Source organism: Metaclostridioides mangenotii (assembly GCF_017873185.1).
GTDB lineage: Bacteria > Bacillota > Clostridia > Peptostreptococcales > Peptostreptococcaceae > Metaclostridioides > Metaclostridioides mangenotii.
In genome coordinates this window covers 113,481-171,151 of record NZ_JAGGJX010000003.1, presented here as the reverse complement: position 1 = coordinate 171,151, position 57,671 = coordinate 113,481, and the positions used below count along the sequence as shown (strand labels likewise).

General features: G+C 30.9%; 59 protein-coding genes, 1 pseudogene and 1 riboswitch (2 of these 61 cut by a window edge). Of the genes and pseudogenes, 6 read left to right on the top strand and 54 right to left on the bottom strand.

What is annotated here, in order from left to right; translation table 11 throughout:
- The 9 genes from J2Z43_RS09410 to J2Z43_RS09370 all read right to left on the bottom strand — a co-directional run.
- Positions 1 to 276, bottom strand: the 5' end (the start) of a protein-coding gene (locus J2Z43_RS09410; protein WP_209456955.1) for an ABC transporter ATP-binding protein. The gene continues 510 nt to the left of window position 1, outside the view; 276 of the gene's 786 nt are visible here — the first part of the coding sequence; it begins with the start codon at positions 274 to 276; the stop codon falls past the left edge of the window.
- Position 277: 1 nt separating this feature from the next.
- Positions 278 to 1,390 carry a FecCD family ABC transporter permease gene (locus tag J2Z43_RS09405; protein WP_209456954.1) on the bottom strand — a complete coding sequence of 371 codons (1,113 nt, stop codon included), beginning with the start codon at positions 1,388 to 1,390 and terminating at the stop codon, positions 278 to 280.
- 2 nt (positions 1,391 to 1,392) lie between these two features.
- The gene (locus J2Z43_RS09400) at positions 1,393 to 2,430 is read right to left on the bottom strand and encodes an ABC transporter substrate-binding protein (protein ID WP_209456953.1); all 1,038 of its coding nucleotides are present in this window, start codon (positions 2,428 to 2,430) and stop codon (positions 1,393 to 1,395) included.
- Positions 2,431 to 2,655: 225 nt separating this feature from the next.
- Positions 2,656 to 4,383 (bottom strand): ABC transporter ATP-binding protein, encoded by a 1,728-nt coding sequence (locus tag J2Z43_RS09395; protein ID WP_209456952.1) that lies wholly within the window; start codon positions 4,381 to 4,383, stop codon positions 2,656 to 2,658.
- On the bottom strand, positions 4,380 to 5,201 hold the full coding sequence (locus tag J2Z43_RS09390) for an ABC transporter ATP-binding protein (RefSeq protein ID WP_209456951.1): 822 nt from the start codon (positions 5,199 to 5,201) through the stop codon (positions 4,380 to 4,382). The genes J2Z43_RS09395 and J2Z43_RS09390 overlap by 4 nt, the downstream gene beginning before the upstream one ends.
- Positions 5,202 to 5,235: 34 nt before the next feature.
- A complete protein-coding gene (locus tag J2Z43_RS09385) occupies positions 5,236 to 6,243 on the bottom strand; it encodes a FecCD family ABC transporter permease (protein WP_209456950.1) in 1,008 nt (335 codons plus the stop codon).
- A complete protein-coding gene (locus J2Z43_RS09380) occupies positions 6,240 to 7,268 on the bottom strand; it encodes a FecCD family ABC transporter permease (RefSeq protein ID WP_209456949.1) in 1,029 nt (342 codons plus the stop codon). The genes J2Z43_RS09385 and J2Z43_RS09380 overlap by 4 nt, the downstream gene beginning before the upstream one ends.
- Before the next feature lie 201 nt (positions 7,269 to 7,469).
- Positions 7,470 to 8,399 (bottom strand): ABC transporter substrate-binding protein, encoded by a 930-nt coding sequence (locus J2Z43_RS09375; protein ID WP_209456948.1) that lies wholly within the window; start codon positions 8,397 to 8,399, stop codon positions 7,470 to 7,472.
- Positions 8,400 to 8,466: 67 nt separating this feature from the next.
- On the bottom strand, positions 8,467 to 9,399 hold the full coding sequence (locus J2Z43_RS09370; protein WP_209456947.1) for an ABC transporter substrate-binding protein: 933 nt from the start codon (positions 9,397 to 9,399) through the stop codon (positions 8,467 to 8,469).
- A gap of 332 nt (positions 9,400 to 9,731) precedes the next feature.
- Here J2Z43_RS09370 and J2Z43_RS09365 point away from each other — a divergent pair, with 332 nt between their 5' ends.
- Positions 9,732 to 10,694, top strand: coding sequence for a helix-turn-helix transcriptional regulator (locus J2Z43_RS09365; protein ID WP_209456946.1), 963 nt, complete (start codon positions 9,732 to 9,734; stop codon positions 10,692 to 10,694).
- Positions 10,695 to 10,724: 30 nt separating this feature from the next.
- Here the strand turns inward: J2Z43_RS09365 and J2Z43_RS09360 are convergent, their stop codons facing one another.
- From J2Z43_RS09360 to hcp, 8 genes are all read right to left on the bottom strand, one after another.
- On the bottom strand, positions 10,725 to 11,768 hold the full coding sequence (locus tag J2Z43_RS09360; RefSeq protein ID WP_209456945.1) for a helix-turn-helix domain-containing protein: 1,044 nt from the start codon (positions 11,766 to 11,768) through the stop codon (positions 10,725 to 10,727).
- A 262-nt stretch (positions 11,769 to 12,030) separates the two neighbouring features.
- On the bottom strand, positions 12,031 to 12,510 hold the full coding sequence (locus J2Z43_RS15195) for a NifB/NifX family molybdenum-iron cluster-binding protein (protein WP_209456944.1): 480 nt from the start codon (positions 12,508 to 12,510) through the stop codon (positions 12,031 to 12,033).
- Positions 12,511 to 12,559: 49 nt separating this feature from the next.
- A complete protein-coding gene (locus J2Z43_RS09350) occupies positions 12,560 to 12,922 on the bottom strand; it encodes a DUF134 domain-containing protein (protein WP_024620285.1) in 363 nt (120 codons plus the stop codon).
- Positions 12,923 to 13,178: 256 nt separating this feature from the next.
- A complete protein-coding gene (locus tag J2Z43_RS09345) occupies positions 13,179 to 14,084 on the bottom strand; it encodes a glycyl-radical enzyme activating protein (RefSeq protein ID WP_209456943.1) in 906 nt (301 codons plus the stop codon).
- 35 nt (positions 14,085 to 14,119) lie between these two features.
- Positions 14,120 to 16,489: a glycyl radical protein gene (locus J2Z43_RS09340; protein ID WP_209456942.1), complete on the bottom strand. Its 2,370-nt coding sequence runs from the start codon at positions 16,487 to 16,489 to the stop codon at positions 14,120 to 14,122.
- 298 nt (positions 16,490 to 16,787) lie between these two features.
- A complete protein-coding gene (locus J2Z43_RS09335; RefSeq protein ID WP_209456941.1) occupies positions 16,788 to 17,339 on the bottom strand; it encodes a hemerythrin domain-containing protein in 552 nt (183 codons plus the stop codon).
- 1 nt (position 17,340) lies between these two features.
- The gene (locus J2Z43_RS09330; RefSeq protein WP_209456940.1) at positions 17,341 to 17,961 is read right to left on the bottom strand and encodes a hypothetical protein; all 621 of its coding nucleotides are present in this window, start codon (positions 17,959 to 17,961) and stop codon (positions 17,341 to 17,343) included.
- 86 nt (positions 17,962 to 18,047) lie between these two features.
- The gene (hcp, locus tag J2Z43_RS09325; protein ID WP_234926309.1) at positions 18,048 to 19,913 is read right to left on the bottom strand and encodes a hydroxylamine reductase; all 1,866 of its coding nucleotides are present in this window, start codon (positions 19,911 to 19,913) and stop codon (positions 18,048 to 18,050) included.
- A gap of 274 nt (positions 19,914 to 20,187) precedes the next feature.
- Here hcp and J2Z43_RS09320 point away from each other — a divergent pair, with 274 nt between their 5' ends.
- The gene (locus J2Z43_RS09320; protein ID WP_209456939.1) at positions 20,188 to 20,961 is read left to right on the top strand and encodes an SDR family NAD(P)-dependent oxidoreductase; all 774 of its coding nucleotides are present in this window, start codon (positions 20,188 to 20,190) and stop codon (positions 20,959 to 20,961) included.
- Between the two features lie 108 nt (positions 20,962 to 21,069).
- Here J2Z43_RS09320 and J2Z43_RS09315 read toward each other — a convergent pair whose 3' ends face one another.
- The 8 genes from J2Z43_RS09315 to J2Z43_RS09280 form a co-directional block, all read right to left on the bottom strand.
- Positions 21,070 to 21,735 (bottom strand): Crp/Fnr family transcriptional regulator, encoded by a 666-nt coding sequence (locus J2Z43_RS09315; RefSeq protein WP_209456938.1) that lies wholly within the window; start codon positions 21,733 to 21,735, stop codon positions 21,070 to 21,072.
- A 239-nt stretch (positions 21,736 to 21,974) separates the two neighbouring features.
- Positions 21,975 to 22,778 (bottom strand): ABC transporter permease, encoded by an 804-nt coding sequence (locus J2Z43_RS09310; RefSeq protein ID WP_209456937.1) that lies wholly within the window; start codon positions 22,776 to 22,778, stop codon positions 21,975 to 21,977.
- On the bottom strand, positions 22,771 to 23,661 hold the full coding sequence (locus J2Z43_RS09305) for an ABC transporter ATP-binding protein (RefSeq protein WP_209456936.1): 891 nt from the start codon (positions 23,659 to 23,661) through the stop codon (positions 22,771 to 22,773). Before J2Z43_RS09305 ends, J2Z43_RS09310 begins: the two co-directional genes overlap by 8 nt.
- Positions 23,662 to 23,701: 40 nt before the next feature.
- Positions 23,702 to 24,157, bottom strand: coding sequence for a hypothetical protein (locus J2Z43_RS09300; RefSeq protein WP_209456935.1), 456 nt, complete (start codon positions 24,155 to 24,157; stop codon positions 23,702 to 23,704).
- 25 nt (positions 24,158 to 24,182) lie between these two features.
- Entirely contained in the window at positions 24,183 to 24,620 is a 438-nt protein-coding gene (locus J2Z43_RS09295) for a LytTR family DNA-binding domain-containing protein (RefSeq protein WP_209456934.1), read from the bottom strand.
- A gap of 305 nt (positions 24,621 to 24,925) precedes the next feature.
- Positions 24,926 to 25,612, bottom strand: coding sequence for an ABC transporter ATP-binding protein (locus tag J2Z43_RS09290; protein WP_209456933.1), 687 nt, complete (start codon positions 25,610 to 25,612; stop codon positions 24,926 to 24,928).
- The gene (locus J2Z43_RS09285) at positions 25,613 to 26,368 is read right to left on the bottom strand and encodes an ABC transporter permease (protein ID WP_209456932.1); all 756 of its coding nucleotides are present in this window, start codon (positions 26,366 to 26,368) and stop codon (positions 25,613 to 25,615) included.
- Entirely contained in the window at positions 26,343 to 27,344 is a 1,002-nt protein-coding gene (locus tag J2Z43_RS09280) for an ABC transporter substrate-binding protein (RefSeq protein WP_209456931.1), read from the bottom strand. The genes J2Z43_RS09285 and J2Z43_RS09280 overlap by 26 nt, the downstream gene beginning before the upstream one ends.
- 439 nt (positions 27,345 to 27,783) lie before the next feature.
- Here J2Z43_RS09280 and J2Z43_RS09275 point away from each other — a divergent pair, with 439 nt between their 5' ends.
- Together J2Z43_RS09275 and J2Z43_RS09270 are read left to right on the top strand one after the other, a co-directional pair.
- On the top strand, positions 27,784 to 28,134 hold the full coding sequence (locus tag J2Z43_RS09275; protein WP_234926306.1) for a PadR family transcriptional regulator: 351 nt from the start codon (positions 27,784 to 27,786) through the stop codon (positions 28,132 to 28,134).
- The gene (locus tag J2Z43_RS09270) at positions 28,124 to 28,957 is read left to right on the top strand and encodes a DUF1129 family protein (protein ID WP_209456930.1); all 834 of its coding nucleotides are present in this window, start codon (positions 28,124 to 28,126) and stop codon (positions 28,955 to 28,957) included. Before J2Z43_RS09275 ends, J2Z43_RS09270 begins: the two co-directional genes overlap by 11 nt.
- Before the next feature lie 118 nt (positions 28,958 to 29,075).
- Here J2Z43_RS09270 and J2Z43_RS09265 read toward each other — a convergent pair whose 3' ends face one another.
- From J2Z43_RS09265 to J2Z43_RS15445, 7 genes are all read right to left on the bottom strand, one after another.
- Positions 29,076 to 30,503 (bottom strand): HAMP domain-containing sensor histidine kinase, encoded by a 1,428-nt coding sequence (locus tag J2Z43_RS09265; RefSeq protein ID WP_209456929.1) that lies wholly within the window; start codon positions 30,501 to 30,503, stop codon positions 29,076 to 29,078.
- Complete coding sequence (locus tag J2Z43_RS09260) at positions 30,493 to 31,167, bottom strand: response regulator transcription factor (RefSeq protein ID WP_209456928.1); 675 nt, start codon at positions 31,165 to 31,167, stop codon at positions 30,493 to 30,495. Before J2Z43_RS09260 ends, J2Z43_RS09265 begins: the two co-directional genes overlap by 11 nt.
- Before the next feature lie 175 nt (positions 31,168 to 31,342).
- A complete protein-coding gene (locus J2Z43_RS09255; RefSeq protein ID WP_209456927.1) occupies positions 31,343 to 31,708 on the bottom strand; it encodes a hypothetical protein in 366 nt (121 codons plus the stop codon).
- 95 nt (positions 31,709 to 31,803) lie between these two features.
- The gene (locus tag J2Z43_RS09250; protein ID WP_209456926.1) at positions 31,804 to 32,706 is read right to left on the bottom strand and encodes a DUF2935 domain-containing protein; all 903 of its coding nucleotides are present in this window, start codon (positions 32,704 to 32,706) and stop codon (positions 31,804 to 31,806) included.
- Positions 32,707 to 32,736: 30 nt separating this feature from the next.
- Positions 32,737 to 33,645 carry a DUF2935 domain-containing protein gene (locus J2Z43_RS09245; protein ID WP_209456925.1) on the bottom strand — a complete coding sequence of 303 codons (909 nt, stop codon included), beginning with the start codon at positions 33,643 to 33,645 and terminating at the stop codon, positions 32,737 to 32,739.
- Between the two features lie 298 nt (positions 33,646 to 33,943).
- Positions 33,944 to 34,720, bottom strand: coding sequence for an SDR family NAD(P)-dependent oxidoreductase (locus J2Z43_RS09240; RefSeq protein WP_209456924.1), 777 nt, complete (start codon positions 34,718 to 34,720; stop codon positions 33,944 to 33,946).
- Positions 34,721 to 34,891: 171 nt separating this feature from the next.
- Positions 34,892 to 35,095, bottom strand: coding sequence for a VanZ family protein (locus tag J2Z43_RS15445; protein ID WP_408631522.1), 204 nt, complete (start codon positions 35,093 to 35,095; stop codon positions 34,892 to 34,894).
- A gap of 183 nt (positions 35,096 to 35,278) precedes the next feature.
- On the opposite strand from J2Z43_RS15445, the gene J2Z43_RS09230 reads away from it, so the two are divergent.
- Complete coding sequence (locus J2Z43_RS09230; RefSeq protein WP_209456923.1) at positions 35,279 to 35,488, top strand: (2Fe-2S)-binding protein; 210 nt, start codon at positions 35,279 to 35,281, stop codon at positions 35,486 to 35,488.
- Positions 35,489 to 35,809: 321 nt separating this feature from the next.
- Here J2Z43_RS09230 and J2Z43_RS09225 read toward each other — a convergent pair whose 3' ends face one another.
- From J2Z43_RS09225 to J2Z43_RS09175, 12 genes and pseudogenes are all read right to left on the bottom strand, one after another.
- Positions 35,810 to 36,730, bottom strand: a complete 921-nt coding sequence (locus J2Z43_RS09225; protein ID WP_209456922.1) for a cation diffusion facilitator family transporter — start codon at positions 36,728 to 36,730, stop codon at positions 35,810 to 35,812.
- Positions 36,731 to 36,832: 102 nt separating this feature from the next.
- A riboswitch (NiCo riboswitch) is annotated at positions 36,833 to 36,928 on the bottom strand.
- Between the two features lie 135 nt (positions 36,929 to 37,063).
- Positions 37,064 to 37,831 (bottom strand): 4,5-DOPA-extradiol-dioxygenase, encoded by a 768-nt coding sequence (gene ygiD / locus J2Z43_RS09220; protein WP_209456921.1) that lies wholly within the window; start codon positions 37,829 to 37,831, stop codon positions 37,064 to 37,066.
- 218 nt (positions 37,832 to 38,049) lie between these two features.
- Positions 38,050 to 38,190 (bottom strand): hypothetical protein, encoded by a 141-nt coding sequence (locus J2Z43_RS09215; protein ID WP_209456920.1) that lies wholly within the window; start codon positions 38,188 to 38,190, stop codon positions 38,050 to 38,052.
- The gene (locus tag J2Z43_RS09210; RefSeq protein WP_209456919.1) at positions 38,177 to 38,419 is read right to left on the bottom strand and encodes a hypothetical protein; all 243 of its coding nucleotides are present in this window, start codon (positions 38,417 to 38,419) and stop codon (positions 38,177 to 38,179) included. The genes J2Z43_RS09215 and J2Z43_RS09210 overlap by 14 nt, the downstream gene beginning before the upstream one ends.
- Before the next feature lie 25 nt (positions 38,420 to 38,444).
- The gene (locus J2Z43_RS09205) at positions 38,445 to 38,624 is read right to left on the bottom strand and encodes a hypothetical protein (protein WP_209456918.1); all 180 of its coding nucleotides are present in this window, start codon (positions 38,622 to 38,624) and stop codon (positions 38,445 to 38,447) included.
- Positions 38,625 to 38,789: 165 nt separating this feature from the next.
- A complete protein-coding gene (locus J2Z43_RS09200) occupies positions 38,790 to 39,821 on the bottom strand; it encodes an XdhC family protein (protein WP_209456917.1) in 1,032 nt (343 codons plus the stop codon).
- A gap of 562 nt (positions 39,822 to 40,383) precedes the next feature.
- Entirely contained in the window at positions 40,384 to 40,893 is a 510-nt protein-coding gene (locus J2Z43_RS09195) for an HDIG domain-containing metalloprotein (RefSeq protein ID WP_209456916.1), read from the bottom strand.
- 94 nt (positions 40,894 to 40,987) lie between these two features.
- Positions 40,988 to 41,150, bottom strand: a pseudogene (locus J2Z43_RS15440) (ATP-binding cassette domain-containing protein); the annotation flags it as partial.
- Between the two features lie 12 nt (positions 41,151 to 41,162).
- On the bottom strand, positions 41,163 to 42,176 hold the full coding sequence (locus tag J2Z43_RS09190) for a sensor histidine kinase (protein WP_209456915.1): 1,014 nt from the start codon (positions 42,174 to 42,176) through the stop codon (positions 41,163 to 41,165).
- On the bottom strand, positions 42,173 to 42,847 hold the full coding sequence (locus tag J2Z43_RS09185) for a response regulator transcription factor (protein ID WP_209456914.1): 675 nt from the start codon (positions 42,845 to 42,847) through the stop codon (positions 42,173 to 42,175). The genes J2Z43_RS09190 and J2Z43_RS09185 overlap by 4 nt, the downstream gene beginning before the upstream one ends.
- 260 nt (positions 42,848 to 43,107) lie before the next feature.
- The gene (locus J2Z43_RS09180) at positions 43,108 to 45,024 is read right to left on the bottom strand and encodes an ABC transporter permease (protein ID WP_209456913.1); all 1,917 of its coding nucleotides are present in this window, start codon (positions 45,022 to 45,024) and stop codon (positions 43,108 to 43,110) included.
- Entirely contained in the window at positions 45,025 to 45,777 is a 753-nt protein-coding gene (locus J2Z43_RS09175) for an ABC transporter ATP-binding protein (RefSeq protein ID WP_209456912.1), read from the bottom strand.
- 404 nt (positions 45,778 to 46,181) lie between these two features.
- Here J2Z43_RS09175 and J2Z43_RS09170 point away from each other — a divergent pair, with 404 nt between their 5' ends.
- Positions 46,182 to 47,285 carry a lactate oxidase gene (locus tag J2Z43_RS09170; RefSeq protein WP_209456911.1) on the top strand — a complete coding sequence of 368 codons (1,104 nt, stop codon included), beginning with the start codon at positions 46,182 to 46,184 and terminating at the stop codon, positions 47,283 to 47,285.
- A 380-nt stretch (positions 47,286 to 47,665) separates the two neighbouring features.
- Here J2Z43_RS09170 and J2Z43_RS09165 read toward each other — a convergent pair whose 3' ends face one another.
- The 10 genes from J2Z43_RS09165 to ade form a co-directional block, all read right to left on the bottom strand.
- Positions 47,666 to 48,982: an APC family permease gene (locus J2Z43_RS09165; protein ID WP_209456910.1), complete on the bottom strand. Its 1,317-nt coding sequence runs from the start codon at positions 48,980 to 48,982 to the stop codon at positions 47,666 to 47,668.
- Between the two features lie 243 nt (positions 48,983 to 49,225).
- Positions 49,226 to 49,921 (bottom strand): metallophosphoesterase, encoded by a 696-nt coding sequence (locus J2Z43_RS09160; protein ID WP_209456909.1) that lies wholly within the window; start codon positions 49,919 to 49,921, stop codon positions 49,226 to 49,228.
- Positions 49,922 to 50,232: 311 nt separating this feature from the next.
- The gene (locus J2Z43_RS14850; RefSeq protein WP_234926303.1) at positions 50,233 to 50,349 is read right to left on the bottom strand and encodes a cell wall metabolism sensor histidine kinase WalK; all 117 of its coding nucleotides are present in this window, start codon (positions 50,347 to 50,349) and stop codon (positions 50,233 to 50,235) included.
- A 447-nt stretch (positions 50,350 to 50,796) separates the two neighbouring features.
- Positions 50,797 to 52,026: an MFS transporter gene (locus J2Z43_RS09155; RefSeq protein WP_209456908.1), complete on the bottom strand. Its 1,230-nt coding sequence runs from the start codon at positions 52,024 to 52,026 to the stop codon at positions 50,797 to 50,799.
- 233 nt (positions 52,027 to 52,259) lie between these two features.
- Positions 52,260 to 52,949: an antiholin-like protein LrgB gene (gene lrgB / locus J2Z43_RS09150; RefSeq protein WP_234926300.1), complete on the bottom strand. Its 690-nt coding sequence runs from the start codon at positions 52,947 to 52,949 to the stop codon at positions 52,260 to 52,262.
- Between the two features lies 1 nt (position 52,950).
- Positions 52,951 to 53,367, bottom strand: a complete 417-nt coding sequence (lrgA, locus tag J2Z43_RS09145) for an antiholin-like murein hydrolase modulator LrgA (RefSeq protein WP_234926299.1) — start codon at positions 53,365 to 53,367, stop codon at positions 52,951 to 52,953.
- 139 nt (positions 53,368 to 53,506) lie between these two features.
- Positions 53,507 to 54,232 (bottom strand): LytTR family transcriptional regulator DNA-binding domain-containing protein, encoded by a 726-nt coding sequence (locus tag J2Z43_RS09140; protein WP_209456906.1) that lies wholly within the window; start codon positions 54,230 to 54,232, stop codon positions 53,507 to 53,509.
- Between the two features lie 2 nt (positions 54,233 to 54,234).
- Positions 54,235 to 55,986, bottom strand: coding sequence for a LytS/YhcK type 5TM receptor domain-containing protein (locus tag J2Z43_RS09135; protein ID WP_209456905.1), 1,752 nt, complete (start codon positions 55,984 to 55,986; stop codon positions 54,235 to 54,237).
- Positions 55,987 to 56,463: 477 nt separating this feature from the next.
- Positions 56,464 to 57,276: an alpha/beta fold hydrolase gene (locus J2Z43_RS09130; protein WP_209456904.1), complete on the bottom strand. Its 813-nt coding sequence runs from the start codon at positions 57,274 to 57,276 to the stop codon at positions 56,464 to 56,466.
- Positions 57,277 to 57,456: 180 nt separating this feature from the next.
- Positions 57,457 to 57,671, bottom strand: partial view of an adenine deaminase gene (ade, locus tag J2Z43_RS09125; RefSeq protein WP_209456903.1) — the end only. It continues 1,582 nt past the right edge of the window; the window shows 215 of its 1,797 coding nt (coding positions 1,583–1,797); the start codon falls outside the window, past its right edge; the stop codon is at positions 57,457 to 57,459.

Below are 57,671 nucleotides of genomic sequence, written 5' to 3'. Positions count from 1 at the left end.
AGAAAAGTCAAAGCTCATATCGTTAAACTGCCCAACAACTCCCAACTGTTTAGAAACTGACTTTGATTTCGATCTTAATATATCCCTTTCTCCGAGGAATACAGATCCCTTTTCAGGTTTAATTACTTTATATATACTTTTTAACAAAGTTGACTTTCCACATCCATTTGGTCCAATAATCCCCACAAACTTTCCATCATCAACATGTAATGAAATATCTTTTACAATTTTTGATCCTGATAAAGTCACAAATAGGTTCTCTACTTTTAAATTCAATTTACTTACCTCCAAACCCATAACTTTTCTTTACCAACATATACATAAATACAGGAGCTCCAAGCAGAGATGTTATAATACCGATTGGAAGTTCCCCATTTGGAATTATAGTCCTGGCAAATATATCTGCCCAGATCAAGAATATAGCTCCACATAGAATACTTATCGGCAATAATCTTTTGTTGTCAGATCCTACAATGCTTCTGATTATATGCGGTACTATTAATCCCACAAATCCAATGATCCCACAGCTACCAACTATAACTCCTGTCACTGCGACTGAAATTACCATATAAACTCTTCTGTACGCATTTAAATTTACACCCAGTGTTATCGCAGCTTCTTCTCCAATCATCATAGTATTCATTACTCTCGACTGGAATAAAAGTATAATTACCGCCAATGTTACAACAATTGCAACTATAGGTAGCTTCTCCCATTGTGCTGAACTTAAGCTTCCCATAGTCCAAAATGTCACAGAGCGAATACCTTCTGCATCGTTGGCAAAATAAACAATAAAACTTGAGATTGCATTGCATAGTGCATTTATCACAGTTCCAGTAAGAACTAATTTTACAGAGGACATCTTTCCGCCTACCCCTGCAAGACCCATTACTAAAATAGCAGCAATAAATGCACCAATAAATGCCCAAAATGCAACTCCAAATTGGCTAAAAACCCCTGCAGACCCAAAACCAATCATAATTGAAAATGTTGCTCCTAATGAAGCTCCAGATGATATTCCCAGTATATAAGGATCTGCTAATGGATTTTGCACTGAAGCCTGCATAACTACTCCACACAATGTAAGTCCGATTCCAGCAACCATTGCAAGTAAAACTCTAGGTAAACGGATTTGCCAGATAATATCTTCAAACATTTCTAACTGAGTTGAATTGCCAGTTAGTAAATCAGTAAATTTCTTAATTAATATTTTATAAGATTCTGCAATCGGAATAGATACTTGGCCAATTGATACTGAAATTATTATAGAAAGTACTAGTGTAATAACTAATGCAATAATGACTATTGTAAATGTTGAGCGTTTTTTTAAGATACTATCATAATTAATTTTATTGTCTTTCTCTGTACCTATTATTTGTGTCGATGACATATCTAATTTCCTCCAAACAACTCTGGATGAATAAACTCTGCAACATCTTTATATAAACCAGAGAGTTCAAGACTTCCACGTATTGCATTTGTATAATCTGCTACCATCACATTTCCCGTTTTTATTGCAGTAACATTTTGAAGTTTTTTGTTATAAATAAGCTTGTTTTTTATTTCCTCGCTATTTGAACCTTGAAATTCTGTAATAATTATTTTTTCTGGATTTGCAGCGATAATTGATTCAGTGGACATTTCCATATATGAATCCTTTGATAATTCTACATATTTTCCACCTGTATCCTCAATAACTTCATCGATGACACACCCTGAACGCGGATAATAATCATAATTTTCACGGCCAGCGCTCGCTACAAGTAAAACACTAGGTTTATTATATGCCTTCTTTGTAACTTCTTTAACTTTATCTATCCTTTCATTTTGTTCTTTTAAGTACTTGTTTGTCTCTCTCTCTATATTAAAAGTCTTTCCAAAGTTCTCGATATCTTTAATGTATTCATCGATACTTCGTCCGATAGTAAAATTCACCGCAGGAAGAGTTGGAATACCCCTCTCATTCCAAAATGAAATATCGCCTACTCTATCTTCTTTAAAAGATGAAGACATTGCATAAATAATATCAGGCTGTAAAGCGATTATAGATTCTACAGATGGCCATGATTTAGACATAACAGGCATTTTAGATATTTCATCTTCATACTTCGAGAAAGATTGATCTAGATATCCTACGCCTACAACTCTATCTTGAAGCCCAAATTCAATCATAAGTTCAGCCATTGCTTGTCCGACTATTACAACTTTCTTTGGCTCTTTATATATAGTTTGGGCTACCTCATTTCCTTCATTTGTATAAACATTGAGCTTTATAGGATAATTTTCTTTACTTTGCTTACTATTGTCTTCTTGTTGATGTACACCTATATTTTGATTTTCTTTGTTATCATTTTGCGAAGATTGTGAGCAACCTGGCAAAATTAAAATGAAAACAGCTCCTATAAATAGTGTCATGTACTTTTTAAACATTTTTACCTCCTTGAAATATTTAATTGATAATAATTTTCATTATCTTCTCAAGAACTATGATATCAAAGGAACATGTATGATCTATGTTGATACAGTCACCATTTATATTGAGAGAAAATCTTTTGAACCAAAATTGAATTTTAATTCAGTTTAATTTTTTAATGTATAAAATAAAGAAGTCAGGAAACGTATGCTTCCTGACTTCTTTGTTTTATATTATTTTTTCTACGCTAAAACACTTTGTCTATCGTACAATTTTGAATAAATCCCTTTATTATTTACAAGTTCTTTATGTGTACCCACCTCATCAATTACTCCATTATTTAAGACTACTATCTTATCCGCATTTTTAACAGTAGACAATCTATGAGCTATAATTAATGTAGTACGTCCTTCAGCTAATACTTCTAATGCCAATTGTATAGCTGCCTCTGTTTCCGAATCAAGTGCAGAAGTAGCCTCATCTAATATCAATATAGAAGGATTCTTTAGGAACATCCTTGCTATTGATAATCTTTGTTTTTGACCTCCTGATAATTTAACTCCTCTTTCACCAATAAAAGTATTCAAACCATCAGGCATAGCTAGTATTACATCTTCAAGTTGGGCTTGCCTTATCGCTTTCCAAATCTCATCTTTGGTTGCGTCTAATTTACCATAAGCTATATTTTCACGTATTGTCCCATCGAATAAAAATACATCCTGTTGTACAATACCAATATGGCTTCTTAATGAATTAACCGTCAAGTCTTTAGAATCAATTCCATCTAAATATATATTGCCTTCTTCCAAATCATAAAATCTAGGGAGAAGACTGCATAGCGACGATTTGCCTGATCCGGATGGTCCGACTAATGCTACAGTTTCGCCGGCATTAATTTTTAAATCGATATTGCTTAAAACATTTCTATCTGTATTATCATAGTTAAATGTAACATTTTTATATAAAATATCGCCTTTAACTTTATCAATAGTCTTTGCACCTGGTTTATCTTTTACATCTGGATTAGTTTCTAAAAGATTAATGAATCTTTTAAATCCTGCTACGCCTTTTGGATAGGTTTCAATAATAGATGCAATCTTTTGGATTGGAGATAAAAATACATTTGACAACATTACAAAAGAAACGAATTCACCATTACTCATTTCTCCGTTAAGTACAAACCAAGTTCCACATAGTAATACAAATATAGATACTAGTTTCATAAGTATAAAACTTATAGATGAGTTCCACGCCATAATTTTATATGTAACACACTTTGTTAAAAAGAAACTGTGGTTATTTTTTTGAAATTTATTTATTTCGTAATCTTCGTTAGTAAAAGCTTGAACTACACGCATTCCACTTACATTGTTTTCTACACGTGCATTGTAATTAGCTATTTCTTCATACATATGATCAAATGCAATCGCCATCTTCTTACTAAAGTATAAAGAAAGGTATATCATAAATGGAACAGTAATAAAGGTTATAACCGTCAACTTTAAGTTTATTGAAAGCATAATAGATAATGCACCTATAAGAGTCATCGCCGCAATAAACATATCTTCTGGTCCATGGTGCGCTAATTCCCCCATATCCATTAAATCGTTTGTCATCCTAGAAACTAAATGTCCAGTTTTATTATTATCAAAAAATCTAAAAGATAATCTCTGAACATGCTCAAAAAGCCCTTTTCTCATATCTGCTTCAATACTAATACCTAGCTTGTGCCCCCAATAGGTAACAATATAATGTAAAATCGAGCTCACAAAATATATACCTAATAAAACTATACATCCATAAAGGATATATGTCCAATTTCCTTTTGGCAATAGATCGTCTAACACGATACTTATTGCTAATGGGAAAACAAGCTCTAATAAAGCTGACAAAGTAGCACATGAGAAGTCTACAATAAATAGTTTTTTATAAGGCTTGTAATAGGAGAAAAACTTCTTCAATATATTCAATTAAAATTCACTCTCCTTATTTCTGTGTAACCATTTTTTATCAAATCATAAGTAATACAAACGGGGCGAAGAGTTCGAGGGTCTTTTACTATTTCAGCATCTATATTAAATGTTTTCTTAAGTACCGACCTATTCATAACCTCATCAGGAGTTCCGCTTGAAATAATTTCTCCACCTCGTATTGCAATCATATAGTCAGCAAAACGAGCTGCAAGATTTAAATCATGTATTACCATGACAATAGTACTTCCTTGCTTTTTATTTAAATCGTACAGTAATTCCAATACTTCTAATTGGTGAGATAAGTCTAAATAAGTAGTAGGCTCATCTAGTAAAATTATACCTGTCTGTTGTGCAAGAGCCATAGCTATCCAAACTCTTTGTCTCTGTCCTCCAGAAAGAGTCTCTACAGACCTATCAGCAAATTCCGAAATTTTTGTAGCGTCTAGTGCCCAAGATATAATTTTTTTATCTTCAGGTGTAAGACTTCCCAATCCTTTTTGATGTGGATATCTTCCATAAGCTACAAGCTCACCTACAGTAAGTCCGTTTGGCGATTGAGGCGACTGTGGTAAAACCGCCATTCTCTTCGCAATCTCTTTTGTAGATAGTTTTCTAATGTCATCACCATTTATATAAATCATTCCATTCTTTGGCTTCATAATGCGACCTAAAGACTTTAATATCGTAGATTTACCACAGCCATTAGGACCAATGATAGTGGTTATTTTGCCTTCTGGAATACCTGCATTTAAGTTTTCTACTATTACACTCTCATCATAAGCTATAGATAGATTTTTTGCTTCTATACTAATCATTTTTTTACCTACTTTCTATATATATGAACAATTATTATTCTGAACGAGCTAGAAGATATATGAAATAAGGAGTACTAAGAATTGTTATGATTATACCTGTAGGTATATCAGCCCCAAAACTTACAGTACGCGTTATTGTATCGGCTAAGATCATAACCAATGCGCCTATTAAAGCGCAACTTGGAAGAAGTACCTTGTGATTGGGACCTACAATCTTTCTCGCTATATGCGGGGAAATCAGTCCTACGAAGAACATAGATCCACCTAATGCTACACTTCCAGAAGCCAAAGCTACTGCTGCTATAGATAATCCTAAAAATTCTTTTTTTACTGGAACTCCAACTCCTGTAGCTAATTGATTCCCTAAATTAAGAATATTTAAAGTTTTCGCTTTATAAAAGGCATATAGACAAAATACAAATATCCACGGTAGTAAAATAACTATATATCTCCAATCATCTCCCCAAAGACTTCCAACTAACCACTTTTGTGCAAAGTTGAATTGATTGCGGTTTAATTTTAGTGTAATGAATAGAGACAGAGCTCCAAATCCAGTATTCATAGCAACACCTGTAAGAACAAGCCTTGTAGAGGAAATATCCGAATTTCGTTTATAAGATAACGCATAAATTAGTACGACGGCAATCATTCCACCAATAAACGACAGCACCGGTAAAGCAATGGCTGATGAAACCCCATTAACAGCGAATACTGATATATAAACAAGCATGAATAATCCTGAACCAGAACTAATTCCTAATATTCCCGGATCTGCCAGATCATTTTTAAACAAAGCTTGTAAAATGCAACCTGATGTTGCCATACCAATACCTACAAGTATTGATAAAACAATACGAGGTAGACGAAATTCGTAAACAATTAAGTTTTGTTTTGATGTACCATTACCAAGTACTACATTAAGTACTTCACTAGGATTTAGGTCCATCTTACCAACATTCATACTAACAATAGCTGATGAAAGTAAAGCTAAAAACAACATAAAAATCAGTATATTTTTTTTCATGACTGGATTTATTTTCATTCAAATGATCTCCTTTCCTTTCTTGATATATAAAGAAAGAAGGGCACTCCAATAATCGAAAACATTATTCCTAATGGAGTCTCATAAGGCTTATTGATTAACCTCCCAAATAAATCTGCACCTACCATAAATGCCGCTCCATATAAAGCTGATGCAGGTATTATATATCTATAATCAACCCCTACTAAGAAGCGCATCATATGAGGTATAATTAGCCCTACAAATCCTATAGGGCCTGCTATAGAAACAGATATCCCTGCTAGAATAAGCACTACTATAGATGCAACAGATTTAACAAATACAGTCTTCTGCCCTAATCCCTTTGCTACATCTTCGCCTAAACTCAATACAGTGATTGATGGGGAAAGCACGATCGATAATATTATACCAATTACAAACCACGGTAAAACTACTAATAGCTCTCCAAAAGAGACACTTGCAACGCCTCCTGATGACCAGTAGCTGAGTTGTTGACCGATATTATACTTAATTGCAATAAATGAACTCATCGCACTGAAAAGCATAGATATTGATATCCCTGATAGTACAAGCCTTTGTGGCGTCATTCCCCTCTTGCTCAATGAAGCTATGAAGTAAGTTATCCCTACCCCTAGCCCCGCTCCTGCAAATGAGAATAGACTAAGATTAGAGTACGAACCCCCTGGAAAAAAGGCTAAACTTATCGCTATCGCAAAAGCGGCACCTGAATTAACTCCCATCAAGCCCGAGTCGGCTAATGGGTTTCTAGTACTACCCTGCATTATCGCTCCTGCAACCGCCAAACTCGCTCCAACAATAATATCTCCAAAAGTACGAGGCACACGAAGTGTTCTAATAATTTGATGCTCTGTTACACTTGGATTAAATTTTATTATAGCTTCCCAAGCTGTTGCTATATCCATATTTGCTGCACCAAATGAAATAGATCCAGCTAAAAAGATAATTAGAAGTACTAATCCTATAGCCATAAATAATATAAAATCTACTTTACCTCTTTTTTGTGATTCTAAATTTTGTGTTTGCATTTCAATTCCTTCTTACATAATTATTTTATAAAACTTAAAATTATAAAAGATCTATCTATTAGTAGTGTCTAGAATAGCATCGAAATCATAAAAATCATACAAACTATAGTAGTTAGTTTTATTTTTTTTCCAATCAATTTGTATCTCCTCACCTTTATGAGTATTTTATGTATGACCTACATTTTTTTATCAAGATCAGATCTAATTATCTGTAGTAGCTAGAATAGCATCTACAAAATTATCAAGCTGCACATCCATAGAATATATATCTACATAGAAGTATAATTCTGCACTAGTCTTTATAACTTTTCCTTCTTTTACTGCTGTAATATTATTCCATATATCATTTTCTGTTAAAGTATCTTTCCCGCCCCATGTTGAATTAATTACATAATCTTCGCAGTACTCAGGTAAAGCCTCTAAAGATATCTCTCTGTACTGGTCCGCGTCTATTATCTCTTTTTCTATTACATCCGGTGCTTTAAGATCAAGGTAGTCATAAAATATTTCTCCACCTCTACCGTATTTATTACCATAAATCCATGTTTTACCAGAATGGCTTTCTAGCAGAGTAAATTTTTTATCCATTAATCCCGCTTTATTTAACTTTTCTTTGCTATCGTCCACTTTTTGTTTGAAATTCTCTAGTACTTTCTTAGCCTCATCTTGCTTTCCAACAACTTCACCTAAAAGAGTTACTCTCTCTTCTGTAGTAAATTCTCCAAAAGGAACAAGCACTGTTGGTGCAATTTTATTTAATTTTTCATAGTCTTCTTCACTTGTAACTATCAACAAATCTGGGTCAAGTGCCATTACTTCTTCAGGTTCCCATTTTTCAATTTCTTTGACACCCTTTAACTCATCTTTGAATGCTGTTTCTCCTTCTGCTTTTTCAGTTGCTATAGGCTTTATACCTAACGCAAGTAAATCACCTTGATAAAAATTAACGGCTATCCTTTTTGGATTAGCAGGAACTTCTATCTCACCTTTAACCGTTTTAATCGTTCTAGTTTTAGATTTTTCTTGTGTCTCTTTGTCGTTATTACTAGTATTAGAGCACCCAATTGCCAACATCGAAATCATAAAAATAGTACAAGCTATAGGAATAAATTTTAATTTTTTTATAGTCATCTTTTAACTCCTCATCTTTATATAAGTTTTATATATAAACCTTTTTTTATTTATTTCACCCAGATTTTTATTTGTTTGTCAATTTTAGAATATCATCTACAAAAATATCAAGCTGTGCATTCATAGAATAAATATCCATATAGTAGTATAGTTCTGCGCTAGTTGTTATAACTCTACCTTCTTTTACAGCTTTTATATTATTCCAAAGACCATTGTCTTTTAAATTATCTTCTTTAGCCCAAACCGATTTAATTATGTAATCACCACAGTATTCAGGTAAAGCTTCTAATGATAGCTCTATATATTGATCTTCTCCGTCTATTATATCTTTCTCTATCACATCTGGAGCTTTTAAATCTAGATAATCATAGAATATCTCTCCGCCTCTACCCCATCTATTACCGAACACCCATATTTTCCCTGAATTATTCTCTAACAAAGTAAAAGTTTTATCCATTACACCTGCTTTTTCTAACTTCTTTTTGCCATCTTCAATTTTCTTGTCAAAATCGCTGAGTACTTTCTTAGCCTCATCCTGCTTTCCAACTACCTCACCTATTAGGGTCAACCTCTCCTCTGCAGTAATTTCAGTGAAAGGAATAAAGATTGTAGGTGCTATCTTATGGAATTTTTTATAATCCTCTTCGCTTATTACTATTATTAAATCTGGATCAAGTGCCATCAATTCTTCAGGCTCCCATTTTTCAATTTTAGTAACATCTTTAAGTTCTTCTTCAAATGCAGTTTCTCCCTCCATAAAAGAACTTGCCATTGGTTTTACGCCCAATGCAAGTAGGTCCCCTTGAAAATAATTAATTATTATTCTTTTGGGATTTGCAGGTACTTCGATATCTCCTTTTACTGTTTGTACAATTCTGGTTTTAGAAGTATCATCCGATTTTTCATCGCTAATACTACTCTTAGAACAACCAATTGCCATTATAGAAAATACAAAAGCCATACACGTAACAATTAGTACTTTAAATTTTTTGATATTCATTTTTTCCTCTGTTTGTATATAAAATAAATTTATAATTAACCTTTGAATTATATTAGCTAGCTATAATCGATTCATGAGTATTATATCAATATGTTTTTTCAACTGTCAATAATTATCATTTGCATTTCATCAGGTTGTAATTCTAATCATTTCATTTAGAATCAAGTGTTTTCAATATTTTACAAGTAATTCAACTTTGATTATAGTGTAGTATTGGTACATAATTATACCGTTTTGGATCATTAGATATATTGTTTAAAAAATATTAATATGTTAACATGTGGATATAATTATATGATTCTTACACAATATTTTATGAAAGGGTTAGATTTATGAGTATAGATAAAAAAACAGCTGAATTGATCGAGGACTTTGCATTACGATTAAATTGCAAGAAATCTGAATACGGAAATGGAAGTGTATATAGATTTCCAAAAGAAAATGGAGATAGTTGGTTTGTAGAAGTAAATCCATATGATGGTTTAATATTTAGCGATGCTTATTTTGAGCTACTTAAACCATTCACTTATATTTACAATATTCCAGAAAATCATATATTGATGTGCTCTTTATATAGCGGAAATATAACTATTATTGAAAATGGGAAAAAAACAAGGCATCTATACCAAGGCATACATCTTTTTATCAATAGAGGTAAAGAATTTAAAATAATTATCGGTGCAGATGAACCTGTATGGTATACATTTACCCTGTTACAAGAAGATTTTATGTTGACAAATATGAACTACTTTTCACATTATTTATCCGTCAATTTAGCTATAAATCCAAATCATTACAACACACCTGAATTGCTTATGATCTTTGAACAGCTAAAATACGCCATTAGAAGATGTGATCTACCGTTTATTTACTATTTAGGTAAGATATATGAAATATTCTCAATAATTACACGAAACTTAACAAATGAAAATTTCTTGAATATATCTCGTCATAATCACTTAAGCTATCAAAACATGCAGTTTATATGGCTATTAAAAGAAGAAATAGATAAAAATATTCTAAATCCACCTACATTAGAAGAAATGAAAAGTATTACTGAGATGAGCGAGTCAAAACTTAGACGATGCTTTAAAGCAACTTATGGCAAAACAATTTACGAATACATTAGACATAAAAAAATGGAACAAGCTCTTAGATTTTTATCTCACGACGATATGAGTATACACAATATCTCAACAACTTTGGGATATGAAAGTGCAAGCAAGTTTTCTGCAGCATTTAAAAAAGTTTATGGTATTACACCTAGTTCATTTAGAAAATCCTTCGATTTATAATTAATTATATCTAAATACAACAAGGATTTTCTAAATATCTCTAGCTAACTTAATTGAATCCGTTTTGTATTGAAGAGGTGTTACATTAAATTCCTTCTTAAAAGCATAACAGAAATTACTCGGATTTGAATAACCCACATCCAAAGCTATTTCGCTAATAGTTTTATCTGTATCCAACAATAACATAGATGCTCGTTGTAAGCACATTTTTCTGTGATATCTAAAAATTGTATCACCATATATAGCTTTAAAACCTTTAACAATCTTATTTTTATTAATTGCTAGTTGCTTTGAAATTATATCTGTCGTTGGTAGTTCATATAAATTTTCCATTAAAATCTCTGGAATCTTTTTTATCTGACTAATCTCAAATACATCCAACTGCGCTTGGTCTGTTTCACAAGTATCTAAAATTTCATAAGATGCTATTTTTGACAATAATTCCATAACTTTGCTCTCTAAAAATAAAACTTTAGATCTCTGAGGTAACTTGCAATTAAATATCTGTAAAAATATATTAGAAAGTTCTGGTGAAACATTGATACCTCGATAGTATTTGTTTCTTTGATCATTTTCCAATTTTTCTATGGTATCTTCCCATAATTTTATACCACTACTTCCAAAGTACGATGAAATAGCTGATTTGTCAGTAGTTATAGAAATCCCTTGGTATTTCTGACCAGCAAAATTAAAGACCTTACCACGAGTTTCACGTGATGTTGAAATAGATAGATCGTTTGAATATAAACATGTATCCCCCACTTTATCTTCACTGAATTTCAGACATCCATCAACACAGTATTCTATTTCAAAATAGTTCTCAGACAAGTCAAACTCAGTAATCATATCGTGATCGAATATCGTATCGTATATTACAAGCATTACATTACCCATCAAGTTATAAAATTTAATTGAACCTTTTCCGTATTCCGGCTTTATATCATATATTATTTCTTTTTCATTATCAATAAATTTAGAATCTCGTATTGTGGAAAATTGTGAACGAATTGATGAATATTGCATGATCATTGATGAGCATTCATCTCTTGTATTTATTTTAAATTTATGTGTCATTGCTAAACCTCCTTTCCTGTATTGTTATTGTAATTTAAGTGAACTTATTGATAATGTAATTCATTGTCATTTATTAATTATATTTCTTTTTATATGTATTATCAATCTCTTTTTAATCATTTATGCTAGCTCAGTTTTTTTAAGTGGGAATTTTTTCAAAAAATTAGACGAGAATCAAAACTTTATATAATAGAGAAAAAATTAAAAAGCGCATACAAAACAAAATGTTTTATATGCGCAATTAAATTATAAGATCTAAAAATTATTCGTGGTGGTGCCCTCCACATTGGCCATGCTCTTTGTTACCACCACATTTTCCGTGTTCTCCATGATTCCCATGTCCTCCACACTTTCCGTGCTTTTCGTGTTTTCTTCCTTCTCCGTGTCCCCCACATTTATCATGATCACCGTGACCGCAACAAGATTTCTCTTGAGATTTAAGATTTCCAGCTAGATACTCTTTAACAGCAGTCTCAACACTTCCGCTTGCTCCAACAATCATCTCGATTCCCTTTTCGTTTAATAATCTTGTAGCTCCTTCTCCTATGTGAGAAGCTATAACTACATTTACACCCATATTTCCTAAAAATTCAGGTATAAATCCTTTTTTATGTCCAGGATTTTTTATAGTCTCTTCCTTAACTATTTCATTTCCATCTGTATCAAATACCCTAAATTCTTCACAATGACCAAAGTGATTATCAATCACTAATTCTTTACTTGCAATAGCTATCTTTTTCATTTTAATTCCTCCAATTTTTTATATTATTTTTATCAATCAATTTCATTTGTTATTTGCCACACTCTTTGTCATGCCTGCATCTTCTTCTGCAACAACCTTTTCCACACCCATCGTCAGTATCACATAGTGTATACTCTCCACCTTCAATCCACAGCACTTTTCCATTTACTAGAGAATCTGCTAATTTTTTTCTGGCTTCAATATATATTCCCTGAACAGTAGTTCTCGCAATACCCATCTGTTTAGAAGATTCTTCTTGGTTTAAACCCTCAAGATCAATAAGTCTTATCGTCTCGTATTCATCTACAGTCATCTTAATAAAGTGTTCATCATTTATTGTCTTGTCTAATGGTCCAAATTTTATGTAATTTGGGAGACAACATACTTTTCTCCACTTTCTCGGTCTAGGCATACTATCCTCCCTTTTCATCACAAAAATAAGTTATTGACATATGTCATTATTAATTCTATCTCTATTGATGACATATGTCAATAACTTTTTTAAATATATTAACTATATTGGTGTAAGCTATTTTATTACAACGCTATAATATTGTAATAAATATAATTGCATAAAAAAGACCACTATACTTTATTAATAATTGTACATGCCTTATTAATCGGTTAGTTTAGTAGCCTCTTTATAATGTTGATATTTCTTTATTAAATTATTTATAGCTTACTATTTCTACTCCTTCTCCTTCAATAATCTTGAATAGCTCTTCAAGATATTCTTGACACGGCCTTTTAAATTCTTCTGTCGGCTTATCTAATCCGAGCGCTTCATATTTTCCGTCTCCAAAGGAATGGTATGGTAGTAATTCTATTTTTGGTCTTTTAATGTTATCTTTGACATACTTAGCTGTTCTTTTGATATTTTGAAAGTCTGAATTTACTCCATCAATTACTGGAATTCTTACAACTATTGGTACTTCCAACTCATTTATTTTTGCTATATTTTCGAGAATTTTACTGTTTCCTACTCCTGTGAATATTCTGTGCTTACCTTCATCCATATGCTTAATATCTATAAATATCAAATTTAATTTTGTCAGTATATCTTTTACTTGCTCAAATTCAAAATATCCACATGTCTCTATCGCCATATTAATTGCTTTATCATAGAGTTCATTTACTAGCTCTCTGAGTAAAGCTTCTTGCAATGTGGCTTCTCCTCCTGAAAAAGTCACTCCGCCATTTGAATAACTGTAAAATATTTTTTGCTTTTCTATAGCTTCAATCATGTCTTTAACAGTGTATTTATAAATTAAATTTTTTCTGCTCTTTGTTGGGCAAACCTCTGAACAATTGCCACATGCCTTGCACTTATCTCTATTGATTTGCTCGTTTAAATTTATTCCTACGCCGTATACACATGAGTCAGTACACCTACCGCAGTTTACACATGTCTTTTCGTAATATGCTATCTTGTTAGTGTAAGTATGGCTCTCTGGATTTGAACACCAACTGCATCTTAGAGGACAACCAGCGAAAAATATATTTGTTCTTATTCCATCGCCATCGTTAACAGAAAAATTCTGTGGTTCCATAATATATCCACTAATATGTTTCATACTACTTCCTCCTAGACATAAACTTACTTTTTATTTTAATAGTTTTCATGAGCTGTTCTTGCTATTATAGCGTCCTGCATAGATTTTGATAGATTGACAAATTGAGTACTGTATCCAGCAACTCTAACAAGTAAATCCTTATAGTCTTCAGGCTTCTCTTGAGCTTTACGAAGTACCTCAGTAGAAATTGTGTTAAACTGAACGTGGAAGGCTCCTAATGAGAAGAATGATTGTATCATTGACCCTAAATTACTTTGACCTCTCTTTGTCTTAAGTAAGTCCTCGTTTAATCTAAGATTTAATAAAGTCCCTCCAGAGTGAACATCTTGATTAAGTTTTGCAGCTGATCTCATCGCAGCTAAAGGTGTAGATGTATCTGATCCTGCAAATGGAGATACCCCTTCAGATAAGGGCTCTTTTGATCTTCTTCCACAAGGTGTAGCTCCTACAACCTTACCAGTTGGTAGATAATTCGAAATTCCCATAAATGCAGTATTGAAATTATTACCGTTTATATCTGTGTACTTGTGGCCTTCTCTATAGTAATGATTCGCCATTTTTATTGCAATATCATCTACATAATCTATATCATTTCCGTATTTCGGTACGTTTAACGCAAGTTGTCTTAACTCGTCATACCCTTCCCAGTTGGCATCCAGAGCTTTTACTATAGTCTCCATTGTTGTCACTCTATCTTCAAATACAAGCTTTTTAATAACAGCTAGTGAATTTGAAGTAACAGCAAGGCCTATACCTGTTAAAACTGGTCCAAGGTTGTATTTTGCACCTGCATCTACTAAATCTTTTCCTTTTGTCATGCAATCTTCTATACATGATGATAAAAACGGTCTCGGTACCATCTCTTTATGAAGTCTTTGTGCCACTAATGTTGCTATAATTGAATGCTCTATTAAATTGTCAAATTGCTTATAAAAAGCTTCTTCAACTTCTTCATAAGATACAAAACTCTCTGGATTTTTTTCATCTATGCCTATTTTATCTCCAGAAATTCTGCTTTTACCCTTATTTAACGCAAATTCCAGAGCAGCTGTGAAGTTTATATTTACAGCTGATGTCCACTCACCTGTTTTTCTAAAGTGGGGAACTACACATCCGCAATTGTTCCAATCCCTTGCATCTTCTGGATCATATCCTGCATTTATAAGCATTTGATATCCTGCACTGTCACTGTGAATAGCAGGGAATCCAGTTCCTTTACTTACTAAATGGGTAACTGAATCTAAAAAATCACTAGGGCAATCCTGATGAACTCTTACACTCAAACCAGGTTGATGAGTTTTCACTCTTTCCGTAGCATTTAAGCAAAAATAAGTCACATCATTAGTTGCATCTTTTCCTTCTCTTGTTTTCCCACCAACTGTCAGGTTTTGGAATTGGTTGTATCCAGCGAAGAAGTCAGCAGTGTTTGCTGATATAGTCCAAACCCACTCTGACAACTTTAGCCAAAGAGAGTCTACAAGTTCTTGTGCTTTCTCTTTAGTTATAAATCCTTTTTCTAGATCAGCTTTGTAATAAGGATACATATATTGATCAAATCTACCTGGATTAAGTGCTAGTGGATTTTCTGAAATTATACCACCAACCTGTGTAAACCACATGAATTGCATAGCTTCATAAAATGTCTTAGGTGGATTTCTAGGCACTACATCACAGATCTCAGCAATTATTATCAATTCATTTCTTCTAGCACTGTCCGTTTCTTCCTCAGCCATCTCTCTTGCTTTAGCCGCATATCTATTTGCAAATGTTATAATCCCTTCAGAAGTAATTATAATAGACTCATAAAACTGTTTCTTTTCCATATCATCCGCTGAAGTTAAAGATAGATTAGCTATATTCTCTTCAGCTTCTTTTATGATGCCTCCAAAACCTTTTTTGAAAAGCACGTCTTGGTAATCTGGAGTAATTTCACCAACGGCTTGTCTCCACTTTGAATCGTTATCTACAAAACCTGTATCTACTGCTACCTTCGCAGTATCTTCAGGTAAACGAGATAAAAATGCTTCTTCTAGAGATTTTCCTTCCCAGTACGGGAATATATTTTTTCTTACAAATGCTCTTTGTTCATCAGTCATTATATATGGATCTTGAACTCTTTTATCAAAGTTATCCATTTCTCTATCAACCCAAGTCCAAGAAAATTCAGGCGTTAGGATTCCACACTTTCTGAATTCACCAATAGCACCTACGATGAGCTCTCCATCAAAAATATTAATCTCGAGTTGCTCGCAAGTATCTCTAAATGCCTTAGCTCTTCTTATTGCTATTGATTGACCTTCAGTCTTTTTATGAGATTCTGTCCATATTCTGGCTCTCTCATATGAGATAGCTGGTTTTGAGTTGATGTAATTCTGTCTTGCTGATTCAATTCTTTCTGTAATCATAATTATCCCCTTTCTTTCAAACTAATATATTTTTTATTATATTTTGTACGATATATCGTACGTTTATAGCGTTTATAATATCTATTGTATTTAACTATATTCTTTGAGAAAACTTCAACGTCTTACGATTACTGTATTACTACTTTCGTTTCTTATATTATACAAATGTATAATATATTGTACTTTGTATAAAGAATATCATCACTCATATTAAATGTCAATACAGATTTAGTTTTCAAAACAAAATAACCCCTTAAAGTAGTTCAACTAATCTTTAAGTCTACTTTAAGGGGAGTTATTACATTTCTATTAAACTTTCTAAAAATCTCAAATGCTCAGCATAATCATCTCTTTCAAGAACACCGTCTTCAATCTCTCTAGATTTTGCATCAACTTCATTTAGAAGTACCTGACTTAAATTATTTTCAGCGTAAGGATAAACTACTCCGTCTTCTTTATCTATATGGCGTCTAAGTAAATATACATATCCCATCATATTTGAAATTATATCTAGTTTATCTTTAGTGCTGTGAGATTCCTCATATCTATTTATTGCATTTTCCATTTCAAGTACATTAAGTCTAGCTAAATCGTGTTCAACAAGCATCCCATTTCTTACAAGCGTATTTGCAACTGAACCTAAGTTATCTATCATATACTGAAACAAAATCTTTTCTTCTTTTCCATGGTGATGGCCATCTGCGTATTCTCTTATAAAAACTATGGCTTTTCTAAATAATTCTGTATTAAGTTCTGCTCCATCCATAATGTTTATGCAGATTCTCTCCATCTGATCAGTAAATTTCTTTATATTTTCATGTTCTTTTACTAATATCTCTATAGCATACATATTATCTTCTCCTCATCAATTGATAAGTATTGGCATTTAGCTGTTCTAATTCGATAGTCGAATTTTCAATGTATCCATCAAGCCAAGCTTTTCTTAACTCATGATAAACTTCAACAGATACTCCGTGATTCCAGTAATCTTCATGAACATCTATTCTAAGTCTCCAAACGATTTTATCTTCTTCTTTCTCGATTATTTCGTTTGCTCTATCACATGGCATTCCATCTAAAAATATCTTGTTTATTGTTAAGTATACATCTTCTGGAGTTATAGATTCTATATTTTCAATTTCTTTAGCATTTTCGCGTCCTAATTCTGTCATAACTTTTAGCAACAAGTCTTTTCTATCCTTATCATCTAAAAGCAACTTACTAACTACATATGCAAAACGACTTTCTACAAGTGAAACCTGTACTTGAAGCCAAGCATGAATATTGTCAGTATCTATAACTGTATCAAGTGGTGCTCTTTCTATAATCCCAACTTGCTTGTCTACTTCTTCTTTTAATCCCAAATTCCATCCATTTTTTTTTGCTAAATCTATAATTTGTTCAACCATATCTTCTTCTTTTTGAACTTTACCATAAACTAAAAAATGAATTGGCCCTAAAAATTTACTCATATTTTCACCTTCTTATAATAAAATCTGCACAAACACAATATATTTTGCATCTGTACAGATCTTATTGTTTAGTAACTATCTAGTAATTATTTATTTAAATAACTGTTTAATTTCTCTAATACTTCTTGTTCTTTTAATCCGTGTACTACACTTGCGTCTGATATACTCTCCATTTGAGATGATGGGCATCCCAAACAGTGCATTCCCATATCCATGAAAACAGCTGCTAGCTCTGGATAATTGCGAAGTACATCACCCATTATCATATTTCCAGTTATTGTTCCTTTATTATCTTCCACTTCTTCACCTTCCTTGTTTTCTGGGAAGAAAAGATCCATATCTTCCTCTACTGATTGTATTCCTGCTATTCCGAACTCTTTTACCAATACATTCGCAACATTTGGTGATAAGAATGCTGGTAGAGTTGGTCCTAGATGTATATCTTTTACCCCTAAATATAGTAAAGATAATAGAACTATAACAGCTTTTTGCTCATACCAAGCTATATTGTAGATTATAGGAAGATCATTTATATCGTTAAGCTCAAATATTTCTTTAAGTTTAAGCGCTATTACAGCTAGTGAATACGAGTCATTACATTGACCTGCGTCAAGTACTCTTGGTATTCCACCTATATCACCTAAATTTAATTTATTGTATCTGTACTTAGCACATCCTGCTGTAAGTATTACAGTTTTTTCTGGAAGTGTCTCTGCAAATTCAGTGTAGTAATTTCTACCTTTTTGTCTACCATCGCATCCTGCCATTACTATGAATTTTTCTATAGCACCGCTCTTAACTGCTTCAACTACTATATCTGCAAGTTCAAATACTTGATTGTGTGCAAATCCACCTATTATCTCACCAGTTTCTATTTCTTTTGGTGCTTGGCATTTCTTAGCATGTTCAATTATTTCACTGAAGTCTTTTTCTTCTCCTATATCACCATTAATGTGTTTACATCCTGGAAAACCAGAAGCACCTGTAGTGTAAATTCTATCTTTGTAGCTATCTCTTGGTGGAACTATACAATTTGTAGTCATTAGTATTGGACCATTGAATGATTCAAACTCATCTTGTTGTTTCCACCATGCATTACCGTAATTTCCAATGAAGTGATCGTATTTTTTAAATGCTGGATAGTAGTGAGCAGGAAGCATCTCAGAGTGTGTATATACATCTACACCTGTTCCTTCTGTTTGTTTAAGAAGCATTTCCATGTCTCTTAAATCGTGTCCAGAAATTAATATACCTGGTCTGTTTCCAACTCCTATATTTACTTTAGTCATTTCAGGGTTTCCGTAAGTAGTAGTATTTGCTTTATCTAATAAACTCATACCTGCTACACCAAATTTTCCTGTTTCTAATGTTAAAGCTACTAGATCGTCTGCTGATAAACTGTCATCTAGTGTTGAAGCTAAAGCTCTTTGTAAAAAGGCATCTAGCTCTTTATCGTCTTCTAAAAGTACATTCGCATGCTTAGAATAAGCTGAAAGTCCTTTTAATCCGTAAGTTATTAATTCTCTTAAACTTCTAACATCTTCATTTTCTGTAGAAAGTACTCCTACTGATGTAGACTTTTCAGCCCAAACATTAGAGTTTTTATCACTCCAAAGTGCTGCTTCTGATAAATTAGCTTTATTTGAAAGTTCTTTTAATAATTCTTCTTTAGCTAATAAAGTCTTTTCTACTCTTGCATTTATTGAGTCTATATCAAAGTTAGCATTTGTGATTGTAGTAAAAAGATTTAAAGTTATTAAATGATTTACCTCTTTGCTAACTAATTTTCCTTCTTTTCTAAGTCTAGTAGTAATTTCTGATGTACCTTTTGTAATCCATATTAAGAAGTCCTGTGCGTTTGCAACTTCTGGTTTCTTTCCACAAACTCCACCCATTGTACATCCTTTATTTCCTGCTGTCTCTTGACATTGATAACAAAACATTTTACTCATATTAAAAACCTCCTAATTTTTTCGCTTTCTGTAATTACAAGTATAAAGATAATCAATAGATAGTTCTGTAACATATGTTACAAATACATATAATTTTTATTTTTTAAAATTTTTATTACCATTGGCTTTGAAGTCCATTATATGAATATAATACGTTTAAATATCAGAACATATATAAGAAGAAATGTTCTGAGCCAAAAACTTGTTAAGCACACTCTACTTTCAAATTTAAGTTTGAATGTTTAAAAATATAGACTTTATAGGAGATAAATTTATGATAAGGAAAAATATAGCAATAATTACAGGTGCAAGTAGCGGTTTGGGAAAGGAATTTGTTAAAATACTCGTAAAAGATAAGGGTGTTGATGAGATATGGGCAATTGCAAGAAAACAAGAAAAATTAGACCTCTTAAAAAAAGATTGTGGTACAAAGGTTCAAACCTTTTCTGTAGATCTATCAAACAATAAAGAGATTATAGATTTTTCGTATAATCTAGAATGTAATAACCCTAAAATTTTATATCTAATAAATAATGCTGGCTTCGCAAAATTCTGTTCCTATAATGATTTGAATCTTAAAGATTCAATCAACATGATCGATCTTAATGTTAGTGGGACCGTTTCTATGGGGCTTATAAGTATTCCATATATGGAAAAAGGCGCTCGTATTTTAAATATTGCATCTCAAGCATCTTTTCAACCACTTCCATATCAAAATTTATATAGCTCAACAAAAGCCTTTATTCGGAATTATTCTAGAGCTTTAAATATAGAACTTAAGGATCAAGGAATTTATGTAACTACAGTATGCCCCGGATGGATGGATACAAATTTATTTGATAGAGCCATAATTGGTGCAAAAAAAGCAACTAATAATTTTCCCTTTATGGTAACACCTGATAAGGTGGCAGAAAAGGCAATTGATGACTCTAAAAAAAGAAAAGATATTTCTATTTATGGTTGGTATACAAAACTTTCTCATATTGTGGCTAAATTTTTGCCACAAAAATTAATGATGAAAATATGGTTAAAACAGCAAGGACTGTAGAAAATATAAATATTTAAAAATAAAAATTGGAGAACATCGACTAGTAATATCGCTGTCCTCCAATTCATTTATATCTATGTTTAAAACTTATTTTTTTATGTAATAACTCTAAGATATTTCCGACAAACGCTCCATATCTATTATAATTATCTCCTCTTTTTTCACCTTTATAAGGCCATCATTTTCCATATTTGCAAATTCCCTAGAAAGCGATGGTCTAGTCGTTCCAATATAATCCGCTAGCTCTTCTCTATTGAACTCTAAATGAACTGTACCAGAATCTCTTGATTTTTGAATCAAAAAATTTGATAACTTCTGACGCAACGAAAAACTTCCAAGTATCAACACCTTTTGATTTAAATGATAGGCTTTTTCCGAAAGTATTTCTAGCATATTGTAAGTTATCTTTCTCTGAACTTCATTATCTCCGTTATCTACATCAAAAAATGATTTTGGTATTGCTAATACTTCAGAGTCCTCTATGGTTATACAGGAATAATCATAAGAGTGTTGATTTAAATACAAGTATACTTCACCAAATATCGTCCCCTCTTCTCTGAATACATTCATTATTATTCTCTTTCCATTTAAGTCCACTTTTTCTATTTGTACAGCTCCACTTGTAAGCACGTACATATATTTAGGTACATCGTCCCTTTCAAATATACATGAGTCCTTTTTATATGTAAAATACTTGGAATCTGAAGATTCTAATGTCCTATTGATATCCTCAGAGTTTATACCTTTAAAAAGTATACAATTCTCTAAATTCATCTATTATCACTCCTATATAATAAAACTTCTACTCTAATATTCCAAATCATTTTAACTTTTTTAAAATAATTGACTTATATCCAGTAACTTATAGTATACATTATTAGCTTTAAAATAAACAAGTTTTAAGATATATCTAGTAATGCGATTAATAAGATTATTTGTCATAATTATAATAAAAAATCTAGCAAAGTATTATTAAATCTAATAACACCTTGCTAGATTATATCTAAATCCAATTAAATTGGTAAATTACGTTTTTTAAAGCTTAAGCATCCAACAATATACATTAGAAGCCCTGCCACAAGCAAGCTTCCTACCATCCAAAGAGCACTTTCATCACCCGCAACGATCTTATCTGGCGAAAACAGTGTAAAGAATGTCGCATACTTAAGATTTTCAAATTTATCGCCTTGATTTGCTATCATCTGAATAATATAAGCGGCTATAGGAACACCTATACTTATAGAGTAAGATATTCTCGTTTCATTGCTCAAACAAGATACCAAAAATCCAAATCCACCTATCGCCACTTGAAGTGCAAATGCACCGACATTTAGAAGTACATATTTTTCTATATCTAAGTCACCTGAGAAACTTGATTCACTAAATGCAATTCCTATAATAGTCACAAATGTTATAAGCAATGCCATACAAAATATTGAGAATACAGCTTGAGTAACAACTATTTTACCTCTAGTATTTGGAGTGGCAAGAAGGTAAGCCATCGAACCATTGTCTACATACTTTGCTACTAACTTGTTAGATAGTATAATAGAAAATATCATCGGAAAAATAATCATTATAAATCCAAATAAATACGATGCTGTATAACCAACTAAACTTGTGGACCCAGCACCTTTCATACCAACAGCAGCCATAATTCCAGGCATAGCTTTTTCAAAATCAGCTAAAAGGTTGCCAAGATCGGGGTCAAACATTGACATTATAATAGTCGTATACATTGTAAGTACTGCTAAAAATATAATAAATATCTTCCATATAGATTTCAGTTCTTTTTTAAATAAAGGTATACTAATCATTATATCCACCTCCATAATAGTGCATAAAAAGATTCTCCAAGTTTTGAGTAACTGGTTCTAGATTTGTAACTTGATATTTTGCAAGAATATTTATAAATGGCATTATATCGCCTTGTATTCCGACTGTAACTTTATTGTCCTTAATAGATTCAACTCCAGTTACCTCATTTGCAAATTTTTCTGCCATATCATCAGTATCAATAGTAACCACAAATCCTTTTCTCTTAGTTTCTTTAAGGGTATTCATATCTTCATTAGCTACGAGTATACCTGACTTTATTATTACAGCTTTATCGCAAGTTCTTTCAATCTCTTCAAACATATGCGAAGACATCAGTATTGTAGCTCCTCTTTCTTTTTCAGTTCTTATAAGTTCCACAAATTTATTTTGCATCAGGGGATCTAAACCACTTGTTGGTTCATCTAAAATCAAAATCTTAGGATTTTGCATAAATGCACATACAATGCCTATCTTCTGTTTCATCCCTTTAGACATCTTTTTGATTTTACCATTCGTATTCAATTCAAAGTATGAAATTAGTTCATCAGCACGACTTAGATCCTTAATCCCCTTCATCTCGGCGATAAATTTTATAAACTGCATTCCAGTCATATCATCCATAAAAGCAATTTCACCTGGAAGGTAGCCAACACTATTTTGAATTTCAGCTGACTTAGTTTTACAATCGAGACCAAGTATCTTACAACTTCCTTTATCTGGATGAGCAAATCCCATAAGTTGTCTGATAGTAGTAGTCTTTCCTGCACCATTTGGTCCTAAAAATCCTAAAACTTCTCCTTCCCCTACAGAAAATGATAAATCAAAAACTCCTTTTCCTCCTCCATAATCAACAGTTATATTGTCGACTACTAATACATCCATATGATTTCCCCCTCAAATTATTATATTTTTTATTTATATATTACAGTAATCTTTTCTGATAAGCTTTAAGATTTTCGTTTAATTTTTTATTTTCTTTTTCTGAATGCCATTTAACAGCAAGCCACATCATTGCAAATCCCCATATCATAAATGTATAAAATACAACCGCACACCACTTAGGGAAACCTACAAACCAAGCAAAGCCTAAAGAAAATCCAAATGTAACAATAATCGAAAATACCATCCATATAAAGGCTCGTTTAACTGTGACTTTCTCATAGGGAATAATTATATGTTGGCTAAAACCTATTAAGAAACATGCAATCATCATTTGTATAGCTGTAAATAAATCTATAGTTATTTTTTCTGGAACTGCTAGACCTAAAAACAAATACAAGACTGAAAATGCCAAAAAATAAACTCCCGAAGTTGTCTTTGCTTCATAAATAAATAGATAATACCTCTGAATAAAATCAAAAGCTTTTTTACCTTCCATTTAAAATCCTCCTTATTACTTTGTATTATACGATTCCTAATTTACTTTTAAATTCTTGTACGTAGTGTCTCGAGACGATTAATTTTTCATCTGTTTTAAGAGTTACTTCTATCCGCCTATTAGACATACTTCTTAATTTTTTAATATATTTCAAGTTAACTAGCTGTGATTTCCCAATTCGTATATATCCCATATCTGTATACTTATTTTCTAAATGAGCTAGTGAATCCTGTGAATCGAAAATATCATCTTCAGTATAAAGTATAGTCTTACCATCTAGAGTTTCTGCATAGAAAATTTCATCTGGCATTAACATAAAAACTTCACCATCTCTATGTGCTACTAACTTTGTAGTCCTGTCTTTTAGAAATGCTAATATATCAATCATTTCATCATCTAAATGAGCACATTGTAATATGATTTTATTCTCTTCACAAGAAGTATGTTCAACTATAATTTTCATAGATCCTCCGCGTATAATAATCGTTCAGATTTTATCTGTATTGCTTCTGACTAGCATTTTATAATTAAAAGTATTTATATAATAAATTGAGTATACATTGCTAATTTATTTATTACAACTAGCAATACTGTAAGGTGCCAAATACTGATTCTAAGTTGCCAGTTCAAAAATTATGCCATTTTTAAAATAGATCTAAGTAGAAAGTTTGATACTAAAAAATAAAAAGAACCAGTACAACATAAAGTATTTCATATGTTCTATTGGATCTTCTTAATCTGTCTAAATTGTTTTAAACCTTTACAAATCTATATAGTTTTTATTATATCTTCCTTTATCTCTTCTCTTATATCTAGATTATCCTCGATATTTATGTAATACTTTTTAATTGTGACAGGGCTTTCCCCTAGAACATAGATAAATCCATCAAAGTATACTGACTCTTCAATATCATGTGTAACAAATAGCACAGTTCTCTTTTCTCTAGATATTATGCTTTTAAAAGAGCTCATTATATCCATTTTATTAATAATATCTATAGATTTAAACGGTTCATCCATAATTATAAGTTTAGAAGGCTTTGAAAGTGCTCTAGCTATATTAACTCTTTGTCTCAGACCTCCACTTAGTTTTTGAGGATAAAAATTTCTATACTCCTCTATCCCAACCATTTTTAGGTACTTCTCACAAATTTTTTTAACATCTTGTTTATTGTAATCGTTTTTTAATACAAATTCTATATTTTCTTCTACAGTAAGCCAATCGATTAACCTATCTTCTTGAAATATATAACTTATAGAGCCTAAATCAGCACCTTCAATTTCTCCGCCATCTTTATTCTCCATCCCTGAAATAATTTTAAGAAGTGTAGTTTTTCCACAACCAGATTTACCTACTAATGTATTTACTTCATTTTCTTTAAAAGTTATTTCAAAGTTTTTAAATATTGTCTTTTCACCATAACTTTTATTTAAATTTTTTATAACAATATCCATCTACGCCATCCACCTAAACAATGATTTTCTACTAAAAGTTTGTATCCTTTCTAATGCAAATGAAATTAAAGCAATTATTACAATCCAAGCAAATATAGCTTCTGTATTAAAATTCATTTTTTCATACTGAATAACTGTACCTATACCATACTCTGGCTGCCCATGCACTTCTCCCGCGATAACTACTTTAAATGCCAATGAGAAAGATGATATAAACATGCCTAAAATCTGAAATTTAATTGCAGGAAAATAAATTTTTCTTATTATCTCTAGTTTGTTTACCTTATATACTTTAGCCATCTCTACTATATTCTTATCAACTCCACCTATCGAGCTAATTACTGCATCGTACAAAAGTGGAAATACGATAAAAATTCCAACTATGTATGGAGCATTATTTTTATCAAACCAAATAAGAGATAGCACCACTAATATCATAGTAGGTATAGATGTTGCCAAAGCGTTTATAGGTTTTAACATATTTTTTATAAGTGAGTTAAATGAAGATAAAACACCCGTTATCAAAGCTAAAATCAGAGCTATAAAGAAACTAACTACTGTTCTATACATAGAATAATAAATATTTAGAAAGAAATCCTCTTGTCTTACAATTACCCCTAAGTTGGATACGACAGTCTCAACAGTTGGCAGATAAATGCTATTGTCAATTATCTTTGCTGCGATCTCCCAAATTGCAATAAGCAAAATAGTTGCGATAAATACTTGAGATCTATTTTTCCATGAAGATGCCTTCATCTGGTACACTTCCTCCTAATGATTTCGGATTACTCTCAAATAAGTAGTTATAATAAGTAGTGTACTCTTTTTTTGTATCGCTAATAGGTACATATTTTAAGTTAGCTCTCTCTATTGATTTTTCTATCATAGGTTTTTCTGTAGAAACTCCTATCTCTGCACAATAACTTGCAAGTTCACTTTTATTTGAGTTTGCCCACTCTACACTGTCATTTACTTGTGTTAAAAACGATTCTACAAATTCTTTATTATCCTTTAAAAAGCTAGTCTTTACTATTACTGTAGCCTGAGGGAACCCGTACTTTGAATCATTCAATTCTTTGTATTCATCATTTAAATTTTTAAATATTTTTACATCTTCCTTTTTAGTCATCAAAGCGCTAAGCGCTGGTTCTGGAACAACAGCTATGTTTGCTTTACCTGAAATAACCATAGGGACCAATTCACTAACTGCATTTACATAATCTAAGGTAACATCGCTTTTTACATCTAAATTTCTATCTTTTAAAATTGTCTGTGTAGTTATATCTGGAGTCATACCTTTACCAATATTTAAGATAGTCATTCCTTTTAAATCATCATAACCGTTTATGTCCTCTGTAGACACCAAATATAAAGATCCAAAGCCTGTAGTTCCGGCTATAGAATAGTCCTTAGTCTTGTTATATGCTATTGCAGCCATGTTTGAAGGTACTATGGCAATGTCTGCTTCTCCTTTCATAACTGTGGTAGACAATTCGTCTGGAGTTGCTTTTATACTGTAATCAACTTTATAGTTTTCTTTTATTTCTGGTTTCTCTTTTATAAGCTTAGCTATAGACATCGTAGGTAGACCATCTGGGGATGCAATTGCTACAGTTTTTGTTTCTGGCTTTGGTTGCTCTTTAGCGCTTTTATTATTGTCACTATTAGAGCATCCAGCTAGTACACCTGTGCTTAATACAATACTTAATAATAACGTTGATAACTTTTTCATTCTTATTCCTCCTACACCCTTGTAATTTTATTATATTTATCAATAAATTCATTATAATCTAAATGAGCAAACCAATCATCATTAGGATATGTAAAATTGAATTTATTTTCTACTTTTTTTATAGAATCAAAAGTTTGTATTGGCATCTCTTTAATTATACTACTATCTATAAATCTGTGTACCTTTGTTTCTCCATATTTATACCATATACCTTGTATTACACTTGTGCCAGCCGAATTATTTATTCCTCCAAATACAATTTTTTTATCAAAGTTTTTATTTAGTAGTTCTTCTATCGTTGTCGGGATTCTTTAAAGGCACTCTTATTACAACCAACAAAAGCTATTTTGCTTTACAAGATAGTGCTAAGTATGTATAATTAAAATTAATCTAGCTACTTTGTTAAACAACATAGTGTATCATGAAGGAGGTAAGCGACTTGGAAAGCGATTATAAAATATCATCTCAAATGCTTAAAGGCATTCTTGAGGGCTGTATTTTAGTCATTATAAAAAGAGATTTCGTTTATGGGTATGAAATGAATGAAAAATTACAGCAATTTGGATTTTCAGCTGTATCAGAAGGAACTATATATCCTTTGCTTTTAAAACTCCAAAATAAAAAATTAATCATAGGAGAGTCAAAACCTTCCCCGGACGGACCAAAGAGAAAATACTATAAACTTACAGAACTCGGCGAAATCGAATGCGATATTTTTACACAACAATGGCAGATACTTGATAACTGTGTAAATAATCTATTAAAAGGAGATGAAAATAGTGAAAAATAAAACTACGTATAAAATAGAAAAAAATAATCAGCTAAGAAAAGAGTTAAATAGTGAAAATGAAGAGTACTATGATGATTTGTTAATATATATGCGTTTAAAAGGTGGGCTTCTTTATGATGACGATCAAATTGAAGATATACTATTAGTTATACTTGATGATATGACAGATGCCCAAAGAGATGGTATATCAGCATCTGATTATTTCAGTAAAAATCCTAAAGAAGTAGCAGATGCAATGATGAAGGAAATAACTCCTTCTTCATTATTATCAAGATTCAAATATGTAATGATTGTATTTGGTTTTTATTTTCTAATGACGGTTTTTACAAGTTTAGTTTCTCCTGATAAAAGCTTTGACATCGGTAAAATATTCGTTGGTTTTTTAATAACATCGGTATTTGTAATGTTTATTTTAAATAATGTGAAACAATCTATCTATGAAGAAGATAAAAATGAAGGTAAAACTTTTAACAAGGTTAAATTATATATAGTCCCATTTTTAGGTGTATTTTTACTACTTCTTTCAAATTCACTTTTACCAAATATACTTTCTATTACAATTGATGGTCTATTTGGAATAGCATTTATTATAGTATTACTTATTGTGGCATCTTGGTATTGCTTAAAACGAGGAAATGAACTATTTAAACCCTCTTTATCTGTTATATACACTAGTGCATTAATATCAATCTGTTATAGAATTCCAGAAGTATCAACTTATTTTCAGTCTAGAAGTGGAAAAACAATTGTAGTTGCAGCTTTGGTTATAAGTTTATTTATGTTTTATTTCTTTACACATAAGCTAATTAAAAATAATAAGTAAATATAAAATTAATATAAAAAAACCTTTTAATCTAGATATAAGACTTTAAAAGGTTTTTTTATTTCAATAAATATTTACATATATAAACATTTTAATCTATTTACATGTTCTTAATTTTCTAATTATCTTTAAATATTTTATGATTAATTGTAGGTAGAATTACCACAAACTCACTTCCCTTGCCTTCAACACTGTCTACATAAATACTTCCTCGATGTAAATCTACAATAGACTTTACAATTGTAAGTCCAACACCAATTCCACCAGTTCCCTTGCTTCTCGATTCATCTACCCTATAAAATCTCTCAAATATATAGTTTAATTTTTCTTTAGGTATTCCTATTCCATCATCCTTAAAGTGAATTTTTATGTTGTTATTTTCTCTATACGCTCTTATATTTATATTGCCATCTTTATTTGTATATCTAATAGAGTTTGATAGTAAATTCACTACAACCTGAGTTATTTTCTCTTTATCTAGATACATGCTTATACCTTCTATATCAGAAGTTATATTTATATTCTTTTCGAGCGCACAACCCTGATTGTTGTAAATTGCATTTGTTATAACACCAGAAAGATCTACTTCACTAAACTCTAGTTTACTTTTTTCACTGTCAAACTTAGCTAGATTTTTAAGCTCATTTACTAAATGCGTAAGCCTTATGACTTCTTCATTTACGCTATTTAGCCTCTCTTTACTAGGTTCCCATATTCCATCGATCATAGCTTCTACATGTGTCTGTACGTTTGTAAGAGGTGTTCTTAGTTCATGTGCAACATCTGTAGTTAGTCTCTTCCTTAGATTTTCTTGCTCGTCTAATTTATGAGCTAGTCCATTTATTGAAGAAATTAAATTGTCAATCTCTGTTATATTACTTTCATACTCTAACTTCTGTTTATATCCGCCTTTTCCCATATTATTTGCCATATCTGAAACAACTTCTATCGGTTTAGAAATTTTATTAGCCAAAACTATTGCTATTATAACAGTGAAAGCTGTCATAATAATTCCTAATATTATTATCACTTTATTTATTTCCTTTAGAAAATCCACATCGTTATCCATATAATAAAGTGAACCATATGATCCTACAGTTGCAATTCCAATAGGTTTATTGTTTTCATCGAAAAGTTCATGCAACTCAACAGTGTAATCTCCGCTCCAATCATTGTGCATGTTGTTCATATTATTTCTTATACTTCCCATAACCTCATGGCACCTGCTCCTATTGCTCTGCATTGCACCCCAAACTAAATTTTTATTTTGATCGTATACTTCTACAAATATTCCTTTAGAAATAGCATTATTTCCAAGCTTTTTAATGCTAAGAAAATCCCACTTATCGTCTTCATAGTCAGATTCTATAGAATTTAATATTCCCAAAACTTCTTTATCGTAGTTTTTACTTATATAATCATTAAACTTCTTTTCAAGAACTTTATTTATAGATATCCCAATAGTTACTACAACTAATAATATTACAGAGACTAGAGTTAAAATTAGCCTTTTATTTAAACTTATCTTCTTTTTTCTATAATCCAAATTTATAACCTACTCCATATACAGTTAGAACAATCTTTGACTTTTTAGTATCCTTTTCTATTTTTTGTCGTAAGTTTTTTATATGGGCATCTATAATTCTATCAAGTTTTTCATAGTGTTCATCGATAGTGAGTTCTAGTAATTGCTCTCGATTAAATATCCTTTTTGGGTTTTTAGCCAAAAGCAATAAAATTTTATACTCCGTATTTGTAAGAATGACAATTTGTCCTCTGACTGCTACCTCATGTAAAGCTGTGTTTATTTCTAATTCATCTCCAAACTTTATCATATCTCTATCTTCAGTATCCAACTTTCTGAAAACAGCCTTTGCTCTAAGCACAAGCTCTTTTACATTAAATGGCTTACACACATAATCGTCACAACCAGTATTAAAACCTTCTATTTTATCTTCATCTTCTATTTTAGCGGTCAACATAATTATATGAACCTTTGATGTTTCCCTTATCTTCTCACAAATTTCTTCTCCACTTATATCTGGAAGCATTCTATCTAAAATAACTAGATCAAACTCATTTTCATAAAAATACTCCATTGCCTGAGTTCCGTTATTTGCAACTGTACAGTTATATCCTTCTTTATCAAGATAGGCCTTTACGACCTCCGTTATCTTAACTTCATCATCTACTATAAGTATGTTAAACATTTTAATCCTCCCTCAACTATTTCTATATAGGAATCCTTAAATCAAATATATCATACAATTGTAGATACTTTATGAATTTTTAAGTTTAATTCTAATTGAAATCAATAAAAACACCTACACATTATTTAGTGTAGATGTTTTTGAAATTTATAGCATTTAAATTAATAACTTTTTACTAACGACGACAACTTCCTGGTCCATTACAATTTCCCCCATTGTTGTTTCCATTATTGTTATCGTAGCCTTGATTATCTCTAACTTGGTTGTTGTAGTTATTTTGATTGTTTCTATCAGGACTATTTGTTTCTAGGTTATTGTTACTATTGTTATCTAAAGTTTCAGCTTGACTTATATTTTGATACAAAGTTTCAAATTTTGCACTTTCTTGTGCAGTTCCTTGATTTGATGTATTAATTGCTGAATTTGTATTATTTCTGTATATCTGATCATCTAACGGTGCTCTGTCATTTGCAAAAACATTCATCCCAAGAGAGCCTAATACTAAACCTAACCCCAATGTACCTATTAACGACTTTTTCATTCAACACACTTCCTTTATATTTATTCTTGTGTTTATACTAAACAATATTTATGAATAAATTATGAATGGTGTATTGAAATATCAATTTTTACTTATTATTTTTCATTTAATAGTCTAATATAATGATTCGCTTCACGCAATACGTGATCGGCTAATAATGGTAGTATAATCGATCTTATTTTGCACTCCGCTATACCCCTTGTGCCAGCTTCCTTAAAATCTCTATACTTTATAGTCTCTTCTAGCGTCTGACCTGTAATGCTAGGTAAGGTTGCATCACTAGCCTCCCTCGCTTCATTTATTAAATCATTAAATTGAATTGCATAATCATTAGCTGTATTGATTAAATCATTTTCTGTTGGATCGAGTAATCCTCTTATAAACAAAGCATGCTCCATCATTATCTGATCCCAGAAAAGCTCCATCTGCTTTCTATCTGTGTTTATATCTTCTCTATTTTCTATATTCATTAAAAGAGTACTGTACATTTGAGCTTCACGTAAGATATGATCGATTAGCAAAGGATAGTTTACTGTAAAGATATTGCAAGATAGTACATCATTTAATACCATAATTTTAAAATTAATTAAACCATCTATCAACATTCTTGCATTTGAATTGAGCTGCATTATATTTTGCAATAACTGTGGTGTTATTTGTGGATTAGTTCCACCTTGCAATTTTTCTTCCATAATTGTAATATTTGTATTAATTGGTATTCCTGTGAAATTTTCTGTTTTTTCTTCACTTCCAAGTGTATAGTTTGTAAACAACTCTCCTGAAGAAAGAGATTCTCTACTTACAATACCATTGCTTAGCTGGACAGCATGTAATAACAACGCTTCAAATTGCTGTTTATAATTCTCTGCCATTTTGGAGTGCTCAGCATTTTTGGGTGTAAATCCTGCTTCTAAAAAAAGTGAGTGTTCTTTCATAATTCTCCCAAAGTATAAATGAAGTTCTAAAGATAAAATTACATATTTTTGATCACTAATCATATCTAATCTCCTTCTTGTATTAAATCTATATTAACCCATCATTTTTAATAGTCTAATATAGTGATTCGCTTCACGCAGAACATGATCTGCAAGTAAAGGTTGAATTATAGAACGTATTTTACATTCATTGATTCCCTTAACACCAGCTTCTTTAAAGTCCCTAAACTTTACTGTTTCAGCTAATGTCTCAGAAGTTATATTATTTATCATTGTGTCAGCAGCTTGAGCTAATTTAGCTAATAATTGGCTATATTCTTTTGCAAAATCATTTGCAGTATTTATTAAATCATTTTCCGTTGGATCTAACATTCCCCTGATAAAAAGAGCATGCTCAAGCATTACTTGATCCCAGAAAGATTCAGTCTGACTTGCATCTGGTTTATCTATATCCTCTCCGCTTTCTAGCCTCATTAATTGAGTACTATACATATCGATCTCATGTATTAAATGCTGAATCATAAGTGGATAGTTTGAAGTCGTTATATTACAAGAGAGCACTTCATTTAACACCATCGTTTTGAAACTAATAAAAGCGTCAATTAATATTCTAGCATTAACATTTAGTTTTTTTACATTTTGATACATTTCAGGGGTAATATTTGGATTGGTTCCACTATGTAATTGCGCTTGCATCATAGTTATATTTCTGTTAATTGTAATCCCTGTGAAATTTTCTGTTTTTTGCTCACTTCCAAGTGTATAATCTGTAATCATTTCACCAGATGTTAGAAAATCACTGCTCACGATTCCATTGCTCAGTCTAACTGCATGATCCAACAGCCCTTCAAATTGCTGTTTAAATTGATCTGCCATTTTTGACTTATCAGAATCCTTTGGAGTAAATCCTGCTTCTAAAAAAATTCCGTGCTCTTTCATTATACGTGCAAAAAATAAATGTAATTCTAAAGATAATACAACGTATTTTTGTTCATTAATCATAAAAAATCTCCTTTCTTTGTCATAAGATTATATATGATTAAACATATTAATCTATGACAACAGAAAGGAGAGATTCTCTATTGAACTTACTTTTCTAAATTTTTAATTGATTTACATATTCTCAAGTAACTCTTTAGTTATTGGAAAACTAAAACTTTCACATATTAGCTTTATTATGAATCATTTATCAAGGTGTAACTATTATATAGTTTTCTAACTAAGATTAGTCTATAACAAAAAACAAGAGGCATTTACAATGCTTCTGGTTTTCTATTAATTCAAATTTAAATTGAAGCTTTTATACTATTGAGAATCCACCATCAACTAGTAGATACTGTCCACTTACGTATGATGCGCCTTCAGAAGCGAAGAATAGTAATGGTCCGTTTAATTCTCCTCTAGAAGCCGGTCTTCCAGCTGGGCAAAGCGCATTGTACATATTTAAGAAATCTTGAGCTTTAAAAAGTGTATCTGCTGTCATTTCTGATTCAAACAATCCTGGGCAAACAGCATTTACTGTAATACCATATTGTGTATACGATGCAGCCATACCTTTTGTTAGCCCAATTACACCTGCTTTAGTTGTATTGTATGAATGTCTCCACAATGCTTCTGGTTTGTCTGCTAATATAGCATTTATAGAAGCTGTATTTATAATTCTTCCGTACTTATTTTCTTTCATTATTGGTAAAACGTATTTACTCATGTGTATAATTCCTTTTAAGTTTACGTTTATAGCCTTATCCCAGTCTTCATCGCTAAGAGTTTCAACGCTACCATTGACAGCTATTCCAGCATTGTTAAAGAGTATATCTATTTTTCCATAGTGATTAACTATTGTATCAACAGCTTTTTTTACACTTTCTTCGTCTGAAACATCACATTGCACTGTAAATACTTTTCCAGCGCCTTTAGCATTTATTTCATCTGCAAGCTCATCTAATCTATCTTTTCTTCGAGCTAGTATTGCTACACTTGCTCCATGCTCAGCAAATGATCTTGCTGCATCTGCTCCTAATCCACTAGATGCTCCTGCTATTACTGCTACTCTATCTTTAAAATCGAATAAATTCATTCAAATCACCTTCCAAATAATATTTAATGTATTAACTATATATACCCTAATTATTACATTTTAACATAAATATGCAAAGAATCTTTTAAATATAGCCCACTTCAAGATTTTTGATATCTATATCACCATCTAACTCCTCAGTTTTTGGAAGAACATAAAGGAATACGGGAGCTAAAATAAATAACCTATATATCCACCAAGTTTATTTAACATTAAATCATCTACATCAAATATTCTGTAAGGAGCAATATAAATTCCATATAGACCTGTTAATTGAGTCAGTTCAAAGAATAATGATACTAAAAATGTAATAATAAGAGTTTGTTTTAAATTTCTCTTAAAAAAATATCGTAAGGAAATTCCAAGTGGCATCAATAAAATTGCATCAAAAGTAGCCTGTAAAAAAACTCTTTAAGATGTAAGGTTAGAGATTTAATTATAAACTTTTAAATATTAATAAAAGCTATAATTACATTGACATTAATAGACATAATTTATATTATTAAAACATAAATATTTATAATTAAACCTTAATTTAAAATAAAGGAAGTGTATAAATTGTATAACAAAGATAGTAACGAAAAAGTCTGTTACTGCAATAATGTAACGAAAGATGATATATTTAACGCCATACAAAATGGAGCTGATTCAGTAGAATCTGTAATAAAAGCGACTGGTGCTATGCTTAACAGCAACTGTGCTGTAAATAACCCAAAAAAGACTTGCTGCTATAAAGATATTGTAAAAGTTTTTAATGAATTAACCTAAGAAAAATCAGTAATGAATTCGAAGTACTAATGGACAAACAAATATGAAAATGTATAAGATGTAAGAAAAATTTTATAACATATTCCACAACGCTCTACAGGAACTAAAATAACATCTTACTGCCCTCTAACTGGCGCAGATGTCGCATTTAAGCTTCTTGAAATACTAACTTCTTATGGTGAAATGAGAATAGTAAAAACTGCAATTGTCTGGTAAATACATTATAATACTTAAAAGGATATTGTCTTAGATTAGCAATATCCTTATTTAGTCACTACTCAATTTTTAATTTAATCTATTATATTAAGACAGTTATATTTTTTATAATGTACAGTTTAATGAATTTTCTTCAGCAGGATTTACATGAACCATACAATGCTTTACTTCAGAAAAATTCATCTCAATAGCGTCATGTACTCCTTTAGCAATCTTATGCCCCTCTTCTAGAGTTAGACTTCCATCAGCTGATATTTCTATATCTACATATATTTTTGAACCAAATATTCTAGTCTTAATGTCATCTATTTCAATTACACCACTCTGACTTTTAATAATATCTTTCATTTTTTGAACTGTATTAATATCACAGGATTTATCAACCATTTTATTAATTGACTCTATAAAAATTTCATAAGATGCTTTTACTATAAATATACATATTCCAACACTTGCAACTGAGTCTAGAACCGGATATCCCATCCTAGCGCCAAAGATACCAATAAACGCTCCTACTGATGATAATGAATCTGATCTATGATGCCAAGCATCTGCCATTAGAGCTCCAGAATTGATTTTTTCAGCAGCTGATTTAGTAAACCAGTACATCCATTCTTTTACTATTATAGAGACAACTGCAGCTATTAGCGCCATTAATCCTGGAACTTGTAATTTATTATTATCTACCTCAAGTATTTTTTTAACACCTTCAAAACCTATACCAATTCCTGTAATAAATAAAATTACAGCCAATATAATTGACGCGACACACTCTAAACGTTCGTGTCCATACTGATGATTGTCATCTGCTTTTCTATTTGAGATACTTACACCAATAATTACTATAAATGTACTAAATACGTCTGAAGCTGAATGTATTGCATCTGATATCATAGCCCCGGAATTTGCAATAATACCAGCAGCCAATTTCCCTAATGATAAAATAATATTTACTATTATACTTATTATGGATACCCTCATAGCAATTTCTTTGCTATTTATATTGTTTGATTTTAATTGTTTCATAATAGCCACCTCCGATATTAAAATATCTCTATGGCACTTTCTAAAAATTTAAATCATTATTATTCCAAAATAAAAAACACCTATGGAACAATAATAGTAAACTACTGTCCCACAGATGTTAAATTCATCATCTGCTGCCACATTATCGTGACCCGGCTCCATGAATATAATATTCACAGCCTGCTCAGTTTGTACTGTAGATTTATATGCAGTGCAAAGAGTATTTATATATTATATTCAATAAATTGAATTGTGTCAATTAATTATATCAATCCTATTGTTTATTTTAAAAAATTTAAAGACTTCACATTATAATATCTTAGAACATACATTTTATTTAAATAAATAGCTGGTCATAGACAAACTCCCAGATAAACATCCTTCATTAAATACTTCAATATCATCGCTATTATTGTAGGCTCCTAAAGTATAAAGAATGGGATAAAAATGCTCTGGTGTAGGTACTGCTAACTTAGACAATTCATGTTTTTCAAAATCCACTACATTTTCGAAATTACGATTTAGAATTGAATCCTTTATATACAGATCAAAATCTTCTGCCCATGTAAAACCTTCATCAATATAACTCAATTTGCTTAAATTATGCACTACATCTCCACTTGCAAATATAAGTACTCCTTGATTACGCAAATCTTTTAGGTTTTTGCCTATTTCATAGTGTTCCCTACTACTTGCATATCCGTCTACACTCATTTGATATACTGGAATATTTGCTCCTGGATACATTTTAGCAAGTACAGACCAAGTTCCGTGATCAAGTCCCCAAGAGTTATCTACTTCTACTGAATTTTTTAGTAATTTTATAGTTTTCTCCGCACAATCTACAGAGCCTCTAGCCGGATAAACTATTTCATATAATTCTTTTGGAAACCCATACATATCGTATATCATTTTTGGATATTCCTCATCTTGAATTTTTGTACCTTTAGTATACCAATGGGCAGAAATAGCAAGTATAGCCTTAGGTTTCGGCAGTTTTTTAGTAATTTCCTTCCACCCTCTGGTGTACTTGTTGTCTTCGATTGCGTTCATTGGTGATCCATGTCCAACAAATATCATTGGCATTCTATCTTGGCTCATTTATATCATCCCCTCTTTTATAATCCTTCAATTTATTTTATTAGTTGTCCAATTATAATTTTTTTTATTTTATCTTTTATCATTTATATTTAATTGTCATAGCTAATCATAATTTACATCATAATAATAACTTAAGAATCCTAATTGTTATAATAATTAAATTTACCCCAATCTAGTTGTATCAAAACAACTTGACTGGGGTAAATTTTATAATTACATTAATTAATGGCTAACAGTAGCAACGACTCTTTTAGTATGGTTAATTTCTTTTTATCGTCTATTGAGATAGAACCTTTAGATATCAGCTCCGTAACACCTCCTGCAACAAGGCAAGCTGAAATTTCTTTATATTTCGTCATCTTTAATTTTTTTGTATTTTCTTTTTACTTTTATAGATAATATAATGAAAAATATAATTGCTGTTGGAAAGAAGAGATCAAATATTCCCCTTATAATTGCCCATGGTGTCTCAAACCAAAATACACTCCAAAATTCATCGCCTACTCTTTCCCACAATCCTGGAGTTAGGTATAAGTATTTAAGATTAGAAACTAATGCACTGAATATAGGCAAATAACATATAGCCAATAATCCCCAAAACTCTTACAACCTCTTATACTCCATAGCTTTTGACGTAGTAAAAAATATCATCGTCAATATTTCCACCTATCTTTTTAAAATATTGTATATTTGAATTTTTCCCACCCCAACCAAAATCCTCAGAAATAGTACAGTGGCTCTCGAAATCTTCCTCCTTCTTAAAAGTTATATATAGTCTGACTGTATATGTCAATATATTATATTATTATATACTTATTTTGTATCACAGAGGTTTCAATACTTTTATAACTATTTATTTTTTATATAAAAAGTTAGATCAAAAATTCAAAAATATTCCTGATCTAACTTTACATAATCATATTAATTTATCAAATAAATCTACTTTAACTTATCAACATTACATCTTTATAGGATCGATAAACACTTTTATAAATCCACCACAAACCATTCCTTCATCTTCATAAGAATTTCCTGTCATATCAACATCTTTTACTAAACACTGCTGTTTTCTAATACAGTTTAGAGCATCGTGGAATACTTCTGACTCTGCACAACCTCCACCGATACTGCCAAAAAAAGTTCCATCTTCAAATACAAGCATCTTCGATCCGACATTTCTAGGTGCCGAACCTCTTCTACTTATTATAGTCACCATTGCCATTTTCATTTTAAAATCATCTTCTGATAAAATTGCATTCAGTAACTCTTTATTTATGCCACTGTTACTATTGCCCTTGCTTTTAACCTGTATTATTTCAGACATTATAGAAATAGAAATCTCCTCTGGAGTCTCTGCACCTATTCTCAGACCGATCGGAGAGTAGATATTGTCTAGTTCTTCAGGTTCAAAACCCTGCTCTATAACTGATTCTTTTACTTTTTTAACTCTTAATTTACTTCCTATCATTCCAATATATGAATTAGGTCTTCTTAGTACTTTTGTTAAACAATCCTGGTCGTACTTATGGCCTCTTGTAACTATTACGTAGTAGTTGTTAATATTGTCTTCAACACTGTCAAGTGCAGACATAAAGTTATCGCAGATCACTCTATCTGCATCTGTAGTCTTAAGTACATTATTTGTGAATTTAGACCTATCGTCTATCACAGTTACATAGAATCCAATCATCTTACCTACTTTTATAAGAGGTATAGAAATATGACCTGCACCGCAAATTATAAGATGATTTTGCCCATTTGTAACTTCACAAAATACATTACAACCATCGATATCAAAACTCTGTGCTTTTTTTAAGTTTTTTATGTCAGACTCTAACTTTTCCCATATATTTAAATCTTTACTTTTATACTTATATTCTTCGTCGCTCCATAACGCTTTTTCTCCCTCAAATTCTCCGTCTAAAATTACAGCGTTTATTACAACTTTATTTTTATCAATTTCTTGAACCTGTCTATAATACTCTATCATTGTTTTCGACACCCCTATCTTATATATTAGTCATCTTTTCTTATGATTAATACAATTAAGTACAATTACAATACTTTTAAGATAACACTATCGCTTAAATATGACAATCATTTTAACACATTATTTTAAAAATAATTTTATTTTAGTTTAATTAAAATAATTATTTAACTTACTATACTGGAAACACTGTTCGGATTAGAATCATATAGCACGCCGTTCCAGACAATATACTGAGTATTGTATTTTTTTTTAGCTACTTTTAATACAATCACAAATGCTTATTCTATCTTTCATAACGACTAGCACTATCAAACTAATAGGGCTTCAAAAGGCAACATCTTTCCAAACAAAGCACCAATTGTACAACTAAATCCATAATAGATGGCACAAAGAAGCAATATAGAAATCTACTTTTTGCTCATCTACATCATCAGGATACTTCAGTGAACACAAAACAGAATATGTTTCATCTGTTAGTGTTAGAGTCATGTAAATCTAGCCATTGTTATATCTATTTTGTCTAAAATTGACTTACTGCAATTGATTTGTTTGTATTGAGTAATCAGTTTTTATCATCTATTATTTGAAAAAAATTAATCATTTTATCATCCAGCTCACTGTGATGATTTCTTATTATATAAAGCATTCTCTCATCGTCTACAATATCTTTTAGGATTTCATAACCGTACTCGCTGTGATTGTAGTAACACTGAACTTTTTTAGAAAACTTTACATTCTTAAGTTTATGATCTGTAATTTTTGCTAATATAACTATTATAGATTTATCGATTACGTTTAACTTTTTTCTAGCCTTTCCTACATCATGCAGAAGTGCGATTTTTATAAGCTTATCTTTATTGTAAGTTATTTCTTCATCATCTACTTCGTTATTCTCAATAATCGCTTCAATATTTCTAGCTATTCTTACGCTATGTTTTTGTTCTGATTTTAAAAGTTTAAAAAATAAATTTCCTTCGTTATCGTCTAATCTATCTTTTACATACTCTATATCTGATTTGCTCATTTTATCTGTTACATTTATATAAAATTGTCTAACTCTATTTGGCCTCATAATAGTTCTCCTATCTGACCCTCTAAATTCAAAATAGTACCTACTGTTTCTCCGCACTATTTATATTAACTATTTATTTTACCTTTTGTTGGATATCCAGTCCGCTTAGAATATACAAAAGTGTGCTTTTTCCAGATCCAGACGGACCATAATTGAAATAAACTTCCCCTTATTAATTTGTATCGATATATTTTTTACAATATTTGTAGTATAGTACCAACTTTATATTCTTTTATAATTTTTTGACCTACACACATATATTTGCACTATTAAACGAAATAATCCGAGATATTATAAAAAAATATCCTAAACTCCGTATATACATTTTTCTCTGAGCTAACTTCCACTTTGTGCCCTAACTTGTCCATTATATTCTTAGAAAAGTAAAGTCCCATACCAGTGGATTTATAAACTCGCTCCCTGCCATTTGATCCAGTAAATCCCTTATCGAACACTCTACTTACATCTTCTTTACTTATGCCAATACCATAGTCTTTTATAGACAATACCACACAGTTTTCTTCTGATTTTGCATTGAATTCGATCTTTCCTCTTTCTTTAGAATATTTTATCGCATTATTTATTATTTGATCAAAACTATACAAAATACACTTAATATCTGTGTATACTTCATAGTTCAAATCCTTTAATTCCACATCCAAATTGTTTTTTATCAATAAAAAAGCATTGTTCTTAATAGATTTTTTGACCAAATCATCTAAATTTACTTTATTTATAAATACATCATCAAACAGATTTGTACTTCTGCTTCCATATAAAATCGAGTTCACTAGAAAATTCATTTTTTCTGTTTCATTTTTTATACTTATACTGTCTTCTGGACTATCTAGTCTCTCCGTAATAATATTTAATGCGGATATTGGAATCTTAATTTCGTGAATCCACTTTGAGATGTATTCGTCTAGATCTTTTGTTGCATTTTTATACTTGCTTAATTCAATTTCACTTTCTTTCTTCAAATTCTTTATTATTTCTCTAATTATCTCTTCTTCAAAAGAATCCCCATTTATTAAATATTCTTCAATGCTACTTCCTTCTTCTATGCAGTTAAAAATATTACTGTACTTATACTTCCATCTTAAATAATCCAAAGTGAAAAAACCAATCGCAATTACTAGAGCGAACATATTGATATAAACAAGCTCAATATACCTATTTTCTAATGAACGTAGAGAAATAAGATATATATCTATTATTGCAATTAAAATAAAAACAAGGGTAATATAATTTATCTTATATTTTAAATATTTTATTATACTCATTCAATTATATACCCCATCCCCTTTTTAGTTTTTATAAAATCATCAAATCCGAAATCTTTAAACTTCACTCTCAATCTGTTTATATTGACAGTAAGAGCGTTATCTGTTACAAACTCATCGCTATCCCACAGAGACATCATAAGACTTTCCCTCGATACTATCTTGTTTTTATTTTTTAGAAGTAAAGTTAGTATTTTAATTTCATTTTTTGTAAGGTCAAGATTTTTTTCTTTGTAATTTACCGTTCCCTTTTCAATATCAAAAATTATATCATCATTATAGTAAATAAGATTGTTAGAATCACTGTAATTATAAGCTCTGCGTATTATTCCATTTATTTTTGTAACAAGAACATCAATTGAAAAAGGCTTTGTTATATAATCATCTCCGCCATTATTTATTCCCATAATTAAATCCATGTCTGAGTCTCTTGATGATAGAAATATTATAGGAACATTCGATATTTTTCGTATTTTTTCACACCAATAAAATCCATTATACAAGGGTAAATTGATATCCATAATAACTACATGAGGCTTCTTCTTAACAAATTCTTCTAAAATCATTTCAAAGCTATCTATTAAACTAACATTAAATCCCCATTTTTCTAGAGCTAAAGAAATTTCTTTTGCCAAAGCTATATCATCTTCTACCAATAAAATCTCTTTCATATGCGACCTCCTTACTCTAATATTTTATCTGTAATTAATTCTATATTTTTAAATTATTTATAAGTACATTATATAACTATATTTGTATATTAATTAATTTTATTTATACAATTCTAATATAAAATAAACTTTAAAATAAACTTTTTTTGTTTATATACTATTAAATAAATAAAAAATAATGGCTATGTAACTACACGACATATTTGCTTTTATCTTCTATTTCGCCTTAGTTACACTTGCCATTATTAATATTTACATTACTACTTTATACCGATAATTTTTTTAAATTTACTTACCGAAACAACCCCGTATATTAGGAAAATTAAAAAACATACAACTAAACTTAAAATATATATACTAAATACGTTTTCAAGAGTAATAAGTATATCTCCGACTAATCTAAGTGCAAAGTAGCTAGAAATTGCAGCGCTTATTATTGGTAAAGAGTAAAATAAAGATACTTCTTTTACAATACTTTTCTTTATTTCTCCCTCACTAGCTCCCACTTTAATCAAAATGTCATATTTATCTCTATCTTCATATGCGTCATTGTATATTTTCATATAAATTATACTTCCTGCAACCATTATAAATACTATAAATAGGAATACTAATACCGCATATGCAAATTTCATCCATTGGCTTTCTTCTTGTACCTTATAGCCATTTTGAACAGAGAAAATATTTTTTGTTTTTAAATCTTTTTTAAGATTATTAAACATAGCCTGACTATTTTTTTCATTTTCTACTTTTGCTCCATAGAAATATAATTGCTTCCCTTTCTCCCTTAGTTTTTGGTATTCACTATTGTTTACAATATAAATCTCATAGCTAAAACCGGTACCTAAAACTGGAGTCTTTACTTCTCCCTTTGATATCTTATATGTAAAACCATCAACATCCACTGTTTCAACTTTTTCTGCTACTGAACCTATCATTTGAGGGCTTTTTAACTGAATTATATTTTTTCCATTTACAAACTTTGGCCCCAACTCTTTAATCGCTTCTTCATTTCCATTATCTTTTAATATCTTTACAAAATCTCTATAGTTCATAAATATATTGCCAATATCTCCTATATATTTATTATTCTTTTTCTCTACAACAATCATTTCTGGGTTTACAGAATATTTAATATCATTGGTTTGACGAATTATATTTTCTAGTCTATATCTATCTACAACATTTTTATCACTAGACACCGCACTAACAGTATATATGTTTCTTTGAACTGCCGCATTTTCTTGTATATCTTTTATAGCTACAGCAGACCCTAAAGTGGATATAGTCGCTGTAATTATTATAGAAATTACGGCATAGGTCTTATAGTTTTTACTGAGCCTGTAGTTTATATTGCTTATAGAAATAATATTTTCACCATTAAATAGTATCTTTTTATTTTTCATCAATACGCTAAAAACAACTGGAATAACCGACTTAAATAATCCATATGTGCCTATACATATAATGATGATTATTGGTACTATTTTACCTATATTTCCAGACCTTATATCAAATGAAAGGTAATATCCATACCCAATTATCATTAATGAAACAATTGCCATTATATACAATAAAAGACCCACTTTTGGTATCTTTTCTTCTTGTTTTGCCATATTCATAAGACTTATAACACTGCTTCTACAAATAGTTATAAAGCCCTTTAAAGTCATTATTAAAAATATTGATAAGAACAGTACTGCAGATGATACTAAAGCATTTAGTCCAAATTTGCTTGATACATCTATATCAAATCCAGAAATTTTAACAATAATAACTTGAAAAAATCTAGAAGACACTACCCCAATTGCTAAACCTGATATAAAAGAACTCACTCCTATAAGCATATTTTCGACAAAATATATTTTTCCTATTGTAAACAGATCGAGTCCCATAAACGACAATATACCAATCTCTTTCACTCTGTTTTTAAAAAACACATTTGTAGCATACCAAATAAAGAATACCAAAAACACCGATAAAATCACTATTACAGATATAAGAACCGCCTCTGTAAATTTTTTATTTTCTCCTTGTAAAAATTTTATTGTTTCACTATTCTTTAAAATTTCAAAGTTTATAAGAACTACTACAGAAAATACCATAGAAATAAAAAAGGCTGCATATGTTCTTATGTTGCTTCTAAAATTATTAAATGCAATGCTAAATACATTCACTTAAAGTCCACCTCCCATAGAAGAAAGCAACTCCATGATTTTTCCATAGAATTCTTTTCTACTTTCACCTTTGTTAAGTTTACACTTTATATATCCATCGCTAATCATGTATACTTCATTTGAGTAACTTGCAGTTAGAGGGTCATGTGTGATCATTATTATAGTTGCATTATTTTCTTTATTTACCCTCTCTAGTGAATCCAGTAGCTCATATGCAGATCTTGAATCCAGTGCACCAGTAGGTTCATCTGCAAATATAACAGATGGATTTGTGATTAAAGACCTTGCCGCTGCTCCTCTTTGCTTCTGACCACCAGATAATTGATAAGGGTACTTGTCCAAGTGATCTACAAGTCCAAATTTTTTAGCAATCTCAACTACTCTATCCTCTATTTCTTTGCTCCTTTTTCTGCCCAGTGCTAGGGGAAGGGCTATATTATTCATTAGCGTCATATTATCTAATAGATTATAATCTTGAAATATAAAACCTATCTTATCTCTCCTAAGTTTTGATAGATCCTTGTTTTTCACTTTGTCTATATCTATACCATCCAGTAATATTTCTCCCGATGTAGCCTTATCAAGTGTCGACATTAAGTTGAGTAATGTTGTCTTGCCAGCTCCAGAAGGTCCCATTATTGATATAAAATCTCCTTCATGAACTGTAAGTGATATATTTTTAAGTACATTAGTTTTAAATCCTTTTAAACCGTAATCTTTTGAAACATCTTTTACTCTAAGTATCTCCTTCATAAATATTCCTCCAAATTTTATTTATTGAATTTCTAATATACTTATATTTTAATATTTTTATAATATTTAATCCTGCGATTAAGATTACTTTTCATACTCTAATATTACACTTTTGTAATATAACAAAACAAACCACATCATTTAGAAATTGATGCGGTTCTACCCTTTAAGCTACATTAAAATTTATTTTATCTATAAAAATATTATTATATGAAAAACTTATAATATTTTCTTATTAATCTTCTTCATATAAATACCTTCCCGTTATACACTGACAAATGCTACATTAGTTATAATATATTCTAAATCTTTCATATAATATATCATATAACTTGCACTAAATTGTAAACTTTATAATTTTTATTCATAGTATATTAACAAATTAGATAAAGGAGAATTATTATATGAGCGATAATTATCAAGCAAGCCAACTGGAAGGACCCATAGAAATTGTAGATATCGACGACTTACCGATAAGAGCATCTGCCGTAATACCTAAAGGTGCCTTTGACTACATAGCAGGAGGAGCTGGAGATGAATGGACGCTAATCCAAAATACAAAATCATTTAATCATAAAGGAATTGTTCCTAGGGTATTGACTGGAGTAGAAAACCCTGTTTTAAAAACCAAAATTCTTGGCATCAACATTGATACTCCACTGGTCATGAGCCCTGGAGCAGCTCAAGGATTAGCACATGAAACTGCCGATGAAGGTACAGCACGTGGAGTTTCTGCATCTGGTACAATAATGACTGTAAGCACTTTTGCCAATAAAACTTTCAAGGAAGTTCAAATGGCTGGAGGTGGTTCACCTCAATGGTTCCAAATCTATTTGAGCAAGAATCAAGATTTTAATAAACATATTCTAGATAGCGCAATGGAAGCTGGGGCAAAGGCCATTGTCCTAACTCTCGATGCAACTGTAAGCGGCAATAGAGAAGCTGATATAAGAAACGACTTCACATTTCCACTTACCATGCCAAATATAGAAGGATATGTCCAAGCTGAAGGTATGTCGATAGAAGAATTATTATCGGACACTCTACGTAAAATAAATCCTTCTATTATTAGAAAAGTAGCAGCTTATACAAAATTGCCTGTAATTGTTAAAGGTATACAAGCACCTGAAGATGCCTTAATTGCTATATCACATGGTGCATCAGCAATATGGGTTTCAAATCATGGTGGAAGGCAACTTGAAGGTGCCCCTGCTTCTTTTGATGTGCTGGAATCAATAGCAGAGGCCGTAAATAAAAAAGTCCCTGTTATATTTGATAGTGGAGTTAGACGAGGTCAGCATGTATTTAAAGCTATAGCTTCCGGTGCTGATATAGTTGGTTTATGCAGACCTGTGTACTACGGATTAGCCCTCGGTGGTTGGGAAGGTGTCAAATCGGTATTTGATCATATCAACTACGAGCTTAGAATAGCAATGCAGCTTACTGGCTGCAAAACTGTAAAAGATATACAGAGAGCTAAGTTAGTTACTAATAGATGTAGCTGTTAAGTAAATAAAAGGGAGAAATGAGCTTAGTTATTTCGTTACTCCCTTTTAACCATTCCCAATCTAATTTATTACATCTTTTCAATATATTTATTAAAACTTTTTATAGTAATATGAATAAAGGAATACCCATACCAAAACTAAATATAGCAAAAACTAAACAAGTGACAGATGCATACGTTAACTTTGCATATTTTTTCAAGTCTGCTTTTCAATACAAATTGATACAATTTAAAAAAGTTGACTCCTATGTAATATAGAAATCAACTTTATTTTCTTAATACTTTTTAAATTTATATTAGTCCGCTATGTTAGTTCGCTCTACCACTCAATATTACTAAAATTGTAAATATAATTTTTATAAAAACACAGAAATTTATATATTATAACTTTTTCTTCATCGAAGTGTATATTGGTAACCCAAGTAATGTTAAGAATATACATCCTGCTGCTAAAACTGTTGCTGTTATTAATTGATTTATAATAACGAATAATCCGCTCGCTATAGCTATTATCGGTATTATCGGATACAGTGGCACTTTATACGGTCTTTCCATATCCGGTCTATCTTTTCTAAGCTTTATAACTCCGATAAAAGTAAATACATAAAATATCCATACTGCAAATATTGATAAATCCGTTAATAAATTAAATTGTCCAGATGTGGCATATATACAAGCAATTATAGCTATTAACCAAGTTGCGAAATACGGTGATCCACCCTTGTTGACCTTTGACAAATACTTACTTCCCGGAAGAAATCCTTTAACAGCCAAAGCATAAGGTACTCTAGGCCCGGTTAATATAAATCCATTTAATGTTCCAAACACTGATATCATTATACCTATACTTACTATCTTGCCACCTATAGGACCAAATATTTTTGTCGCTACTAATGCCCCCGGTGATACGGCTTGTGCAAGCTCACTTGCTGGTAATACCCATAAATACGCTATATTTATTATAATATAAACTGACATTACTATAGATAGTCCACCTATTATTGCCTTAGGTAAATCTTTACCTGGGTTTTTCATTTCTCCTGCTATAGAACCCACATTTATCCAGCCATCATACGCAAATAATATCGCTAATAATACATTTCCTAAAACACCTGAAACCGTTTTACCTTCTCCTACCATCGGAGTAAATATCTCTGAACTCTGACCTTTGCTAAATCCGAATATTATAATTATAAATAATGGCACTAACTTACAAATTGTAGAAATTGTTTGTATTTTTCCACCAAATTCAGACCCTATATTATTTAACATTGCTATAAATACAATAACCCCTACAGCAATAGGTAGTGTATATAACATATTGTTAGGATCTTTACCAATAAATTCTATTACTTGTTGAGAGAAAACAACCCCTAGAGCTGCAGATGCCCCTGGAAAATAAAGCACGGTTTGTGCCCATCCTGCCAAAAATCCTAATTTCTCTCCATAAATTTCCTCAAGGTATACCATCATACCCCCAGTTTTCGGTATTGCAGTTGATATCTCTGCAGCTGTAAGACCTGCTGCTATTGTAATTAAACCACCCAATATCCACGCTATAATACCTAATCCAGGTGCTCCTCCTGTCAGTTCATAAACCGCTTGTGGTTTAAAAAACACACCTGAACCTATAACCATACCAACAACTATTGATAATGCTATCGGTAGCCCCAATGTCTTCTTAAGTTGATCGCCCATCAATTCCTCCAAATATTTTTTATGATTTTAAACTCTAATCGCTTAATTTTTGATTCAATCACTGTGTCTTTATAAAATCTTATATTTTTTGATTTGAAGATGCTAATGAACCAATATAATTACATTTTGTTTGCCCTTAGTAGTAATTTAAAAATTTCCACTAAAAACACGACAAGATCTATTATAGTATATATTCTAGAATAATCAACCATTTAAATATAAATATGGTTAAGTGTTATATCTTTATACATACCATTCCTGCATAGTATCTAGGCATATACAGCTTAATTTTCCACCGCTATCCCTAATGCTATTTCCACAGTTTATATTCATATATCGCTTATTTTTCATAATTTTGTCTTCTCCATATTTTATTGTAGTATGATGTCCTACAATAATATACCTATCAAATTTAATCCCCGCTGGAATGTAGTGAATATCTTTTGATATCAGATAATTACACTCATCATGGTTTACTGATTTTTCTATCGTAAGTTTTGTGTCGACTTTGCCATCATCATTTATAATTGAATCAATATCTGCATTATATCCTGAATGTGTAAGTATATATTTTATGTCGAATTCACATATCTCTATATAAAGAGGCAACTCTTTTAAATACTTTACGTACATTTTTTTCTCTTTATCTGTAACATTTTTAAGTTCGTTTATAGTATTTTGACCATCCCACTGCTTCCATTTACTAATATCTATACTTGAATTTTCAAGGTATAGCTGCATAAAAAGTTCGTGGTCTCCTTTAATCAAATATATATTTGATTCATTCATACAAAACTCAAGCATATCTAAATTTTCAGTTCCTCTGCCGATAATATCACCTAAAATATAAAGTCTATCATCCACACCAAATTTAATTTTCTTAAGCATCCTTTGAAATCTCTTATAGTCACCATGAATATCACTCATTAAGTAGATCATAATTATATCCCCCATTTACAAAATATAGTTAGTATATATCCAGCACCGACCCTATAATCGGCTATTTATTTTTATTGATTTAGTGTATAATTTAATGCTTATATTAGTTAATTATATGTATCTAATAAATAAAGCTTCATATTTTTGATAATTATAAAAATAATTTTTCATCATAATATTAGTTAAATTTCAACAATTTAAAGTTATCCACATTTTTCTGAATTATTCACAAAAGATCGTCCTAAGAAAGTTTATAGAATATATGCAATTAAAATGATCATTAACTAAATTTATTAACTCATAAGGTTAATTCATAAATTCTTCTGTTCTGCCAATAACCCAACAATAGATAGACCCAAACCTATACTTTTACTTCTAGCTTTATTACCAGTGTAAAATCTATCGAATATTCTATCTACATCAATCAAATTTGGATTATCGACTGAGTTGCTAAACTAGTAAATACTTAATCTCCTATTATTGTTAAACTAACATATATATCTCCTTTTGAATGTTGGATACAATTACGAATTAAATTTTGAATAATTCTCATTATTAATTCTCTATCTGTGTACAAATATTTTATAAATTAAACATCGCTGCTAATTTATACTGATATCTTTATACGCTATCAGTATAAATGTTAATGCCCCAAAGACATTATTAAAATGATGTATATCCCTGCCATTGTACTATTTTTTAGTATCTTATTTTTTGGTATAGGTTTACTTTTTATACTTATAAAGTGTAAAGAGGCTACCTTGAAAGCGATATGTTTCCCTGGGGTAACAGATTTTTACGATTTTGTCTGTTAACCTAGGGAAGCATAACTTACTTCGAGATAGCCTCTTTTAAACATATTTATTTAAATTCTTCTAATCTATATGCTCATCAGCACAATTTCTAAGACTAGGAGCAAACATTGTAAATATAGCTATAAACATCGTCGCAACTCCAGAAATAAAGAACCAACGCTCTACCCCTATAACCTCAGCAAACGCTCCTGCTAAAACCAAACCTATTGGCATAGCAAACATTGTTAAACTAGAAGTCAGAGATAAAACTCTCCCTAAATACTCGGATTCAAACTTCATTTGGAATATAGATGTCTTTACACCTGTGAAAAACGGTACAGAAGCTCCCATTATCCCTGAAATCACTGCAAATATCTTAAATCCACTTGAAGGAAGCATTCCTATAATCAAAAGCCCAATTCCGTAAACTACAATAGATCTTCCCAATGACTTCGATTTATTAATCTTACTTCCTATTACTCCCAATAAGAAAGATCCCAAGAATGAACCTAATGAAAATACAATCTCAACTACACTTGAATCAAAGAAATTTCCTTTGAAATACGTCATAGTAATTAATGGATATAAATTCCCCATAGGAAAATAAATTATTGCATAAATTGCATCCACTACAACTAAGGTCATCATTCCATGCTTTTTCCTCAATACATTTACGCCCTCTTTAAATTCACTAAAATATCCTTTCTTTTGTTCTGATTCACTTTTTCTGATATCAGGAATCTTTATAAACATCAACATTACAATTGCAAAAGCGGCTCCTATTATATCCAAAAATACTATAATATGAAGATCCCACATGCTGTATAAAAGCGCTGCAACAGCAGGGCTTATTAAATAGGACATCGATGTAAATCCTTGCGAATACCCAGCGTATTTGGTTAAATTATCTTTAGGCACAATCACCGGTGTTATCGCATGTAAAGAAGGATTGTGGAAAGCCGATCCTATCGACCTACCAAATAAGACTAACATAATAAACCATACTGGTATATCTCCAAACGAACCTACTACTACAAGAGAGAATGTTAAAATAGCTATTGACGCATCAGATATAATCATAATCTTCTTTCGGTTATATCTATCTATGAATACTCCCGCAAATGTCCCAATAATTGCTTGAGGCAAATATCCAATCAAAGTGGCAAATGTTAAAACAGCCGCCGATCCAGTTTTATCTATTAAATACCAAATAATTGCCATCTGAATAATTGCGCTGGTTAAAATCGATACTGCTTGTCCAGACCAAAGAATCAAAAATTCTTTTTTCCATTTTTCTATTTTATGTCCCATAAAAAACCAAATTATCCTTTCACTTATTCGATATATTAAATTATATAATTACACTATAGAATAGTATGCTTTAAATATAAATTATTTGCAACATAATTTATATAACAATTAAATAAATCTACTCTCCATCAATACTTCGTTATAATGTTACCTTATTTTTACATTTAATCATCTTATAAAAAAATCAATATAACTCTAGACTATTCGAATAGTCTAGAGTTATATTGATTTTTTTATAAGATGAATGTACTTGCAATCGGAACAACGATTACAACTATAACCCCTACAATAACTAATGCGATACTTGCCATCGAAGCCTCTACGCTACCCATCTCATTGGCAACAGCTGCTCCAAGAGAATGTCCACTTGTTCCTAGAGCTAAACCTCTAGCAATAGGATCATTTATACGGCAAAGCTTCAACATCTTTTTACCTAAAGCGTAAATTATTACAGCATTTAAAATACATGCTAAAGAAGTTATTTCAGCAACTCCTCCAATAGAAGTTGATACAGGCATTGCAATTGCTGTTGTAGCTGCTTGAGGCAACATAGATGCTATTATTTGTGGCCCTAGCTGGAAAGTTGTTGCTACAAAATAAATACCCATAATCGCAGCTAATGTACCAAATGTTATTCCACTCATAATTTGTATAAAATATTTTTTTAGAACATCTCTTCTTTTATATAGGGGGATTGCAAAACAAGCTGTTGCTGGTTCTAAGAAGAAACTAACTAGCTTTCCGCCTTGGTTGTAGTCATCGTAACTAAAACCAGTTGTTTTTAAAAATATAATTCCAAGTACCATTCCTATGAATAATGGTGCAAATAAGAAAAATCCATTTGTTTTTGTAAATAAATACTTTCCAATTGAAAAAGAAATTAATGTTACTAAGATACCGAAAAATGGAGTCATTGTACTCATATTAATTCACCCCTTCACTTTGTGGTGCTTTTTCTGGTAAGCTTACTTTGAAACTTTTTGGGTTAACTTTAAGTACTAATTGTGTAATCCATCCAGTGAAAGCTAAAAGTAAAAATGTTGATATTATTATAAGTCCTATAATTAGGATTGGATGCTGAGATAAAATATTAAAAGAATTTATAACTGAAATACCCGCTGGAACAAATAGAAGACTAATGTTGTCAACTAACATATTACCTACAGGCTCTACTTGCTCTAATTTTATTACATTTGTACATAGTGCTGTAAAAAGTAATATTAAACCTATTACAGAAGCTGGCATTACAAAAGGTAATACCCCTTCAATTAACTTTGAAATTATCATTACTACTGAGATAACTATTGCTTGATACATATATGAATATACTTTCTTTTCCATAGGAAACATCCCCCTTTGGTTATTTTTTATATTTGTTTATATACAAATTATAATAAAAATAATGAAAAGAAGGATGTTTTCAGAGTGAAATGCGACATTTACAGTCCCAAATACACTATTATCAATTTTAAATTCACAGCTAAATTCCCAACTCGCTTTTGAACTCTTTTATATACGATCTACTAACGGGAACTTTTAGTTTGTTTTCTAATGTTACTTGGTATGTATGATTAAACCAAGGTTGTATTTCTTTAATATAATTTTTGTTAATAATATAAGCTCTATGAACTCTTAGAAATTGAGCACTTGGAAGTTTTTTCTCATATGTACTCAAAGCGATTGCTGTATGGTAAATCTCTTGATTAGTATATACAGATGTCTTGCCTTCTTCAACAACTACAGCAAGTATATCTTCTATTTTTAATACGAATATACTTTCATCAACTTGAATAGGCAGTGTAGTCACATCAGTTATCAAACTATCTAATGAGTAATTTGATTTAATTTCATACTTTTTGTAAGCTTTCTTTACTGCTTTTTTTATACGATCTAAATCAAAAGGTTTTAGGATATAGTCGGTTGCATTAAGCTCAAAAGCCCTTACCGCATGTTCGTCATAAGCTGTTGCAAATATAATCATTGGAGGTTCCTCAATACTCTGTAATCTTTCTGCAAGACTCAAACCGCTCTCATCAGATAAATGTATATCTAAAAACAATAAGTCCGGCTTATTATTCAACATCTCTGCGAAAGCCTCTTCAATTGTCTCTGCTTCTTTTATATCTGTAATTTCCTCACACTGTTCTAATAAATAACGAAGTTCATTACGTGCTAATGGCTCATCATCAATAATTAGTGTTTTCATTTTTATACACCTCCAAATTCTCGTTTAGGTATATTACATGATATAGTTGTTCCTGAAGATGATGATTCAAACTGGAGTGCTGAACTATCGCTAAATAAACTTTTAAGTCGCTTATTTAAATTTTCAATAGCTGATCCAGTACCACTTTCAGATTCTACAACATCTTTGCCTAATTTCTCAATTTTAGATTCATCAATACCAAAACCATTATCTTTAACCTCTAATCTTATACTTTCTTTTACCTCTGTTACCTTAACCCATACATTATTGCCATTTTTTCTAGATCCAAAAGCATGTTTTAAAGCATTTTCTACTAAAATTTGAATTACAAACGGGGGCAGTAAATAGTCATTCATAGACTCTTCCACTTGGAACTCTACAGTATATTTATTTGGAAATCTAGCTTGCTCAATTGATAAATAAGCCCTTACTTGTTCAAGCTCCTCTTCTAAAGTAATGAGATTTCTGCGCGCGCCTTGTAGGTTTGATCTAAAAAATTTACTTAATTGCAATAATAATCTACGTCCCTGTTCGCTGTCAATCCTTATCAATGCAGAAATAGTATTAATAGCATTAAAAAAGAAATGTGGATTTACTTGGGCCTGAAGAGACTTTATCTCTGCATCTTTTTGCAATTTATTTTTAAACTCAATTTCTCCAAATTCAATTTGACTAGAAAAAATTTCTCCCAATCCCTCAGCTAGCTGTCTCTCGACAAAAGTTAATTTTGTTGGATCTGTAAAATACAATTTAAATGTCCCAACAACTTCTCCACCGGAATGAAGCGGAACTACAATAGCTGCTTTTAAAGGACACCCATTGTGATTACACCCTATTTCCTCAGGTGAGTTAGCTACCTTTATTCTCCCTGTTTGTATCACTGATTTTGATAAATCAGTTAGGATTTTAAATGAAGGAATGTGATGATCACTTCCTTCACCTACATGAGCCAATATCCGTTTGTTGTCAGTAATACTTACTGCTGATACACGTAAAAATTTACAAATATAGATAGCCGCTTCTTTGCAAGATTCTTCGTTTAAACCAGACCTAAAAAATGGCAATGTATGATTGGCAAGTTCCAATACATCATGCGTCTGAACTGCTAACGCACTTTCTTCTTGTCTCAATGTAGATGTAATAATAGATAGAAATATCCCTGTTCCAATTCCATTAATCAAAATCATAGGTAGTGCTATAATTTTTAAAAGCTCCACTGATCCATTTATGTTTCCTTTAAAAATAACAATACACATCATTTGAATACATTCCATAATAACCCCAATAATCATACCTTCCTTTACTGATGGAAATGTATTTTTTCGTAAGGATTTTCTTCCAAAGTAACCTGAGAAAAACCCGACTAAAACAGAAGAAACAAAATATGTATACGCAGCGTCTCCACCTTGGAATAAACGTACTGTTGAGGAAATCATACCGACAAAGAAACCTACAAAAGGACCTCCTATCAATCCAGAAACCCCTATTGTTAAAACTCTTGTATTTGCAATAGACGAATGTTGTCCAACTTTTAGTAAAAAACCATTTAAGAATGTACTTTCACCGTTAACTTCAACGCCAGTAAAATTAGAAATTATCGCAAAAGCACTAAAAATAACTATAAATTTTACTTTAGTAGAAAATACATCTCGATTTTTTAATAATACTTTAAAATAATTTATATTTAATAATATATATGCTAAAATTATAATAAGACCAACTCGTTCAAGTAATGGTATAAATAAATTTACCACTTACCCACCTCCTTTTTTACTATACAACAAGGTATTTTCATAAATCATTCAATCTTCCCATTTATGTATACCAAGTATATCATAATAAATAATATACATTTATAATACACACAATATTCATTCTATTTATAAATTAAAAATTAATAAGGCAATCTGTATATATATGATATAGATATTTTATACAGCTCACTTATTTATTTTTTGTAAAAATATATAATTTATGTATATATCTATAAATTCTTTGGTTTTAAAGTAATTACTTACATATTCTTGAAAAATTAAAATATTGATTTCAAATAACTCAGATTAATAGAGTGAATCGTGAATTATGTGTAAGCCTATAAAATAATAATTTAAATAAACAGACAAAAAGGCCATAGTATTTATATGACCTTTTTTCTTATTTATATATCATATTTTATTTATATGGGTTTATCATTTATTTTGATAACTTTTCAATTAACTATGAACAGCCCATTACTCTTCAATAAATCTCATAAGTTCCATATTAAAGTCATCTTTTTGATCGTAAAACGAACCGTGACCACTGAATATAAATGGTACTAACCTTGAATTTTTAATACACTGATTTTGTACTTCCCCTAATTGAAAAGGAACAACTTTATCATGAATTCCATGTATAATTAATGTTGGTACTCTTATTTCCCCTAAATCATTAAATAGAACTTCTTCAATCCACATCTTTGCAATTTCCGCAGTAGCCCATCCTGCTGCCTGAAAACCGAGTTGAAGAAACCACTCCGAGAAAGGTTGCGTTGTATGTTGAAAGAAGAAAATATCTCCAAAATCCCTCAGCATTTTAGGTCTATCTGAATATGTTCCTTGGATAATATTAATTATGTCTTCTTTATTTGAACCATATGGGAAATTAGGACGCTTTATAAGACTAGGTGCTGCTGCTGCAAAAAGAGCAAGTTTCGCTACCCCATGCCCTTTATGTCTAGCCATATATCTAATAGCTATAGCCCCACCCGTAGAATGTCCTGCAAGTATAAAGTTCTTTATACCTAATTCATTAACTACACATCTAACATCATCCGATAATCGATTATAATTGTAACCGTCATAAGGCTTATCTGAATATCCAAATCCTCTAGTGTCAATCCCTATACACCTATATCCCATTTTTGATAACTGATCGAATTGATACTCAAATAGTTTGTGACTACCCGGCCATCCATGTAAAAACAAGATGACTTTTCTTCCGCAAGGATTAAGATCCTCTACATAAATTTTTACATTAGGTTGTACTCTAACATAATATCCCAAAGTAATACCTCCATCAATAAAATTATCATTATCTCATTAACAGACTATTCTAATGGTCGTAAATTTGTGCAAACTTTATTGTCATCTAATCTCAATATATAATTATTATAAAATAAAAGCAGTAAAGATTTAAAACCCCTTACTGCTTTAATTTATATAGATTTTATTAAATTTGCTATTTTACTCAACTTCTAAGGGTACAAGTTTGAATGTTGTACAGTCAACTAACCCTCTATTTGTAAGACGGATCTCTGGTATACAAGCTAAAGGTATTCCTGCCATAGTCATGTAAGGTGAAGCTATATCACATCCTATTGACTCCCAAGCTCTACTTATATTTTCTACAAATTTTGACATCTCTTCAGCTGATTTATCATTCATAAGTCCTGCAATTG

Bases quoted from the DNA above. Each gene is read 5' to 3' on its own strand.
- J2Z43_RS09405 (WP_209456954.1), bottom strand. From the start codon at position 1,390: ATGTCATCGACACAAATAATAGGTACAGAGAAAGACAATAAAATTAAT.
- J2Z43_RS09400 (WP_209456953.1), bottom strand. From the start codon at position 2,430: ATGTTTAAAAAGTACATGACACTATTTATAGGAGCTGTTTTCATTTTA.
- J2Z43_RS09390 (WP_209456951.1), bottom strand. From the start codon at position 5,201: ATGATTAGTATAGAAGCAAAAAATCTATCTATAGCTTATGATGAGAGT.
- J2Z43_RS09385 (WP_209456950.1), bottom strand. From the start codon at position 6,243: ATGAAAATAAATCCAGTCATGAAAAAAAATATACTGATTTTTATGTTG.
- J2Z43_RS09380 (WP_209456949.1), bottom strand. From the start codon at position 7,268: ATGCAAACACAAAATTTAGAATCACAAAAAAGAGGTAAAGTAGATTTT.
- J2Z43_RS09375 (WP_209456948.1), bottom strand. From the start codon at position 8,399: ATGACTATAAAAAAATTAAAATTTATTCCTATAGCTTGTACTATTTTT.
- J2Z43_RS09370 (WP_209456947.1), bottom strand. From the start codon at position 9,399: ATGAATATCAAAAAATTTAAAGTACTAATTGTTACGTGTATGGCTTTT.
- J2Z43_RS09365 (WP_209456946.1), top strand. From the start codon at position 9,732: ATGAGTATAGATAAAAAAACAGCTGAATTGATCGAGGACTTTGCATTA.
- J2Z43_RS09360 (WP_209456945.1), bottom strand. From the start codon at position 11,768: ATGACACATAAATTTAAAATAAATACAAGAGATGAATGCTCATCAATG.
- J2Z43_RS15195 (WP_209456944.1), bottom strand. From the start codon at position 12,510: ATGAAAAAGATAGCTATTGCAAGTAAAGAATTAGTGATTGATAATCAC.
- J2Z43_RS09350 (WP_024620285.1), bottom strand. From the start codon at position 12,922: ATGCCTAGACCGAGAAAGTGGAGAAAAGTATGTTGTCTCCCAAATTAC.
- J2Z43_RS09345 (WP_209456943.1), bottom strand. From the start codon at position 14,084: ATGAAACATATTAGTGGATATATTATGGAACCACAGAATTTTTCTGTT.
- J2Z43_RS09340 (WP_209456942.1), bottom strand. From the start codon at position 16,489: ATGATTACAGAAAGAATTGAATCAGCAAGACAGAATTACATCAACTCA.
- J2Z43_RS09335 (WP_209456941.1), bottom strand. From the start codon at position 17,339: ATGTATGCTATAGAGATATTAGTAAAAGAACATGAAAATATAAAGAAA.
- J2Z43_RS09330 (WP_209456940.1), bottom strand. From the start codon at position 17,961: ATGAGTAAATTTTTAGGGCCAATTCATTTTTTAGTTTATGGTAAAGTT.
- hcp (WP_234926309.1), bottom strand. From the start codon at position 19,913: ATGAGTAAAATGTTTTGTTATCAATGTCAAGAGACAGCAGGAAATAAA.
- J2Z43_RS09320 (WP_209456939.1), top strand. From the start codon at position 20,188: ATGATAAGGAAAAATATAGCAATAATTACAGGTGCAAGTAGCGGTTTG.
- J2Z43_RS09315 (WP_209456938.1), bottom strand. From the start codon at position 21,735: ATGAATTTAGAGAATTGTATACTTTTTAAAGGTATAAACTCTGAGGAT.
- J2Z43_RS09310 (WP_209456937.1), bottom strand. From the start codon at position 22,778: ATGATTAGTATACCTTTATTTAAAAAAGAACTGAAATCTATATGGAAG.
- J2Z43_RS09305 (WP_209456936.1), bottom strand. From the start codon at position 23,661: ATGGATGTATTAGTAGTCGACAATATAACTGTTGATTATGGAGGAGGA.
- J2Z43_RS09300 (WP_209456935.1), bottom strand. From the start codon at position 24,157: ATGGAAGGTAAAAAAGCTTTTGATTTTATTCAGAGGTATTATCTATTT.
- J2Z43_RS09295 (WP_209456934.1), bottom strand. From the start codon at position 24,620: ATGAAAATTATAGTTGAACATACTTCTTGTGAAGAGAATAAAATCATA.
- J2Z43_RS09290 (WP_209456933.1), bottom strand. From the start codon at position 25,612: ATGGATATTGTTATAAAAAATTTAAATAAAAGTTATGGTGAAAAGACA.
- J2Z43_RS09285 (WP_209456932.1), bottom strand. From the start codon at position 26,368: ATGAAGGCATCTTCATGGAAAAATAGATCTCAAGTATTTATCGCAACT.
- J2Z43_RS09280 (WP_209456931.1), bottom strand. From the start codon at position 27,344: ATGAAAAAGTTATCAACGTTATTATTAAGTATTGTATTAAGCACAGGT.
- J2Z43_RS09260 (WP_209456928.1), bottom strand. From the start codon at position 31,167: ATGTTTAACATACTTATAGTAGATGATGAAGTTAAGATAACGGAGGTC.
- J2Z43_RS09255 (WP_209456927.1), bottom strand. From the start codon at position 31,708: ATGAAAAAGTCGTTAATAGGTACATTGGGGTTAGGTTTAGTATTAGGC.
- J2Z43_RS09250 (WP_209456926.1), bottom strand. From the start codon at position 32,706: ATGATTAGTGATCAAAAATATGTAATTTTATCTTTAGAACTTCATTTA.
- J2Z43_RS09245 (WP_209456925.1), bottom strand. From the start codon at position 33,645: ATGATTAATGAACAAAAATACGTTGTATTATCTTTAGAATTACATTTA.
- J2Z43_RS09240 (WP_209456924.1), bottom strand. From the start codon at position 34,720: ATGAATTTATTCGATTTTAAAGATAGAGTAGCAGTAATAGCAGGAGCA.
- J2Z43_RS09225 (WP_209456922.1), bottom strand. From the start codon at position 36,730: ATGAAACAATTAAAATCAAACAATATAAATAGCAAAGAAATTGCTATG.
- ygiD (WP_209456921.1), bottom strand. From the start codon at position 37,831: ATGAGCCAAGATAGAATGCCAATGATATTTGTTGGACATGGATCACCA.
- J2Z43_RS09215 (WP_209456920.1), bottom strand. From the start codon at position 38,190: ATGACGAAATATAAAGAAATTTCAGCTTGCCTTGTTGCAGGAGGTGTT.
- J2Z43_RS09200 (WP_209456917.1), bottom strand. From the start codon at position 39,821: ATGATAGAGTATTATAGACAGGTTCAAGAAATTGATAAAAATAAAGTT.
- J2Z43_RS09195 (WP_209456916.1), bottom strand. From the start codon at position 40,893: ATGAGGCCAAATAGAGTTAGACAATTTTATATAAATGTAACAGATAAA.
- J2Z43_RS09190 (WP_209456915.1), bottom strand. From the start codon at position 42,176: ATGAGTATAATAAAATATTTAAAATATAAGATAAATTATATTACCCTT.
- J2Z43_RS09185 (WP_209456914.1), bottom strand. From the start codon at position 42,847: ATGAAAGAGATTTTATTGGTAGAAGATGATATAGCTTTGGCAAAAGAA.
- J2Z43_RS09175 (WP_209456912.1), bottom strand. From the start codon at position 45,777: ATGAAGGAGATACTTAGAGTAAAAGATGTTTCAAAAGATTACGGTTTA.
- J2Z43_RS09170 (WP_209456911.1), top strand. From the start codon at position 46,182: ATGAGCGATAATTATCAAGCAAGCCAACTGGAAGGACCCATAGAAATT.
- J2Z43_RS09165 (WP_209456910.1), bottom strand. From the start codon at position 48,982: ATGGGCGATCAACTTAAGAAGACATTGGGGCTACCGATAGCATTATCA.
- J2Z43_RS09160 (WP_209456909.1), bottom strand. From the start codon at position 49,921: ATGATCTACTTAATGAGTGATATTCATGGTGACTATAAGAGATTTCAA.
- J2Z43_RS09155 (WP_209456908.1), bottom strand. From the start codon at position 52,026: ATGGGACATAAAATAGAAAAATGGAAAAAAGAATTTTTGATTCTTTGG.
- lrgB (WP_234926300.1), bottom strand. From the start codon at position 52,949: ATGAGTACAATGACTCCATTTTTCGGTATCTTAGTAACATTAATTTCT.
- lrgA (WP_234926299.1), bottom strand. From the start codon at position 53,367: ATGGAAAAGAAAGTATATTCATATATGTATCAAGCAATAGTTATCTCA.
- J2Z43_RS09140 (WP_209456906.1), bottom strand. From the start codon at position 54,232: ATGAAAACACTAATTATTGATGATGAGCCATTAGCACGTAATGAACTT.